The organism is Microbacterium paulum, from assembly GCF_015707995.1.
GTDB classification, from domain to species: Bacteria; Actinomycetota; Actinomycetes; order Actinomycetales; family Microbacteriaceae; genus Microbacterium; species Microbacterium paulum.
In genome coordinates this window covers 1-53,578 of record NZ_JAAGRY010000015.1, presented here as the reverse complement: position 1 = coordinate 53,578, position 53,578 = coordinate 1, and the positions used below count along the sequence as shown (strand labels likewise).

The 53,578-nt window shown below is 72.4% G+C and carries 44 protein-coding genes and 1 pseudogene; 30 read left to right on the top strand and 15 right to left on the bottom strand.

The window, feature by feature from the left end; genetic code table 11:
* The coding region (locus tag G3N18_RS05545; RefSeq protein WP_196383303.1) for a nuclease-related domain-containing protein at positions 1-666 on the top strand (666 nt) is incomplete at its 5' end.
* A gap of 121 nt (positions 667-787) precedes the next feature.
* Here the strand turns inward: G3N18_RS05545 and G3N18_RS05540 are convergent.
* A complete protein-coding gene (locus G3N18_RS05540) occupies positions 788-1,423 on the bottom strand; it encodes a TetR/AcrR family transcriptional regulator (protein WP_196383302.1) in 636 nt (211 codons plus the stop codon).
* The gene (locus G3N18_RS16450) at positions 1,420-2,613 is read right to left on the bottom strand and encodes a sensor histidine kinase (RefSeq protein WP_338038303.1); all 1,194 of its coding nucleotides are present in this window, start codon (positions 2,611-2,613) and stop codon (positions 1,420-1,422) included. Before G3N18_RS16450 ends, G3N18_RS05540 begins: the two co-directional genes overlap by 4 nt.
* A 53-nt stretch (positions 2,614-2,666) precedes the next feature.
* Between G3N18_RS16450 and G3N18_RS05530 the strand changes: the two genes are divergently transcribed.
* The gene (locus G3N18_RS05530; protein ID WP_196383300.1) at positions 2,667-3,206 is read left to right on the top strand and encodes a YaeQ family protein; all 540 of its coding nucleotides are present in this window, start codon (positions 2,667-2,669) and stop codon (positions 3,204-3,206) included.
* A gap of 12 nt (positions 3,207-3,218) precedes the next feature.
* Here G3N18_RS05530 and G3N18_RS05525 read toward each other — a convergent pair whose 3' ends face one another.
* Positions 3,219-3,824, bottom strand: coding sequence for a DUF1269 domain-containing protein (locus G3N18_RS05525; protein WP_196383299.1), 606 nt, complete (start codon positions 3,822-3,824; stop codon positions 3,219-3,221).
* Positions 3,825-4,095: 271 nt separating this feature from the next.
* On the opposite strand from G3N18_RS05525, the gene G3N18_RS05515 reads away from it, so the two are divergent.
* From G3N18_RS05515 to G3N18_RS05440, 16 genes are all read left to right on the top strand, one after another.
* Positions 4,096-5,646: an APC family permease gene (locus G3N18_RS05515; RefSeq protein ID WP_196383297.1), complete on the top strand. Its 1,551-nt coding sequence runs from the start codon at positions 4,096-4,098 to the stop codon at positions 5,644-5,646.
* A gap of 65 nt (positions 5,647-5,711) precedes the next feature.
* Positions 5,712-6,404, top strand: a complete 693-nt coding sequence (locus G3N18_RS05510; protein ID WP_196383296.1) for an SDR family oxidoreductase — start codon at positions 5,712-5,714, stop codon at positions 6,402-6,404.
* Positions 6,401-6,925 (top strand): glutaminase, encoded by a 525-nt coding sequence (locus G3N18_RS05505; protein WP_314855713.1) that lies wholly within the window; start codon positions 6,401-6,403, stop codon positions 6,923-6,925. Before G3N18_RS05510 ends, G3N18_RS05505 begins: the two co-directional genes overlap by 4 nt.
* Positions 6,926-7,053: 128 nt before the next feature.
* Entirely contained in the window at positions 7,054-9,264 is a 2,211-nt protein-coding gene (gene glgX, locus G3N18_RS05500; RefSeq protein WP_196383307.1) for a glycogen debranching protein GlgX, read from the top strand.
* Between the two features lie 5 nt (positions 9,265-9,269).
* Positions 9,270-11,750, top strand: coding sequence for a malto-oligosyltrehalose synthase (gene treY / locus G3N18_RS05495; protein WP_196383295.1), 2,481 nt, complete (start codon positions 9,270-9,272; stop codon positions 11,748-11,750).
* 153 nt (positions 11,751-11,903) lie between these two features.
* Positions 11,904-13,559 (top strand): TIGR04028 family ABC transporter substrate-binding protein, encoded by a 1,656-nt coding sequence (locus G3N18_RS05490; RefSeq protein WP_196383294.1) that lies wholly within the window; start codon positions 11,904-11,906, stop codon positions 13,557-13,559.
* A 6-nt stretch (positions 13,560-13,565) separates the two neighbouring features.
* Complete coding sequence (locus G3N18_RS05485) at positions 13,566-14,630, top strand: ABC transporter permease (protein ID WP_230403913.1); 1,065 nt, start codon at positions 13,566-13,568, stop codon at positions 14,628-14,630.
* Complete coding sequence (locus tag G3N18_RS05480; RefSeq protein ID WP_230403911.1) at positions 14,627-15,565, top strand: ABC transporter permease; 939 nt, start codon at positions 14,627-14,629, stop codon at positions 15,563-15,565. Before G3N18_RS05485 ends, G3N18_RS05480 begins: the two co-directional genes overlap by 4 nt.
* The gene (locus G3N18_RS05475) at positions 15,562-17,271 is read left to right on the top strand and encodes a dipeptide ABC transporter ATP-binding protein (protein ID WP_196383293.1); all 1,710 of its coding nucleotides are present in this window, start codon (positions 15,562-15,564) and stop codon (positions 17,269-17,271) included. Before G3N18_RS05480 ends, G3N18_RS05475 begins: the two co-directional genes overlap by 4 nt.
* Complete coding sequence (locus G3N18_RS05470; protein WP_196383292.1) at positions 17,268-18,356, top strand: putative FMN-dependent luciferase-like monooxygenase; 1,089 nt, start codon at positions 17,268-17,270, stop codon at positions 18,354-18,356. The genes G3N18_RS05475 and G3N18_RS05470 overlap by 4 nt, the downstream gene beginning before the upstream one ends.
* Positions 18,353-19,039, top strand: a complete 687-nt coding sequence (locus tag G3N18_RS05465; protein ID WP_196383291.1) for a CMD domain protein — start codon at positions 18,353-18,355, stop codon at positions 19,037-19,039. Before G3N18_RS05470 ends, G3N18_RS05465 begins: the two co-directional genes overlap by 4 nt.
* A 1-nt stretch (position 19,040) precedes the next feature.
* A complete protein-coding gene (locus G3N18_RS05460; protein ID WP_196383290.1) occupies positions 19,041-19,655 on the top strand; it encodes an alkylhydroperoxidase domain protein in 615 nt (204 codons plus the stop codon).
* Positions 19,656-19,698: 43 nt separating this feature from the next.
* Complete coding sequence (locus tag G3N18_RS05455; RefSeq protein ID WP_196383289.1) at positions 19,699-20,346, top strand: VOC family protein; 648 nt, start codon at positions 19,699-19,701, stop codon at positions 20,344-20,346.
* 17 nt (positions 20,347-20,363) lie between these two features.
* Positions 20,364-21,674, top strand: a complete 1,311-nt coding sequence (locus G3N18_RS05450; protein ID WP_338038300.1) for an amidohydrolase — start codon at positions 20,364-20,366, stop codon at positions 21,672-21,674.
* A gap of 214 nt (positions 21,675-21,888) precedes the next feature.
* On the top strand, positions 21,889-23,676 hold the full coding sequence (treZ, locus tag G3N18_RS05445) for a malto-oligosyltrehalose trehalohydrolase (RefSeq protein WP_196383288.1): 1,788 nt from the start codon (positions 21,889-21,891) through the stop codon (positions 23,674-23,676).
* Positions 23,673-24,494, top strand: a complete 822-nt coding sequence (locus G3N18_RS05440; RefSeq protein ID WP_196383287.1) for a tryptophan-rich sensory protein — start codon at positions 23,673-23,675, stop codon at positions 24,492-24,494. The genes treZ and G3N18_RS05440 overlap by 4 nt, the downstream gene beginning before the upstream one ends.
* A 17-nt stretch (positions 24,495-24,511) precedes the next feature.
* On the opposite strand, the gene G3N18_RS05435 is transcribed toward G3N18_RS05440, so the two are convergent.
* Positions 24,512-25,237, bottom strand: a complete 726-nt coding sequence (locus tag G3N18_RS05435) for a glutamine amidotransferase-related protein (protein WP_196383286.1) — start codon at positions 25,235-25,237, stop codon at positions 24,512-24,514.
* A 95-nt stretch (positions 25,238-25,332) separates the two neighbouring features.
* Here G3N18_RS05435 and G3N18_RS05430 point away from each other — a divergent pair, with 95 nt between their 5' ends.
* The 4 genes from G3N18_RS05430 to G3N18_RS05415 all read left to right on the top strand — a co-directional run bounded on the left by G3N18_RS05430 (position 25,333) and on the right by G3N18_RS05415 (position 30,911).
* Positions 25,333-25,962, top strand: coding sequence for an RNA polymerase sigma factor (locus G3N18_RS05430; RefSeq protein ID WP_196383285.1), 630 nt, complete (start codon positions 25,333-25,335; stop codon positions 25,960-25,962).
* Complete coding sequence (locus tag G3N18_RS05425) at positions 25,952-26,452, top strand: hypothetical protein (protein WP_196383284.1); 501 nt, start codon at positions 25,952-25,954, stop codon at positions 26,450-26,452. The genes G3N18_RS05430 and G3N18_RS05425 overlap by 11 nt, the downstream gene beginning before the upstream one ends.
* A gap of 73 nt (positions 26,453-26,525) precedes the next feature.
* Positions 26,526-28,208, top strand: a complete 1,683-nt coding sequence (locus G3N18_RS05420; RefSeq protein ID WP_196383283.1) for a S8/S53 family peptidase — start codon at positions 26,526-26,528, stop codon at positions 28,206-28,208.
* Positions 28,209-28,250: 42 nt separating this feature from the next.
* Entirely contained in the window at positions 28,251-30,911 is a 2,661-nt protein-coding gene (locus G3N18_RS05415) for a CHAT domain-containing protein (protein WP_196383282.1), read from the top strand.
* 263 nt (positions 30,912-31,174) lie between these two features.
* Here G3N18_RS05415 and G3N18_RS05410 read toward each other — a convergent pair whose 3' ends face one another.
* From G3N18_RS05410 to G3N18_RS05395, 4 genes are all read right to left on the bottom strand, one after another.
* A complete protein-coding gene (locus tag G3N18_RS05410; RefSeq protein ID WP_196383281.1) occupies positions 31,175-31,993 on the bottom strand; it encodes a LysR substrate-binding domain-containing protein in 819 nt (272 codons plus the stop codon).
* Between the two features lie 82 nt (positions 31,994-32,075).
* The gene (locus G3N18_RS05405; protein WP_196383280.1) at positions 32,076-32,483 is read right to left on the bottom strand and encodes a transferase; all 408 of its coding nucleotides are present in this window, start codon (positions 32,481-32,483) and stop codon (positions 32,076-32,078) included.
* A gap of 40 nt (positions 32,484-32,523) precedes the next feature.
* Positions 32,524-33,705, bottom strand: coding sequence for a glycosyltransferase (locus G3N18_RS05400; protein ID WP_196383279.1), 1,182 nt, complete (start codon positions 33,703-33,705; stop codon positions 32,524-32,526).
* Between the two features lie 5 nt (positions 33,706-33,710).
* On the bottom strand, positions 33,711-34,685 hold the full coding sequence (locus G3N18_RS05395) for a phosphodiester glycosidase family protein (protein ID WP_196383278.1): 975 nt from the start codon (positions 34,683-34,685) through the stop codon (positions 33,711-33,713).
* 107 nt (positions 34,686-34,792) lie between these two features.
* On the opposite strand from G3N18_RS05395, the gene G3N18_RS05390 reads away from it, so the two are divergent.
* Positions 34,793-35,455, top strand: a complete 663-nt coding sequence (locus tag G3N18_RS05390) for a YitT family protein (protein WP_196383305.1) — start codon at positions 34,793-34,795, stop codon at positions 35,453-35,455.
* Positions 35,456-35,463: 8 nt separating this feature from the next.
* Here the strand turns inward: G3N18_RS05390 and G3N18_RS05385 are convergent, their stop codons facing one another.
* The 3 genes from G3N18_RS05385 to G3N18_RS05375 all read right to left on the bottom strand — a co-directional run bounded on the left by G3N18_RS05385 (position 35,464) and on the right by G3N18_RS05375 (position 42,092).
* Positions 35,464-36,246, bottom strand: a complete 783-nt coding sequence (locus G3N18_RS05385) for an Fpg/Nei family DNA glycosylase (protein WP_196383277.1) — start codon at positions 36,244-36,246, stop codon at positions 35,464-35,466.
* Between the two features lie 27 nt (positions 36,247-36,273).
* Positions 36,274-41,070, bottom strand: coding sequence for an ATP-dependent helicase (locus tag G3N18_RS05380; RefSeq protein ID WP_196383276.1), 4,797 nt, complete (start codon positions 41,068-41,070; stop codon positions 36,274-36,276).
* A 68-nt stretch (positions 41,071-41,138) separates the two neighbouring features.
* Positions 41,139-42,092, bottom strand: a complete 954-nt coding sequence (locus G3N18_RS05375) for a hypothetical protein (protein WP_196383275.1) — start codon at positions 42,090-42,092, stop codon at positions 41,139-41,141.
* Between the two features lie 78 nt (positions 42,093-42,170).
* On the opposite strand from G3N18_RS05375, the gene G3N18_RS05370 reads away from it, so the two are divergent.
* Together G3N18_RS05370 and G3N18_RS05365 are read left to right on the top strand one after the other, a co-directional pair.
* Complete coding sequence (locus G3N18_RS05370) at positions 42,171-42,338, top strand: hypothetical protein (RefSeq protein ID WP_196383274.1); 168 nt, start codon at positions 42,171-42,173, stop codon at positions 42,336-42,338.
* Between the two features lie 158 nt (positions 42,339-42,496).
* Positions 42,497-42,886 (top strand): annotated as a pseudogene (locus G3N18_RS05365) (hypothetical protein); the annotation flags it as partial.
* A gap of 160 nt (positions 42,887-43,046) precedes the next feature.
* Here G3N18_RS05365 and G3N18_RS05360 read toward each other — a convergent pair.
* Together G3N18_RS05360 and G3N18_RS05355 are read right to left on the bottom strand one after the other, a co-directional pair.
* Entirely contained in the window at positions 43,047-44,738 is a 1,692-nt protein-coding gene (locus G3N18_RS05360) for an ABC-F family ATP-binding cassette domain-containing protein (RefSeq protein WP_196383272.1), read from the bottom strand.
* Positions 44,739-45,080: 342 nt separating this feature from the next.
* Entirely contained in the window at positions 45,081-45,788 is a 708-nt protein-coding gene (locus tag G3N18_RS05355; RefSeq protein ID WP_196383271.1) for an alpha/beta hydrolase, read from the bottom strand.
* Positions 45,789-45,878: 90 nt separating this feature from the next.
* Here G3N18_RS05355 and G3N18_RS05350 point away from each other — a divergent pair, with 90 nt between their 5' ends.
* The 5 genes from G3N18_RS05350 (at position 45,879) to G3N18_RS05330 (ending at position 51,780) form a co-directional block, all read left to right on the top strand.
* Complete coding sequence (locus G3N18_RS05350; RefSeq protein WP_196383270.1) at positions 45,879-46,565, top strand: NUDIX hydrolase family protein; 687 nt, start codon at positions 45,879-45,881, stop codon at positions 46,563-46,565.
* Positions 46,565-47,380 carry an AlbA family DNA-binding domain-containing protein gene (locus G3N18_RS05345; protein WP_196383269.1) on the top strand — a complete coding sequence of 272 codons (816 nt, stop codon included), beginning with the start codon at positions 46,565-46,567 and terminating at the stop codon, positions 47,378-47,380. The genes G3N18_RS05350 and G3N18_RS05345 overlap by 1 nt, the downstream gene beginning before the upstream one ends.
* 75 nt (positions 47,381-47,455) lie before the next feature.
* A complete protein-coding gene (locus G3N18_RS05340; protein ID WP_196383268.1) occupies positions 47,456-49,435 on the top strand; it encodes a M3 family metallopeptidase in 1,980 nt (659 codons plus the stop codon).
* Between the two features lie 143 nt (positions 49,436-49,578).
* Complete coding sequence (locus tag G3N18_RS05335) at positions 49,579-50,928, top strand: DivIVA domain-containing protein (RefSeq protein ID WP_338038294.1); 1,350 nt, start codon at positions 49,579-49,581, stop codon at positions 50,926-50,928.
* A gap of 423 nt (positions 50,929-51,351) precedes the next feature.
* Positions 51,352-51,780 (top strand): GNAT family N-acetyltransferase, encoded by a 429-nt coding sequence (locus G3N18_RS05330; protein ID WP_196383267.1) that lies wholly within the window; start codon positions 51,352-51,354, stop codon positions 51,778-51,780.
* 43 nt (positions 51,781-51,823) lie between these two features.
* On the opposite strand, the gene G3N18_RS05325 is transcribed toward G3N18_RS05330, so the two are convergent.
* Entirely contained in the window at positions 51,824-52,903 is a 1,080-nt protein-coding gene (locus G3N18_RS05325) for a beta-eliminating lyase-related protein (protein WP_196383266.1), read from the bottom strand.
* A gap of 59 nt (positions 52,904-52,962) precedes the next feature.
* Positions 52,963-53,578, bottom strand: a 616-nt coding sequence (locus tag G3N18_RS05320) for an SDR family oxidoreductase (RefSeq protein ID WP_196383265.1), incomplete at its 5' end; no start/stop codon positions are given.

The window sequence follows — 53,578 nt, the reverse complement described above, 5'->3', positions numbered from 1 at the left end:
CCGCACCGCCCCGCCGACACCCGGCCGCGGGCCCGGTCGTTCGGCCAGCCCGGCGGCTGGCGCCGGGAGCGCTACCTGACCCTCATGCGCGAATGGGTGGGGCGCGGCGCGGAGCTCGCCGACCCGTACGATCCGGCGCTCGTGCGCACGGCACCGCGCGAGCTCAAGCGGCTGCTGGCCGACGCGCTCGCCGAAGAGGCGACGGCGCGCATCGTCGCCGACCTCGGCATGGGCTACACGGTGTGGCACGACGTCGCGGCCGACCCGCGGGATCCGGATCTCAAGCTCGATCACATCGTGCTCGGGCCGAGCGGCCTCTACGCGGTGCTCAGCGAAGACTTCGGCGGAGCGGTGCGGGTGCGCCGCGGCGAACTGATCGGCGACGGGGTGCCGGGGTCGCCCGTGGGCGACCTCGTGGCGGCGACTCGCGCCGTCGCGCGCGCCGCGCGGGTGCGCTTCAGCGGGGTGATCGCGGTGCTGCCCGACGACGACGTGGCGACCGCGATCGACGAGATCGGCAAGGTGCGCGGCCTGCCGGTCGCGGTCGTGCGGCGCTCGGCGCTGTCGACCGTGCTGCGGCGCGGGCTCACCGGAGCACGCGACATCGGCGGCAACGAGCTGTTCGACGTGCGCACCCGCCTGCAGTCGGTCGTGCGGTTCGTCTGAGCCGGCCCCCGTGGAGCATGTCCCACTTGTGGTCGTTTTCAGGGGCGTGAAGCAGCCACTTGTGGGACAACCCCCGCCCCGAAGGGGACAACCCCCGCCCCCGGGGGTGGCGACCAGGGGATCAGGGGTGGGGCGGGGCGAGCAGCCGGTCGAGCAGGGCGAGTGCGGCCTCGTGGTCGACGTCGCCGTCGAGCAGCCACTGGGTCTGCAGGCCGTCCGACGCGGCGATCACGAGGGCCGCGACGAGGTCGGGTGGCACGTCGGCGCGCAGAGCACCGGATGCCTGCAGCGCACGCACCCGCTCGCCGAGCTCGCTGCGCAGGCGTGCGAAGCGTTCGGTGACGAAGTCGTGCGCCGCGGGGTGGGTGCCGTCGAGGGCCGACGACACGAGCGTCGAATACAGCTGCACCATGCCCGGGATCTCGCGGTTCGCGGCGGCGGAGCCGCGCATCATCTCGGCGGGGCTGGTGCGATCGGCCTCGGCGGGCGGCGGATCGCCCGGGCGCTCGGGGGCCTCTGCCTCGCGGGGGCGCTCTGATCCGTCGCGGTAGACCGCGACGAGCAGCTCGTCGAGCGAGCCGAAGTAGTGGGTGAGCGCCGCGTGGGTGACCCCGACCTCTTGCGCGATCGCGCGCAGGCTCGTGCGGCTGCCGCCCCGCTGGGCGAACACCTCGATCGCCCGGTCGAGGATCTCCTGCCGCCGCGCCACGCCCTTCGCGTAGGTTCCGCGGTGGCGCGGGGTGTCTGGCGTGCTCACGGCGTGAGTACGGGTGCGCTCGGCAGGGTCACCCGCACCCGTGCCCCGCCGAGGGGTGAGTCGTCGAGCACGATGCGACCGTCGTGGGCGCCGACGATGAGGCGGCTGGTGGCGAGCCCCAGTCCCAGGCCGGGCACGTCGCCCGCATTCCCGCGATCGAGCAGCGAAAACGCCCGCTCACGCAGCTCGGGTGCGACGCCCGGGCCGTTGTCGTCGATCGTGATCGTCCACGCATCGCCGGAAGGGCGTGCGGCGATATCGATGACGGGGGAGACCCCTGCCGCCTGAGTGAACTTGACCGCGTTGGCCACGAGATTCTGCACGAGCACGCGCAGGAGCGCCGGGTCTCCGGAGACGAGCCCGTCGCTCGGCGCATCGACGGTGACGACGGCGTGCGTGCCCTCGATGGCGCTCTCGAGGTCGTCCAGGGCGTCGGCGACGATGTCTGACAGCCGAACCGCCGCTCGCTGCGGGCGCGCGCCGCCCAGTCGCGCGAACGCGAGCAGGCTCGTGATCATGCCGTCCATCCGCCCCGCGGCGGCCTCGGCGTGGCTCAGCGACCGGGTCGCCCCCTCGGTGTCATCGGCGGCGAGGGCGTCGGCGGCCAGTTCGATCTGGCCCGCGATGGCCGTCAGGGGGTTCCGCAGGTCGTGGCTGATGCGCGCCGCGAATTGCGTGAGCTGATCGTTGGAGCGCACGAGTTCGTGGGAGTGGCGACGTAGCTCGAGCACGTCGACCGCCTGGCGGGCGAGAAGCTCGAGTCCCTCGGCTTGGGTCGCGTTGAGCTCGGCGACGTCGTCGTCGAAGACGCAGAGAGTGCCGATCGCGACACCGTCGGGTGTGATCAGCGGGCTCGAGGCGTAAAAGCGGACGTGCCCGAGTGGTCCCGTGACGAACGGGTTGTCGGCGAATCGCGCGTCGGCGCGGGCATCGTCGACGACCACGGTCTGACCGTCCTCGAAGACCACCGCGCACATCGAGTCGTCGCGGCTGCAGACGCCGGGCTGGATGCCGACGACCGCGACCGTGTGCTGAAGGCGGTCGTCGATGAGGTTGACCGCGGCTGCAGACGTCGCGCACACCGTCGCCGCGAGACGGGCGAGGGCTTCGAGACCGGGATCGGTCTCTTCGCCGAGAACGCGATACTGCGCGATCGCATCGGTGCGGAGGGTGTCGGTCGCTGTCGTCACGGGCACTGCCTTCGGAAGGGGGCTGCTCCAGACTATCCGCGTAGGCTCGCAGCATGGCGATCGGCGTAGTGATGCATACCTTCGACGTGCAGCTGGCCGATCTCGACCGCGGCGTATACGAAGATCTCACGCTGCGCCTCGCGCAGCACCCGTCCGAGACGGCGGAGTTCATGGTCACGCGGCTGCTCGCCTACTGCCTCGAATACACCGAGGGCATCGCGTTCAGCGAGGGCGTCGCCGCGACCAACGAGCCGGCCGTGCTCGTGCGCGACGCGACGGGGCGCCAGACCGCGTGGATCGAGGTCGGATCGCCCGATGCCGAGCGGCTGCACTACGGCAGCAAGCTCACCGGGCACGTCGCGATCTACACGCACCGTGATCCGGCGCGGGTCGTGCCGCAGTGGTCGGGCAAGAAGATCCACGACGCCGAGAACATCGTGCTGCACAGCTTCGACCCGGGGTTCGTGCAGAGCGTCGCGGAAGCGGTCGAGCGACGCAACACCGTCACACTGTCGGTGACGGAGGGCCAGCTCTACCTGGATGTCAACGGCGTGAACCTGACCTCAGGTGTGCGCGCCCACCCGGTGGGCTGACCCTCCGACACGTCACGACTTACTTGTCGTGGTGGAACTTCGCCTTGAGCTTCTCGAGGCGCTCCTCACGCGACGCTTGTGCTCTTCGTGGCGCTCCTCGCGCAGGGCATTGTGAGCGGCGTGCGAGGCCTCTTCAGCGGCATCCTGCTGCGCGTCCAGCGCGTCGAGCACCTCGTCGAGCGTCCAGCGCACGACGACACCGCCGCGCTGCGCGACGGCGTTATCGAGGATCGAGGTGTCCTCTTCGACCGTCTCGGCGATGATCGCGTTGGTTCCCGGGGGGACCGTGCCGGCGAACTGCGACAGCACGTCGTCGCCCTTGTCGAGGCGCGAGCCGTCGACCAGGGCGCCGCCGAGCGTGCGGAACGACAGGCCGAGCAGCAGACCGACCGGGCCGCCGAGGGCGCCCACGAGCATGCCGACCAGCGAGCCGCCGATCGTGGCCGTGCCGCCCTTGTCGTCGCCGCCGTCGGTGACGTTCACGGCGCCCGACGCGTCACGCTCGACCAGCGCCGCCGATTGCAGGCCGTAGTCGCCCGACGCGTTGCGGAAGGCGGTCAGCGCCTCGTACGTCGCTTCCCGGGTGGGAAAAGTGAGCACAACGACGTTCTCAGACATGTGGTTCCTCGATTCTGGATCGGACTGCGGTCCGCGCATCGGGACCGCCGCTCTCAGCCGTTCCCGTTCGGGGCGCTGAGCGCAAGGGAGTCATCGTGAACTTTCGGCAGACACTGAAACACGACGACAGATTCGGCTCGATGGACATCGCGGCCAGCGTGCGCCGCACATTCGCCGCCGCGGCCAGAACCGCGACGCGCGCGATGCCGCTACTCTCACGTCAACCCGATCGCCACCCGATCGTCACCGACCGTCGACGCAGGAGGCTCGCATGAGCGATTTCGGCTCCACCACCCCGATCCACCTCGACCGCGGCGAGGGCAAGGGACTCGCCACCGGCACGCTGGGCCTGTGGGGGTCGACCGTCATCGGCCTGGCATCCACCGCTCCGGTGTATTCGCTCGTGGCGACTCTCGGCTTCGTCGTGCTCGCCGTGGGAGCACAGGCGCCGATCGCGTTCATCATCGCGTTCGTGCCGATGCTGTTCATCGCGTTCGCGTACCGCGAGCTGAACAACGAGATGCCCGACTGCGGCACGACCTTCACGTGGGGCACGAAGGCGTTCGGCCCGTGGGTGGGCTGGATGGGCGGCTGGGGCGTCGCCGTAGCGGGGATGGTCGTGCTCGCGAACCTCGCGCAGATCGCGTCGGTGTATTTCTGGGACCTCTTCGGTCTCGAGTTGGAGAACGACGACTGGCGCATCGTGCTGGTCGCCGTCGCCTTCATCGCGGCGATGACGTGGGTGAGCTGGCGGGGCGTCGAGATCGGCGAGCGCATTCAGAACGTGCTGCTCGCGGTGCAGTACCTCGTGCTCGCGATCTTCGTCGTGGTCTCGCTCACCGGCTACTTCACGGGCACGGCGCCCGATCCGACGCCGTTCTCGTGGGAGTGGCTCAACCCGTTCGCCTTCACCGACTTCCACGGGTTCACCGAGGCGGTGCTGCTGGCCCTGTTCATCTACTGGGGGTGGGACACGTGCCTCGCCCTCAACGAAGAGACGAAAGACCCGAAGCGCACACCCGGCCGCGCGGCCCTGCTGACGACCGTGATCCTGCTGTTCACGTACGTCGCGGTGACGATCTCGGCGATGATGTACGCCGGTCTCGGCGACACGGGCACGGGACTGTCGAACGAGGCGAACGCCGATGACTTCTTCCTCGCGATCAAAGACGGACTGCTCGGTCCGTGGGGATGGCTTCTGGTGGTCGCGGTGCTCATCTCGGCGGTCTCGTCGACCCAGACGACCATCCTGCCCACCGCGCGCGGCACGCTCGCGATGGGGGTCTACCGGGCGTTGCCGGCCCGGTTCAAGATCGTCCACCCGGTGTACAAGACGCCGTCGTTCTCGACGATCGTCGGGGGCGTCGTGGCGATCTGCTACTACGTCGGCATGACGCTGATCAGCGACAACATCCTGCAGGACTCGATCCTCTCCCTCGGTCTCGCGATCGCGTTCTACTACGCCATCACCGGGTTCGCGTGCGTCTGGTACTACCGGCGCGATCTCGGCCGGTCGGCCCGGGATCTGTGGTTCAAGGGCATCTTCCCGCTGCTGGGCGCGCTCATGCTGACCTTCGCGTTCGTGCAGTCGGCGATCGACATGTACGACGTCGACTACGGCTACACGACGCTGTTCGGCATCGGCGGCACGTTCGTCGTCGGGATCGGCGCGCTGCTGGTCGGCGTCGTGCTGATGTTCGTCTGGTACCTCTTCCCGCGCTCGAAGCCGTTCTTCTCGGGGCGCTCGCTCAACCGCAGCACCCCCGTGATGGTGCCCGACGAGCCGGGTGATTTCGTGCGCTCGATCGACGGCGGCATCTGACCGGCGGCGTCTGACCAGCGGCGGCGCCGAGGCCTCGGCGGTGCCGCGGTGCGAGGATGGATGCCATGTCCACGTACGTCATCACGGGCGCCGGCTCGGGGATCGGCCGCCTCGTCGCCGAGCGGTTGCACGCGCGCGGCGACGCCCTGATCGTGCTCGCCCGCAGCGCGCGCCGCGCCGCTGAACTCATCGCCGCCTTCCCCGGATCGGCCGCCGTCGTCGCCGACCTCGCCGACCCGTCCGCGCTCGCCGCGGCGATCGATGAGGCCGACCTTCCCGCCGAGATCGACGGCATCGTGCACGGCGCCGGCATCGTCGAGCTCGGCGCGGTCGCCGATCTGCCGCGGGATGCCTGGACGAGCCAGCTCACCGTCAACCTCGTCGCTCCGGCAGAGCTCACCCGTCTGCTGCTGCCGCGCGTCCGCGCGGCGCGCGGACACGTGCTGTTCGTCAACTCGGGTGCGGGACTGAACGCGCATCCGGGCTGGGCGGCATACGCGGCATCCAAACACGGCTTGAAGGCGCTCGCCGATGCGCTCCGCGGCGAAGAGGGGCCGCACGGGGTGCGGGTGACCACGGTGTATCCCGGGCGCACCGCGACGCCCATGCAAGAGAAGGTGCACGAGCAGGAGGGCGCTGCGTACGACGCCGACCGCTGGATCGACCCCGCGTCGGTGGCGACCGCGATCATGACGGCGCTCGACCTGCCGCGCGATGCCGTGATCAGCGACCTGAGCGTGCGGCCCGGCCCGCGGTGACGGCGGGCGACTCCGGGGCGTCGAACCCGTCGAGCGCGCCGAGCCCCGCGCTCGACGCGCTGCTCGACGACGCGCGGCGCCGGCTCGCCGGAGCCCCCCGTGAGCGGCTCGGCGATTGGGCGCAGGCGCGCAAGCTGCTCGGGTTCGGGCGCGCGCCGCGGATCGTGCCGGTGGGCGAGGCGTGGCACGTCGGGGTGCTCCTGATCGCGGATGCCGAGGTCTACGCCACCGGCGAGGTGCTGCGCGCCCGCACCGAAGCACCGCGCGGCTACACCGCGCAGGCGCAGCGTGAAAGGTCGGAGCGCGCCGCGGCCGCCGCGCGCGGTGGCTTCGCCGACGGTGAGGTCGTGCACCTCGGTGCCGTGCGGCTCGACCTCGAGGCGCTCCGCCATGGCGAGGCATCCGGCCCGCTCTCGATCGCCGGGGGAGCGCCAGGCGGCACCGTGCTCGTGCGCTGGAGTGCGACGGGCGCCCCGCGCCCCCTCGCCGACTACCTCGACGAGCAACTCGCGCTGCGCTGACCTGCACCGCCGCGTCGCGTATAGCGCGTCGGAGCGGCGGCGTCCAGCCCGCGGAGGCGATATCTCCCGGACACATCCAGACCCTAGGCTGAGGGCGTCACAACCGACGAAGGCCAGGGGAGATGCACATGCAGGTTTGGCCAGGATCCGCGTACCCCCTCGGGGCGACCTTCGATGGCGGCGGCACGAACTTCGCGCTGTTCAGCGAACGCGCCGAGAAAGTCGAGCTGTGCCTGTTCGGCGACCGCGGGAAGGAGACCCGCGTCGAGCTGCGCGATGTCGACGCGCACGTCTGGCACGCGTACCTGCCGACCGTGCAGCCCGGGCAGCGCTACGGCTACCGCGTGTACGGGCCCAACGATCCCGAGAACGGGCAGCGGTTCAACCCGCACAAGCTGCTGCTCGACCCGTACGCCAAGGCCGTCGATGGCCAGGTCGAGTGGGGCCAGTCGGTGTTCGGCTACGACTTCGGCGATCCCGACTCGCGCAACGACGACGACTCCGCGAAGGCGATGATGAAGGGCGTCGTGATCAACCCGTTCTTCGACTGGGCGGGTGACCGGCAGCCGAAGACGCCCTACGCCGAGAGCGTCATCTACGAGGCGCACGTGAAGGGCCTCACCGAGCGGCATCCGGACATTCCGGAGGAGATCCGCGGGACGTACAGCGCGATCGCGCATCCGGTCATCATCGAGCACCTCAAGCGGATCGGCGTGACGGCGATCGAGCTCATGCCGGTGCACCAGTTCGTCAACGACTCGACGCTGCAGGAGAAAGGGCTGTCGAACTACTGGGGCTACAACACGATCGCCTTCCTCGCACCGCAGAACACCTACTCCTCGGCCGGCCAGCTGGGCCAGCAGGTGCAGGAGTTCAAGGGGATGGTGCGGGCTCTGCACGCGGCAGGCATCGAGGTCATCCTCGACGTCGTGTACAACCACACCGCCGAAGGCAACCACCTGGGCCCGACCCTGTCGATGCGCGGCATCGACAACGAGGCCTACTACCGCCTCGACGAGACCGACAAGCGCTATTACACGGACTACACCGGCACGGGCAACAGCATGAACGTCGGCAACCCGCACACGCTGCAGCTCATCATGGACTCGCTGCGGTACTGGGTGCTCGAGATGCACGTCGACGGCTTCCGGTTCGACCTCGCGGCCACCCTCGCCCGCGAGTTCTACGAGGTCGATCGCCTCGCCGCCTTCTTCGAGATCGTGCAGCAGGACCCGGTGATCAGCCAGGTGAAGCTCATCGCCGAGCCGTGGGACCTCGGCCCCGGCGGCTACCAGGTGGGCAACTTCCCCCCGCAGTGGACGGAGTGGAACGGCAAGTACCGCGACACCGTGCGCGACTTCTGGCGCGGCGAGCCCTCGACCCTCGGTGAGTTCGCGTCGCGGCTGACCGGGTCGGCCGATCTCTACGAGCACGACGGGCGGCGGCCCGTGGCATCCATCAACTTCGTCACCGCCCACGACGGCTTCACGCTGCGCGACCTCGTGTCGTACAACGAGAAGCACAACGAGGCCAACGGCGAAGACAACAACGACGGCGAATCGCACAACCGCTCGTGGAACTGCGGTGTCGAAGGCCCGACCGACGACCAGGGCGTGCTCGCGCTGCGCGCCCGCCAGCAGCGGAACTTCCTCGCGACGCTGCTGCTCAGCCAGGGCGTCCCGATGATCGCGCACGGCGACGAACTCGGCCGCACGCAGGGCGGCAACAACAACGGCTACGCGCAGGACAACGAGATCACGTGGGTCGACTGGGAGCACATCGACCAGCCGCTCATCGAGTTCACCGCCGCCCTGGCCCGCCTGCGCCGCGAGCACCCGACGTTCCGGCGCAGCCGCTTCTTCAACGGGCGGCCGGTGCACCGCGAGGCGGGGGCGCCCGTCCCCGACATCGCGTGGCTGCGGCCCGACGGCACCGAGATGCAGCCGGATGACTGGGAGTCGGGCTTCGGGCGCGCGATCGGGGTGTTCTTGAACGGCGACGGCATCCGCGAGCGGGATCGGCGGGGCCAGGAGATCCACGATCAGCACTTCTTCGTGCTGTTCAACGCCGGCGACGACGACGTGCAGTTCACGATCCCGAAGGCGGAGTTCAGCCCCGAATGGGAAGTGCTCGTCGACACGGCGGGTCAGCGCACGGACAAGGCGCCACTGCGCGGCGGCGACGTGGTTGACGTCGCAGCGCGATCGCTCATGGTGCTGTGTGAGCACGAACCGGACGTGCCTGAGGTCGACCACTCGGTCGCCGCCTCGCTCACGGCGCTGACAACGCCCATCGACATCGTTCCCGCTCCCGCCCCGCAAGCCGAACTGGCCCACTGATCCCCGTGAGCCCTCGACGGAAGAGTGCGCCCGCATCGACCTATCGCCTGCAGGTGCGCGCGGAGTTCGACCTGGATGCCGCGGCGGACGTCGTGCCGTACCTGCGCGACCTCGGCGTCGACTGGGCGTACCTGTCGCCGATCCTGCAGGCGACCGAGGGGTCGGACCACGGCTACGACGTCGTCGATCCCACCCGCGTGGATGCCTCGCGCGGCGGCCCCGAGGGCCTGGCCCGGTTCTCGGCCGCGGCCCGCGCGGCAGGCCTCGGCACGCTGGTCGACATCGTGCCGAACCACCAGGGTGTCGCCGCGCCGATGCAGAACCCGTGGTGGTGGGACGTGCTCACCTTCGGCCGCGCCTCGCGCCATGCCGAGTCATTCGACATCGACTGGGACCACGGCGACGGTCGCGTCGTGCTCCCGGTGCTCGGCGCCGAGCTCGACGAGGTGATCGCCGCGGGCGAAGTGACCGTCGCTCCGGCCGGCGCCCCGTTCGAGGGTGAGACGGATGCCGCGGCCGCGGTCGACCTCGACGCGTTCGGCACGGCCCGGTATTACGACCTGGTGCTGCCGCTCGCGCCGGGCACCGAGCCGCTGCACGTGACGAGCGATGCGGCGGGCGTGCGCGATGTGCTCGCGCGCCAGCATTGGACGCTCGCGTTCTGGCGTCGCGACGCCGAGGTGCTGAACTACCGGCGCTTTTTCACCGTGACCTCGCTCGCCGGGGTGCGGGTGGAGCTGCCCGACGTGTTCGACGCGAGCCACACCGAGGTGCTGCGGTGGGTGCGCGAGGGGCTCGTCGACGGCCTGCGCATCGACCACCCCGACGGCCTCGCCGACCCTGGCGGCTACCTCGACCGCCTCGCCGCCGAGGCGACGCGCGCCGCCGCCGAGGGCGCCGCCGCCGGCGTTGCCCCCGGCGCCGACCTTGCACCGGGCGCCCCGGCGCGCCGCCCCTACCTCGCGATCGAGAAGATCCTCGAGCCGGGCGAGCAGCTGCCGGGCTGGTGGACCACCGACGGCACGACCGGGTACGACGCGCTCGGCGAGATCGACCGCGTGCTCATCGACCCGGCCGGCGAGGCGCCCCTCACCGACCTCGACACGGCGCTGCGTGGGGCGCCGCAGGCCTGGGCCGAGCTCATCGCGACGACCAAGCGCGAGATCGCCGACACCTCGCAGGCCGCCGAAGTGGGCCGGCTGGTGCGCACCCTCCCGGAGTCCGTCCGCGCGCAGCTCGGCGACGCGGTCGCGCGCGACGCGCTCGCCGCATTGCTCGCCGCCTTCCCGGTCTACCGCGCGTATCTGCCCGCAGGGACCGAGCACGTCGCGCACGCCGCGACCGAGGCATCCACCCGTCGCCCCGACCTCTCCGACGCGATCGCCGCGCTCGCACCGCTCGCCGCCGAGGCGGGCACCGAGTTCTCTCGCCGGTTCATGCAGACGACCGGGCCGGTCATGGCCAAGGGCGTCGAAGACCGCGCGTTCTACCGCTACAGCCGTCTCACCTCGCTGACCGAGGTCGGCGGCGATCCCGCGCACTTCGCCGCCACGGTCGCCGATCTGCACGAGGCGTTCGCGCGCCGGCAGGCGGCGTGGCCGCACGCCCTCACCGCCCTGACGACGCACGACACCAAGCGCTCCGAAGACACCCGTGCGCGCCTCGCGGTGCTCGCCGAGCTCCCCGAGCGCTGGGCCGCCGTGCTCGGCGAACTGCGCGCCGCCGCGTCGACCGGTGACGGACCGCTCGACAACCTGCTGTGGCAGGCCGTCGTCGGCGCGTGGGTGCCGGGCGCCGACCTCGGCGACCGCCTGCACGCCTACGCCGAGAAGGCCGCCCGCGAAGGCGGGGTCGGCACGACGTGGGAAGACCCGGATGCCTCGTTCGAGGCCCGCGTGCGCGGCCTCGTCGACGCCGCGGTGGGCCACGCCCGCCCCCTCGTGGAACGCTTCGTCGCCGAGATCGCGGCCCCCGGCCGCTCGAACGGTCTCGCCGCGAAGCTGCTGCAGCTCGCCGGCCCCGGCGTGCCCGACGTGTACCAGGGCACCGAGCTCTGGGACCACTCGCTCGTCGACCCCGACAACCGCCGGCTCGTCGACATCGACGTGCGCCGCGCCCTCCTCGCCCGCATCGACGAAGGGTGGATGCCTGAGGTCGACGACACGGGTGCGGCCAAGCTGCTGCTCGTGACCCGGGCGCTGCGGCTGCGCCGCGACCGGCCCGAGCTGTTCGCGCGCTACGCCCCGCTGCCGGTGGTCGGTGCGGCACGCGAGCACGCGCTCGCGTTCGACCGCGGCGGCGTGATCGCCGTCGCGACGCGCCTGCCCGTGGGTCTTGCCGCGCGCGGCGGCTGGGGCGACACCGCGGTGCTCGTGCCCACCGGCGACTGGCGCGACGAACTGACCGGCGCCGAGGTCAGCGGTGGTCTCGTGCCGCTCGCGACGCTGCTCGACCGCTACCCGGTCGCCCTCCTCGCCCGGGTCTGACGCGCGCCCCGGCGCGGCGGTTTGTGACGTTCCGTGACGCACCGTAACGAACGGTGACCTCCGGCTGGTGCCCGGGTGGAGCGCGTGGTGGGCTGAGGCATCCCGCACACCGCAGCGCGCGCCCGCAAGGGCCGCGCAGTCCAGGAGACACCCATGTCCCGCTTCACCCGCACGGCGCTCGCGGGGGCATTCGCCCTCGCCGCCCTCGCCCTCATCACCGGCTGCGCCTCGGGCGCCGGCACACCCGCCGCCTCTGAGTCCGACGCCGCGCCGCAGCAGGGCGGCACGCTCACCTATCTCGAGCCGCAGACCTGGACGACGCTGTATCCGCCGTCGGCCGGCTTCTACCCGAACGGGGGTCTCGTGAACAACATCACCGACCGCCTGCTCTACCAGAACCCCGAGACGCTCGAACTCGAACCGTGGATCGCGACCGACTACACGGTCAACGACGACGCCACCGAGTACACCTTCGATCTGCGCCAGGGGGTCACCTACTCCGACGGCACCCCGCTCACCGCGGCGAACGTCGTGAAGAACATCGACCTCTACGGCAAGGGCGACAAAGACCGGGCCCTGCCCGTCTCTGAGGCGATCAACAACTACGACCACGGCGAGGTCGTCGACGACGACACGGTGGTCTTCCACTTCACCGCCCCCTCGCCCGGATTCGCCCAGGCGGTCTCGACGATCAACTCGGGCCTGCTGTCGGATGCCACGCTCGACCGCGCGAGCGAAGGCTTCGGCCCCGGCAACGCGACCGACATCATCGGCAGCGGCCCGTTCGTGATCTCGGGCGAAGAGATCGGCACGAAGACCTCGGTCACCGCGCGCAAGGACTACGACTGGGCACCGGCATCGCTCAAGCACCAGGGCGCGGCCTACCTCGACGGCGTCGACTACGTCGTCGCGGCCGAGAACAGCGTGCGCGTGGGCACCGTCGTCGCCGGCCAGGCCGACATCGCCCGGAACATCCCCGCTCCCGACGAGGCGCAGTTCGCGGCATCCGGCCTGTCGCTGCACGCCGCCGCCACGAACGGCGTCAACAACGGGCTGAGTTTCCGCTTCCGCGAACCCCGCCTCGAAGACGTGCGCGTGCGCCAGGCGATCATCGCGGGTATCGACCGGCAGCAGATCGTCGACACGCTCTTCACCGCCAACTACCCGCTCGCGACCGGTGCGCTCGCCAAGACTGCGCTCGGCTACGTCGACACCTCCGAGTACTACACGTACGACCCCGACAAGGCCGCGAAGCTGCTCGACGAGGCCGGTTGGACGCTCGGCAGCGACGGCACGCGCCAGAAAGACGGCGAGAAGCTGTCGCTCACCTTCAACGAGGCACTGCCGCAGCCGCGGTCGAAAGAGGTCGTGACGCTGATCCAGGAGCAGCTGGGCAAGCTCGGCATCGAGGTGTCGCTGTTCGCCGGCGACATGGCCGCACAGACGAAGGCCTCGACCGACCAGTCGACGATCCAGGTGTACCACTCGATGGTCGGCCGCGCTGACTTCGACGTGCTGAAGTCGCAGTACTACTCGAAGAACCGCAATACGCTGCTGAACCTCAACCCGGCCGACCAGACCATCGGCGACCCCGAGCTCGACACGCTGCTGCTCGCGATCGCCTCCGAGCCGACGACCGACGAGCGTCAGGCGGCCTCCGAGGCGTCGCAGAGGTACCTGGCCGAGAACGCCTACATCCTGCCGATCTTCGAAGAGCCGCAGGTGTTCGGCCTCACCTCGAAGGTGCACGGTTTCGAGACCGAGTCGGTCGGACGTCCCTCGTTCTACTCGACCTGGCTGGTGGGCTGACCCTTCATGGCGTACGTCCTCCGTCGTGTGGGCCAGGCGATCCTCGTGCTCGTCCTGGCCTACACGGCGGCCTATCTTCTGCTGGCGGCGCTGCCGGGCGACGCGATCATCGCGCGCTACGCGAGCCCCGAGCTCGGTCTCACCCCTGAGCAGATCCAGGCGATCCGCGAGTCGCTCGGCGCCGACCAGCCCCTGATCGTGCAGTACGCGCGCTCGATCGCCGGGTTCCTCACCGGCGACTTCGGCTACTCGGTCGCGAGCGGTGCGTCGGTGTCGGACCTGATCGCGACGGCGCTGCCGCCGACCCTCACCCTCGCGGTGCTCGGGCTCATGCTCGCGGTGCTCCTCGCCGTGACGATCGCCTTCACCGCCACCTACGGCGCCACACAGCCGCTGCGCCGGGTGTTCCGTGGCATCCCGCCGCTGTTCGTCTCGCTGCCGGTGTTCTGGATCGGCATCATCCTCATCCAGATCTTCTCGTTCCGCCTCGGCTGGGTGCCGGTGATCGGCGCCGATCCGGTGCAGGCGCTGATCCTGCCCGTGATCACCCTCGCGATCCCGATCGCCGCTCCCCTCGCCCAGGTGCTGATGCGCTCGATCGACGAGGTGCGCGAGCAGCCGTTCGTGACCGTCGTGCGCGCCCGTGGCGCCTCGACCTCGTGGTTGCTGTGGAGAAACGTCGCCCGGAACGCGATGCTCCCGACCCTCACGATGGCGGGGCTGCTGTTCGGTGAGCTCGTCGGCGGCGCCGTCGTGACCGAGACGGTGTTCGCGCGCGCCGGCATCGGCCAGCTCACCGCGCAGGCCGTCGCCAACCGCGACACCCCGGTGCTCCTGGCCGTCGTCGTGATCTCGACGGTCGCCTTCGTCGTGATCAATCTGATCGTCGACCTGCTCTACCCCGTGCTCGACGCGCGGCTGCGGGGCCCCGGCCGGGCGCGCGGGAATGCCCCCACGACCGTGGCCAGCGAGCTGACCTCGGCGTCTGAACTCGACGGCGACGTGCCCGCCACCCAGCCCGACCTGGCCGCGGTCGTCACCGCCGGCCTCTCAGACGGAGACCCGCGATGACCCTTGCCGCCCCCGACGCCTCCGCCCGCCTGACGACGCCCGCCCGCGCGTCCGGCGCTCAGCCCGGCGCCGGCGCCCAGACCGGAGCCAGCGACGGTGCGCGCTCGGGTCGACCGGGTCGCGAAGGTCGCGCGGGCCGCGCGCTCGGTCGCCTCGGCTTCATCGTGCCGGTGCTGGTCATCGTGCTCGCCCTCGCGTGGGCGCTCTTTCCAGCGCTGTTCACCGGGCAGAGCCCGACCGAGACGGTCGCGCCGTCGTTGCAGGCGCCGAGCGCCGAGCACTGGTTCGGCACGGATGCCACGGGCCGCGACCTCTACGCCCGCGTCGTCTACGGGGCGTCGCAGTCGATCATCGGGGCCCTCGTCGCGGTACTCGTCGGCCTCATCGTCGGTACCGCGATCGGGCTCGCGGCCGGAGCGCTCGGCGGCGCGGTCGACGAGGTGCTCATGCGCGTCGTCGACGTGCTGCTCGCAATCCCCGCGCTGCTGCTGTCGCTGAGCGTCGTGATCCTCCTCGGCTTCGGCACGACGAGCGCGGCGATCGCCGTCGGTGTCACCTCGATCGCGGTGTTCGCCCGCCTCGCGCGCTCCCGCGTGGTGAGCGTGCGCGTCACCGATTTCGTCGAGGCGGCGTACGGCTCGGGCGGCACGTTCTTCGGCGTGCTGTGGCGGCACATCCTGCCCAATTCGCTCACCCCCGTCATCGCGCTCGCCGCGCTGCAGTTCGGCTCGGCCATTCTGCAGATCTCGACCCTCGGCTTTCTCGGCTACGGCGCCCCGCCGCCGACCCCCGAGTGGGGCCTGCTCATCGCCGAGGGTCGCAACTACGTCGCGACCGCGTGGTGGCTGACGGTGCTCCCGGGTATCGTCGTCGTCCTGGTCGTGCTCGCCACCAACCGCCTCAGCCAGGCGCTGCGGGGAGGGGATGCCTCGTGAGCGACACCACGCGCGCACCACTGCTGTCGATCCGCGACCTCGCGGTGCAGTACCGCACCCGCAGCGGCCCGGTCGACGCCGTCCGCGGCGTCTCGTTCGACGTCGAGGCGGGTGCTGTCACAGCGCTCGTCGGCGAATCGGGGTCGGGCAAGACCACGGTCGCCCAGTCGGTCATCGGCCTGCTCGCCTCGAACGGGCACGTCTCGTCGGGCAGCATCCGCCTGAACGAGCGCACCGACGGCCTCACCGATCTCGTCGGACTGCCGGAGCGGCGCTGGCGGCACCTGCGCGGCCGTTGCATCGCGCTCATCCCGCAAGACCCCGGCAACTCGCTCAACCCCGTCGCCACGATCGGGTGGAGCGTCGGCGAATCGCTGCGCATCCACGGCTGGAAGAGCAGCGCCAAGATCCAGGCGCGGGTCATCGATCTGCTGGAGCGCGTGGGGATCGACGACCCCGAGGCGCGCGCCCGGCAGTATCCGCACGAGCTGTCGGGCGGGATGCGCCAGCGGGTGCTGATCGCCGCCGCGCTCGCGCTCGAACCCGAGCTGATCATCGCCGACGAACCCACGAGCGCCCTCGACGTCACGGTGCAGCGCACCGTGCTCGACCTGCTCGACGACCTGCGGGCCGAGTCGGGCACCGGCATCCTGTTCATCACCCACGATCTCGCCGTCGCGGCCGACCGCTCCGACCAGATCGTCGTCATGCGCGGGGGACTCGTGCAAGAGCAGGGGGCGACGCGCGCCGTGCTCGCCGCCCCCGCCTCCGACTACACCCGCACACTGCTCGCCGACGCGCCCTCGCTCGCCCGGGTCGTCGAGCGCGTGGCGCCGGATGCCTCGGCATCCACAGCCCGCACCGACGCGCTCGTCGAGGTCACGGCACTCACGCAGGAGTTCCGGCGCCCCGGCCGTTCTCCATTGCTCGCCGTCGACGACGTGTCGTTCACGGTCGCGCGCGGCACGACGCACGCCCTCGTCGGCGAGTCGGGGTCGGGAAAGACGACCACGGGGCGCTCGATCGCCGGGTTCAACCGGCCGACGAGCGGCACGATCCGGGTGGGTGAGACCGACGTCACGGCGCTGCGCTCGGCGGCCGAGCGGCGACGGCTGCACCGCCACACGCAGCTCGTGTACCAGAACCCGTACGCCTCGCTCGATCCACGTCAGCGCATCGCCGACATCCTCGCCGAGCCGCTCCGGAACTTCGGGGTCGGCACGCGCGCCGACCGGGCCGACAGGGTCGCGCACCACCTCGAACTGGTCTCGCTCGCGCCCGAGATCGCGTCGAGGCATCCGCGTGAACTCTCCGGCGGGCAGCGCCAGCGGGTCGCGATCGCGCGGGCGCTCATCGTCGAACCCGAACTCGTCGTGCTCGACGAGGCCGTCTCGGCGCTCGACGTGACCGTGCAGGCGCAGATCCTGCGGCTGCTCGCCCGGCTGCAAGAAGAGCTGGGCCTCACGTACGTGTTCATCTCGCACGATCTCGCCGTGGTGCGGCAGATCTCCGACACGGTGTCGGTGCTGCAGCGCGGACGCCAGGTCGAATACGGCACGGCGCAGGCCGTGTTCGAGCGCCCCCAGCACGCCTACACGCGCCAGCTGCTCGCCGCGATCCCGGGGGCGTCGCTGCGCGGCGACGCTGCCGGACGCGGCGGCGCGACCCCCGACCCCGAACGCTCATCAGAAGAGGTGCACGCATGACCGGCCCCCGACTCGGGTTCTTCACCCGCCTGCTCGAAGACGCGCCCGCCGCCGACCGCTACCGCTTCGCGCTCGAGCAGATCGAGCAGGCCGAGCGCAGTGGCTTCGCCTCGGCGTGGGTCGCGCAGCACCACTTCGGCGAGCATGAGGGCGGCCTGCCGTCGCCGTTCGTGCTGCTCGCCGCGGCGGCCGAGCGCACGTCGCGCATCGCGCTGGCCACGGGAGTGGTCACGCTGCCGATCGACGACCCGCTGCGGGTCGCCGAAGACGCCGTCGTGCTCGATCAGCTGAGCGGCGGGCGGGTGCAGCTCGGCCTCGCGACGGGCGGCACGCCGTCGTCGTTCACGGCGTTCGGGCGTGAGTCGGACCGTCGGCGCGAGATCTTCGCCGAGCACTTCGAGGTGCTGCTCGATGCGCTGGGCGGTCGTGGCATCCGCGGCACCGCCTCGCAGATCTACCCGGCCGCGGGCGACCTCGGCGAGCGCATCTGGCAGGCGACGTTCTCGGCCGACGGCGGCCGGCGGGCGGGTGAGCGCGGCGACGGGCTGCTGCTCTCGCGCACGCAGCCGAGGCCGGCGGATGCCCCGGGCGCACCCCTGCACGAGTTGCAGCTGCCGATCATCGACGCCTACCGCGCGGCGCTGCCGGACGGCGCCCCGGTGCGCGTGCTGGCGTCGCGGACCGCCCTCGTCGTCGATCCCGAGAACCGCACGCGCGCGCTCGAACTGGCCGACGCGGGCCTGCGCGACCTCGCCCGCTCGATGTTCGGGCTCGACACCGACGGTCTTTCGATCGACGAGCTCGTGCGCATCACCGACACCCACGTCGGCACGGTCGACGAGGTCGTTGCCTCGCTCGCCGCCGACGAGACGCTGCACGCCGCGACCGACGTGTCGTTCCAGGTGCACTCGATCGCCGCGACCCACGAGCTGACGCTGCGCTCGCTGCAGCTACTCGGCGACGAGGTCGCGCCGCGCCTGGGCTTCGCCACCGGTCCCGACGCGGCCGAAGCGCTGCGCCGTGCTCACCTTCCGCTCGCCGGCGCCCACGCCGGCTCCGCCACCCCCTCGGGAGAGAACGCATGACCACCGCATCCGCCGACATCATCGACCTGCTCGCCGGCCTGACCTCCGGCGGCGAGCGCGGCGTCGCGCTCGCCGCCGTGCGCGACGAGCGCCCGCAGGCGCGCGAGAACGCGCAGCGCAGCTTCGAGGCGCTGCTCGAACCCGCCGCCCCCGGCACCTTCCCGCTCGCCGAGCGCTACGCCGTCGCCGCCTACGTCGCGCAGCTCCACGCCTTCGACACCGCGACCGCCTTCTACGGCGACCTGCTCGGCGACGAAGAGCCCGCGCTCGTCGCTCCGGTCGCCGCGGCTGCCGCGGCGAGTGCCACGTCGGGCCCGTACGGTCTGTATCGCGAGCCGGCCCTCGCCGGCGAGTCGGTCGAGGGGCTGCGCTGGACGCCGGATGCCGAGGCATCCGCCGCTCTCGGCGAACGGCTCGCCACGGCGCTCGCGCACGCGCACCTGCTCGTCTTCCGCCCCCGCGAGGCGCGGGCAGAGGCCCTGCAGGCCCTCGTGGAAGCCGGGTGGTCGGCCGACGACATCGTGTCGCTCTCTCAGCTGGTCGCGTTCCTCACGTTCCAGCTGCGGGTGGCGTGGGGGCTGCGCGTGCTCGCCGCGGCCGGGTCCGCGGCATCCGCTTCTGTCGCGTCTGCCGTTGTTTCTGCCGCCGCTGCGCCGGCATCCGTTGTCGTCGGAGGAGTCTGACATGACCGCGATCGTCACCGAATACGACGAGCTCGCCCGCCCCGAGGCGTTCACGCAGCGCGGGCTCGGCTGGGTGCCGTGGCTCGCGCCCGTCGCCGAAGACGACCTCACCGACCTGCAGCGCGACGCGCTGATCGAGCCCGCGCGCGCGAAGATGCCGTACTTCCGGCTGCTCGCGCGCGACCCCGAGGCTCTGCGCGCCCGCACCCTCACCGACCTCGACATCTTCTTCAACGTCACCGGGGGCATCGGCCGCGCCGAGCGCGAGCTCGCCGCCGCGGCGACCTCGCGGCTCAACGGCTGCGTCTTCTGCGCGTCGGTGCACGCTGCCGCCGCGACCCGGGAATCGGGGCGCGAGGCCGACGTGCAGCGACTGCTCGACGAAGGCGTGGCGGCAGACCTCGGCGACGAGACCTGGAACGCGGTCGTCGCCGCGTCGGTCGCGCTCGCCGAGACCCCGCTCGATTTCGGTGTGGCCGAGATCGAGCGCCTGCGCGCCGCGGGGCTCGGCGACGCCGAGATCGTCGACGTGATCGGCGGCGCCGCATTCTTCAACTGGGCGAACAGGCTGATGCTCTCGCTCGGTGAACCCGAGGTCCCGGCGCGGCAGCGCTGAGCCCGCCCGCACCCTCGAACCCTCCCGACAGACAGGCATCCTCATGAGCATCCCCACCCTTCTCGACCACGTCGTCATCGCCGGGCCCGACCTCGCGGCCCTCGTCGACTGGTTCGCCGAACGCACCGGCGTGATCGCCGCGCCCGGCGGCGCGCACCCGACCGGAACCGCCAATGCACTGGTCGCCCTCACGGTCGACGGGCAGCGCGGCCCGCAGTACATCGAGCTGATCGGTCCGAACCCCGAGCGCCCCGAACCGGAGCTGCCCGCGACCTTCGGCACCTCGACGCTCGAGAGCCCGAGCGTGCAGGCCTATGCCGTGCACCCGGCCGACATCGAGGCGACCGTCGCCGCGGCGCGCGCCGGCGGCTACGACCCGGGCGACGTGAGCGATCTGTCGCGGCGCACGCCCGACGGCACGCTGCTCGAATGGCGCCTCACGCGCGGCGAGTCGCGCCGGCTCGACGTGCCGTTCCTCATCGACTGGGGCACGACCCCGCAGCCGGGGCTCAGCGACATCCCTTCGATCGAACTCGTCTCGCTCTCGCGCACCGAGCCCGACCCCGCGCCGCTTCAGGCCGTGCTCGGGGCATTCGGGCTGGGCGACGGAGTGGCCGAAGTCGTGGCGGGGCCCGAATCGGGCTTCCGCCTCACGCTGCGCCGCGCCGACGGCGAACTCGTCGAGGTGTGAGCGGGGTGGGCGCGGGCGTGGCGGGCACGGGTTTCGGCTCGGCCGCGGGGGTGGATGCCGGGTCTGCGAGTGCCGCCGCGGTGGATGCCGAGGTCGCGGCGACCCTCGAGGCGCTCCGCCCCGAGCTCACGCGACTCGTGCGCGAGTTGTACGACGAGCCCGAGATCGGCTTCGCCGAGCACCGGTCGGTCGCGCGCATCGCAGCGCTCCTCGCCGCGCATGGTGTGGACGTCGAGGTCGGCGCGTTCGGGCTCGAGACCGCGTTCCGGGCATCCGGGCATGAGGCGTCCGGGGCGGAGTCGTCGGCCGACGTATCCGAGTCCGAGGCATCCGGCCCGCATTTCGCGATCATCGCCGAGTACGACGCGCTGCCCGGGATCGGGCACGCGTGCGGGCACAACATCATCGCGGGGGTCGCGGTGGGCGCTTTTCTCGCGGCGGCGCCGATCGTCGCGCGCCTCGGCGGACGGCTGTCGCTCATCGGTACGCCTGCCGAAGAGAACGGCGGCGGCAAAGAGCTGATCATCCGCGCGGGCGGGTTCGACGACGTCGACGCGGCCGGCATGGTGCACCCGGGCGCGGGGTCGGGAACCGGCTCGGTGCTCGGCCAGCGCACGACCGGGGTGCGGCGTGTCGCCGTGACCTATCACGGCCGTGCCGCGTACGCCGCGGGGGCGCCGTGGCTCGGCCGCAACGCCCTCGATGGGGTCGTCACGGCCTATCTGGGGGTCGCGCAGCTGCGGCAGCACATCCTGCCGACCGACCGCATCCACGGCATCATCACCGACGGCGGCGCGGCGCCGAACATCGTGCCCGAGCGGGCCGCGGCGCTGTTCTACGTGCGCTCCGCCGACGTCGACGGGCTCCGCGACCTGACCGAACGGGTCGTCGCCGTGCTCGAGGGGGCGGCGCGCATCACCGGCACGCGCGCCGAGATCGACGTCGACCCGGTGCCGTCTTACCTGCCGCTCGAGACCAACGTCGCCTTCACCACCCGCTGGGCGCGGGCGTTCGCCGCGCGTGGACACGAGATTCCCGCCCCTCCCGCCGCGGTGCCGCAGGGCGGACCCTCGACCGACATGGGCAACGTCAGTCGCATCGTCCTGTCGATCCACCCCTCGCTCGGGCTCGGGGGCCCGGTCGGGGTCTTTCCGCACAACGCGGCCTTCGCCGATCTGACGGTGCTCCCGCCCGCCCTCGACGCCTTGATCGACGCCGCCGCAGCGCTCGCCGCGACCGCCGTCGACTACGTCGCCGATCCCGCCCTGCGCGCCGCCGCGGCGGCCGAGTTCGCCGCCTCCGGAGGCCCCTACCGCTGGGAGGGGTGAGGCGCCTCAGGTCTCTGCTGCCCTGCCCTGCTTCGCCGTTCCCGTTGTCTGACGTGCCGGGTTGTCGGCGCGTCTGGTTGCTACGGCGGCGGGTTGCGACGATAGGCGCCGACATTTTCGGGGCGGTGCTGGTGCGAGCCCGTGAGCACACCCACACAACAGGGCGAGGTCAAGGGGGTGCGCGGGGGCGCGGCGCGGGCGGCAGGATGGACGCATGACGATCGAGGTGTGGGCACCGCGCGCGGCGCGGGTGCGGCTGCGGCGACCGGGGCAGGCAGACGTCGAGCTCGACGCGAAGGATGCCGGGTGGTGGGCCACCTCGGTCGCGCTCGAGAGCGGCGACGAGTACGGGTTCGTGCTGGGCGACGGCGACACGGCGCGGCCCGACCCGCGGTCGCGGCGTCAGCCGCGCGGGGTGCACGAGCTGTCGGCGTGGGACGATCCGACCGACTTCGCGTGGACCGACGGCGAGTGGGCGGGGCGCGCCCTGGCATCCGGTCTCATCTACGAGCTGCACCTCGGCACCTTCACCCCCGAGGGCACGCTCGACGCGGCGATCGGCAAGCTGCCGCACCTCGTCGAACTGGGCGTAACGCATGTCGAGCTGCTGCCGGTCAACGGCTTCAACGGCACCCACAATTGGGGCTACGACGGCGTGCTCTGGTACACCGTGCAAGAGGACTACGGGGGGCCTGCGGCGTATCGGCGCTTCGTGGATGCCGCGCATGCGGCGGGCCTCGCGGTGATCCAAGACGTGGTGTACAACCACCTCGGGCCCTCGGGGAACTACCTGCCCGAGTACGGTCCCTATCTGCGCGACGGCCAGAACACCACGTGGGGCGCGAGCGTCAACCTCGACGAGCGCCCGGTGCGCGATTGCATCGTCGAGAATGCGCTCATGTGGCTGCGCGACCAGCACGTCGACGGGCTGCGGCTCGACGCGGTGCACGCGCTGCACGAGTCGGGGGAGCAGCCTGTGCACATCCTCGCCGAGTTGTCGGCGCGGGTCGACGCCCTCCAGGCCGAGCTCGGCCGCCCGCTGACCCTCATCGCCGAGAGCGACCTGAACGATCCGATCATGATCGCGCCGCGGGGCAGCGGCGGCTACGGCATCGACGCGCAGTGGGTCGATGACTGGCACCACGCCGTGCACGTCGCCCTCACGGGTGAGACGGCCGGCTACTACGCCGACTTCGCCGACCCGCAGGCGCTGCCCAAGACGTGGCACGGCGGCTTCTACCACGACGGCACGTGGTCGTCGTTCCGCGGCAAGAACTGGGGGGCGCCGGTGCCGGCGGGGGTGCCTTCGTGGCGGTTCATTGAGTTCGCGCAGGACCACGACCAGATCGGCAACCGCGCCGCCGGCGACCGGCTCAGCCAGACGCTGTCGATCGCCCGCCTGCAGGTCGCGGCGGTGCTGACGATGACCGCGCCGGGCACCCCCATGCTGTTCATGGGCGAGGAGTGGGGCGCGTCGACGCCGTGGCAGTTCTTCACGTCGCACCCCGAGCCCGAGCTCGCCGCGGCGACCCGTAAGGGGCGCACCGCCGAGTTCGCCGCGATGGGGTGGGACGAGTCGCTCGTGCCCGACCCGAACGACCCGGCGACCTTCGAGCGGTCGAAGCTCCACTGGGCCGAGGCGTCGGAGGGCGACCATCTCCGGCTCCTCGAGTGCTATCGCGCCCTCGCGCGACTGCGCCGCGAGCGCCCCGAACTCACCGACCCCGACCGCGCAGGGCAGACGGGCGAGCACGTCGGGCCGGGCCGCTGGGTGCTGCGGCGGGGCGAGGCATCCGTCTATGTGAACCTCTCTGGTGAAGCGTGGGATGTCGAGATCGGCGACGGGCAGGAGGTCTGGGTCGCGACGACCACGGCGCACGACGGGCCGGCGGAACAGGGGCCGCTGACACTCTCGGCCGACTCGGCCGCGGTGATCGGCCCGCGGCTGGCGCCCCGGCAGGCTGTCTCGCCGCGCGCGCGACACATACCGTTGACGGCATGAACCGCTCGGCGCCCACCGGATCAGACCTCGCCCGCCAGATCGTCGTCATCTCGGCGGTGGTGTTCATGATCATCGCCGCGATGGTCGGGGTGGGCCTGTTCGGCGGCACGAATGTGCGCGACCTGCAGGGCGGGGCGCTCGATGCGGATGCCACGGTGCTCGCGCCGGGCCGGTCGGCGTTCTCGATCTGGTCGGTGATCTACATCCTGATGATCGCCTACGCCGTGTGGCAGGCGCTGCCCGGGCAGCGGGCACGCGATCGCCAACGCCGTGCCGGGTGGTGGATCGCCCTGACCGCGGTGTTGAACGGCGGCTGGCTGCTTGCGGCGCAGTTCCTGACCCTCCCCGCCACGGTCATCGCGATCGTCGTCTTGCTCGCGGCGCTCGCCGCGACGTACCGCCTGCTCGTGATCGTGCCCGCCGCCGGGTGGGGCGATCGACTGCTGATGGATGTCACCGTCGGCATCCATCTCGGCTGGGTGTCGCTCGCGACCGTCGCGAACGTGACCGCGTGGCTCGCCGCCGACGTCGTACCCGCCGTCGACGAGCGCACGCAGGTGCTGTGGGGCGTGATCTTGCTTATCGTCGTGGCGCTGGTCGGTGTCGGCATCGCCGTCGGAACCCGCGGCGCCGGGCTCGTGACGCGGCTCGCGCCGGCCCTCGCGATGGCGTGGGGCCTCTTCTGGATCGGCGTCGCCCGCCTCACCGGCGAGCCGCACACGGTCGGCGTCGCCGTGACCGCGTTCGTGGTCGCCGCGGTGATCGTCGTGGCGCCGTTCGTACGCGTGCCCGCACGCACGCCCGCCGCCCTGCGCTGAGGCGCCGCCCGCCCGCCTCAGAAAGTCTCGGCGAAGGCGCGGAGGATGCGCGGGGGCTCGCTCAGCGAGGCGGCGAGCACGCGCGCGGCGATCGCGTCGTAGTCGCCGCGGTCGAAGTAGCCGTCGTCGCGGTAGACGGCCATGCGCTCGGTGAAGGCGCGCCCCGTCGGCTCGGGGTGGAACTGGGTCGCGTAGAGGGTGTCGCCGACGCGGTACGCCTGCACGGGGCATCCGTCGTTCTCGGCGAGCAGCACCGCTCCGGCGGGGAGAGTTCCGGTGCCCTCTTTGTGCGCCGTCAGGGCGGTGAAGGTGGTCGCGAGCGCGCCGAACAGCCGGTCGCGGCGCCCATCGGCGGTCAGGGTGATCGCGGCCGGACCGGTGTCTTCGGGGTAGGCGCGGGTGACCTCGCCGCCGAGCGCCCGGGTCGCCACGCCGATGCCGTAACACGTGAAAAGCGCGGCCGTCTCGCCGGAAGCCGCGGCCAGCGCGAGCCGGGCGAGGCCCTCTTCGAGCGCGCGCTGCGCATCGGTCTTGCTCGACTCGGGGTCGCTGACGTTGTAGGGACTGCCCCCGACGACCGCGCCGCGCCAGCGCGTCGCGAAGTCGGCCGGCAGAGGGTCTCGCACGAGGTCCCACCGCTCGAGACCGCTCTCGTCGAGGCGCATCGCCGTGCGGAGCGACTCGTACTCGGCGGCGGCCGCGCCCTGCTGCGGGCGGGCGCACAGGTACACGAGCGGGGCCATGCCGACGAGTCTAAAGCGGTCGCGCCCCGGGCACGTCCCGTCATGTATCACCGGGCCTCTCGCCTGCTCCTTCAGGTATGGCCAGAATGGGCGCTATGACCGCCGCCGATCACCGGCCCCCGCACGACGCGGAGGGCTCGGGCGCCGCGCCGACCCTCTGGGACCGCGCCGCAACGAGCTTCGCCCGCTGGCAGCGCGGCGACCGCCGTGCGATGGACGAGCTCGTGCGCCTGATGACGCCGGTGCTGTGGCACGTCGTGCGTGCGTACGGCCTCGAGCGCATGCTGGCCGAAGACGTCGTGCAGGCGACGTGGATGACGTTCGTGCGGCGGCACGAGTCGATCCACGATCCGCACGCGGTCGGCGCGTGGCTCACGATGTGCGCACGCCGCGAAGCGTGGCGCAGCGGCCGTGCGCACCAGCGCGTGCGGGCCACCGACACGGTCGATCTCGAACCGCTGCTCGAGGCCGATGCGTCGGCTGAGGAGCGCGTGCACCAGGCCGAGCGCGACCGGCGGCTGTGGGCGGCGGTCGAGATGTTGGATGCCCGGTGCCGGCGCCTGCTGCGCATCATCGCCTTCGAGGAGCGGCCCGACTACGCGCACATCGCGCGAGACCTGGCCATGCCGATCGGCTCGATCGGCCCCACCCGCGGCCGCTGCCTCGGCAAGCTGCGCACCGCCCTCGCGGCGGACGGATGGAGAGGAGAGGCCCATGACCTCTGACCCCCGCACCCCCGGCGCGGCGCCGCACGATGCGGCCGATGACGCCGCCCTGTTCGCGGCGCTCCGGCGCACGTGGCAGCACGTCGATCCGGTGCCCGCGGGGCTGATCGACGACGTGGTCGCCGCCGTCGCGAGCGCCGACCTCGGTCGCGAATACGCCCTGCTCACCCTCGTCGTCAGCGACGCGACCTCGGCCGTGCGCGGCGACGCCGACATGCTCACGATGCAGTTCAGCGACGGGCAGACGAACGTGCTCGTGCACATCACGCCCGCCGAGCGCGACGCCCGGCGCCTCGACGGCTGGGTCGACGGAGACGTCGCCGACGTGCGTCTCGTGCAGGAGGGCATCGAACGGCACACCGCCTCGGACGGTGGACGGTTCGCGTTCGACGACGTCGCCCCGGGCATCGCGCGCCTGCGTGTGCTGCTCTCGGCGCCGCCCGCGGCCGGCGGCTCGACCGAACTGCTGACCCCGCGCTTCGAAATCTGACGCACCGCCCGGCATCCACGACCCGGCGCCCACGACCCGGCATCCACCGCCCGGCATCCACTGAGGAGCACGCATGGCCACCGACGACGTCGACCTCACCGCCCAGCCGAGGGGCTGGTCGTGGCGCGACCGGGCCCGCGGGTCGGTCGTGCGCGCCACGATCCTCGACCCCGGCACCGAACCGCTCGACGGCGTCGAGGCCTTCGCGACCGCGTACGTGCCCGACCGGCTGCTCATGTCGGACGGCGGCGACGCGTCGCTCGGCGAGCGCAACGTCGACCGCGTGCGGGAGGCCGCGGCGGTCTTCGGGTGGGGCGTCGTGCGCGAACGCCTCGACGGCACGCGCCTCGGCGCCCAAGAGGTGCCCGAGCGGCAGCTGCCGGGCGCACCCGTCATCACCCGCGTGCGTCTGACGACCCCCGAGCGCGCCGACGCCGTGTCGCCCGCCCTGCCCGACGCGTGGCGGGTGCTGCAGCAGGTGCGCCGGGGAGTGCTCGGCGATCCCGAGCGGCCTCGTCGCGACCCCGAGGCGCCGCGGCGCGGTGCGAGGAACGCGGATGCCGGTGCCGCGCTCCGTGCCGCCGGCGTCGACCGCATCGGGCTCGACCACATCCTCACGATCGATCCCATCGGCATCAATCCGTTCACGAAGACCAACCCCTTCACGAAGACGAACCCCTTCACGAAGACCAACCCGTTCACCAAGACGAACCCGTTCACGAAGACCAACCCGGTGGGCGAGTACGGCGACTGCGGGTCGGGCGGTCGGCAGCCCGTGGCGTGGGTGGGGCCCGCGCCGGTGCGCAGCGACCCGGCGAGCGGGTGCCGCCGCCCCGTCGTGGCGGTGCTCGACACGGGCATCGGCGCGCACGCGTGGCTGCCCGACGGGCTCGTCGACCGCGACGTGCGGCTCGACGGCGTGCCGGTGGGGCTCGACGACGACGCGAATCCCGAGGTGTACCCCGACCTGTACGGACCGCTCGACGGCGAACTCGACCCGGTCGCCGGTCACGGCACGTTCATCGCCGGCATCGTGCGCCAGATCGCGCCCGACGCCGACCTGCTCGCCGTGCGCGTCGCCGACGCCCTGGGGGTGGTCGAAGAGTCGATGCTGCTGCGGGTGATCGAAGACCTCGGCGTGCTCGTGCAGCGTCACCGGGAGGGGCGCGACGACGGCCGGCCGATCGACGTCGTGAACCTCTCGCTCGGCTACTACCACGAGACCCCCGAAGACGGCCTCTACACGAAAGACCTCTTCGACCTGCTCGCCGTGCTGCGCCGGCTCGGGACGACGGTCGTCGTGTCGGCGGGCAACGACGCGACCGACCGCCCGACCTTCCCCGCCTCGCTCTGGCCGTGGCCGGGCTCCGACAACGGGCTCGCCCCCGACGGCCTCGCCCCGCACCTCTCGGTCGGCGCATTGAACCCCGACGCGCGCACGACGGCGCTCTTCTCCAACGTCGGACCGTGGGTGCGCACCTACGCCATCGGCGCGGCCGTGCTCAGCACGCTGCCCGCCTTCACGGGTGGGCTTCAAGCCTCGGCGCGCGACGATCGGTACCACCGACGGCGGCTCACGATCGCCCCGGAGGACTATCGCGGCGGGTTTGCGGTGTGGAGCGGCACGTCGTTCTCCGCCCCTCTCGTAGCCGGGCTCGTGGCGGCACGGCTCTCGCCCGCCGAGAAGGAGGCGGTGGCGGATGCCGTGACCGCCGCGCAGGGCGCCGCCGACGCGGTGCTCGCGACACTCGACTGATCCACCTGCCGCCCTACCGCGCCGTCGGGTGCGGAACACGGCATGCTGGGGTTCGTGCCCGTCGACCCCGCCGTCCGCTATGAAGCGGCGCGCGCGCTCGCGAACGATCGCCGCTACCGCGAGGCCGAGGCGGCGCTCGACGAGGCTGCGGCGGCGCTCGACGAGGCCGAGGCCGCGCTCGACGCGGCAGCGGGAGCCCCGGCGCCCGCGCACGAGGGTGGCGCGGATGCCGAGGCATCTCCCGCCCCCGACGACGACCTGCGCGCCCGCATCGCCGGCACCCGTGCGTATGTGCTCGACCAACTCGGCCGCCCCGACGAGGCCGAGGCGCTCTGCCGCGCCACGCTCGCGGGCGAGACGCGGATGAGCGCGCATACCCGCGGGGTCGTGGAGGGGCAGCTGGGCACGATCCTGCTGCACCGCGGCCGGCTCGACGAAGCAGACACGGGGCTCGGCCGGGCGATCGCGACGATCCCGGGCGACCCGCTCGCGGTGGCGAACGTGCGCATGAACCGCAGCCTCGTCGGCATGCAGCGGCGCGACCTCGCGGCCGCCGCGGCCGACCTCGAACTCGCGATCGCGGCGTTCGAGGCGCACGGCAGCGCCGTCGATGTCGCCGAGGCGCGTCACAACCTCGGCTACACGGCGCTTCTCGCGGGCGACCTCGTGCGTGCGCTGCGCGAGATGGGCGCCGCCCGCCCCGTGGTCGCGGCGGCCTCTGAGGCGAACGCTGCGATCTGCGACGCCGACATGGCCGAAGCGCTGCGCGACGCCGGGCTCGTGACCGAGGCCGAGCGGTTGCTGCGGGCCGCGGCCCGCGCGTTCAGCAAGAACGGCATGCCGCAGGCCCGCGCCGAGGCGGAACTGCACCTGGCGTGGTCGCTGCTGCGGCACGACCCGGGTGAGGGGGCGAAGATCGCCGCGCAGGCCGCGCGGCACTTCGACGCGCTCGGCGCGACCGCATGGGGCGACCGGGCCCGCGGCATCCGCGCCCGCTCGCTGCTGTCGGCGGGCGGCATCGATCGCCGCGGGCGCGTGATCGGCGGTTCCCGCATCGACGATGCCGAGGTCACCGCGATCGCGCGTGCGCTGGGCGACGCCGGCTTCACCTCGGATGCCACGGCGCTGCGCCTCACGCGTGAGCTGTGGCGGGCGCGGCACGGGGTGCGCGCGGGTCGCGCTCCGCAGGTCGCCGACACGGCGCCGCTCGAAGTGCGCATGCTCGCGTTCGAGGTGCGCGCCGAGCGCGCGGCGCGAGCGGGCGCCGACGCGCAGTCCCGCCGCATCGCCGCGGCGGGCCTCGACGAGCTCACGGCGTGGCGGTCGTCGTTCGGCAGCCTCGACCTGCAGACCTCGCTCGCGATGCACGGCAACACCCTCATGCTGACCGGGCTCGGCGCCGCCGTGCGATCGGGGCGCCCCGAGGTCGTGTTCGAGTGGTCGGAGCGGGCCCGGCACCTCAGCCTGGCGGTCGTGCCGCTGCGCCCGCCCGCCGATCCCGAGCAGGCCGCCGAGCTCAGCGAGCTGCGCATGCTGCGCGCCGATGCGGGCGGCGGCGAGTGGACCGACGAACCGCGTGCGATCGAGCTCGGCGAACGCCTGCGCCGGCGACAGTGGACGACCACCGGCGCCGAGGGCATCGAGAACCCGGTGGGTCTCGCCGAGGCATCCGCCGCCCTCGACGGCGACACGGCACTGCTGTCGTACGTGTTCAGCCCCGCGGGTCTGTCGTGCGTCGTGGTGACCGCGGCCGGGGCCACCGTGGTGCCGCTGCGCGGCTGGAACGAAGCGCGCACCGACCTGCCCGCACTGAGATCAGACCTCGACATGAGCGCGGCGGTGCGCTCGGGGCCTATGGCCGACGTCGTGCGCCGCTCGCTCGCCGACCGGCTCGACCGGCTGTCGGCGGTCATCGTCGACGGGCCGTTGCGCGGCATCGATGCCGCCCGGCTCGTCATCACCGCACCCGGCGTGCTCGCCGGGCTGCCGTGGACGATGCTGCCCGGTGTGCAGGCGCGCGCGATCACGGTCGCGGCGTCGGCCTCGCGCTGGGTGCACGGGCGCCGGCTAGGGGGGCGTTCGGGGGCCGGGCGCTCGGGTTACGGGCGTTCGGGTGCTGGGAGCGCCGCCGCGGCTGTGGGGTCGGCGGCAGAACCGATCACTCGGGGCGACGGTCCCACGTTCGTCGTGGGGCCCCGCGTCGCGCGCGGTCTCGAAGAGGCCGCCGCGGGGGCCTCCGCGTGGCCGCACGCCACGCTGCTCGCCGGCGCCGACGCGACCGTCGATGCGGTGACGACGGCCGCGGGGGCGGCGCGGGTGCTGCACCTCAGCGCGCATGGCCGGCACGCCCTCGACAACCCGCTCTTCTCGGGTCTGCAGCTGCACGACGGCGCCTTGTTCGGCTACGACATCGACCGCATGGCGACCGTCCCCGAGGTGGTCGTCTTGTCGGCGTGCGAGGCCGGGCGCTCCGCGGTGCGCTGGGGGGAAGAAGCGGTCGGGATGACCCGGGCGTGGCTGCACGCCGGCGTGCGAGCCGTGATCGCGGCGCCCGTCGTGGTCGCCGACGACGACGCGTGCGACCTGCTCGGAGCGCTGCACACGGGGCTCGCGCAGGGTGCGTCGCCGGCGGTGGCCCTCGCGGACGCGGCGGAGCACACCGGCATCCGAGCCCCGTTCCTGTGCCACGGAAACGGATTCTGAAAAGACTCTTATCTGGCGTGTATCAGAGGGCGCCGAGGGCGCTCCTCCTGTGTGGAAGGACCGCTTCAGACGTCGCAGAGATGTCACGAGCCGCCGCTGGGGGACGGCGACCCGGTCGTTTCGCGCGGCGGGTGCGGCCGGGAGGATTTCAGCGCCTGCCGTGGGGCCGGTGGGCTGGGGAGCCGCCGGCCCCTTCTTCGCGCCGGCGGGGCGCCGGCGGGTCAGTGGTGGGTGTCGGCGGGTGTCCGGGGCGTGGTTGCGGATCAGCGCGACGAGTTGGCGGTGCGCCCGCGCACGATGCCGATGAATGCCTCGACGAGCGGCGGCGTCTCGCCCTCGGGCCAGGCGAGGGCGACCGGTGACACGGGTGCATCCACGAGCGGACGCGAGGCGATGTCTTTGCGGTGGTGCAGGCGGGCGAGCGACATCGGCACGATGACGACCCCCACCCCCGCCGCCACGGTCTCGATCGCCTGGCCCACGGTGGCGGGCGGAGCGAAGCGCGGCGGCACGGCGCCGGCGACCACGACGTCGAGTGGCGGGTGCTCCGGGACGATCACGACTTCGCCGGCCAGGTCGGCGAGCGTGAGTTCGTTGGCGGCGGTCAGGTGCGAGTCGGCGGCGCAGACGACCACCGGCACCTCGTCGTAGAGGGCGATCGCCTGCAGTCCGGTGCGGTCGATCGGCAGCCGCACGAGGGCGGCGTCGACAGCGCCGTCGGTCAGGGCTGCGCGCTGGTCGCCGAGGTCGAGGGCGACGAGGTCGAGGGGGATGCCTGGCATCCGTTCTTTCCAGACGTCGATCCACTTGCCGGGCGTCGCGCCCTCGATCGCGCCGAGTCGGAACGGGCCCGCGGGCAGTGCCGTGCGCGGGGCCGCGGGTGCGGCGGGAGCGGTCTTCTTCGCTCCGCCGGTGCGGGCAGCGGCGTGCTTGCCGCTTTTCGTGCCGGGATTCTTGCCGCGCGATGCGCCGGCTTTGGATGCCGCGGCCTTGGATGCCCCGCCGGAGCGGCCTTTCGGTGCGCCGGATCCCCGCTGCGGCTTCTTGCCGCCGCGGCCGTCACGCGCGCCGGATGCTGCCATGGGGCCAGCGTAGCCGCGATGCCGCGGCACAGTGCCCTGAGGCGCCCGGCCCGCGTCCACGCGCGGTGCGTGCGCGAGAGAGTCAGGCCGCGAGGCGCAGGCCGCGCTGGTCGGTCGCGACCTTCTCGCCGTCGGCGATCTGGGTGTCGTCGCCGATCAACGAACCGCCCGCGACGTGCGCGTGCGCCCCGACCACGGCGCGCACGCCGATCTTGGCCGAGGGGCCGATCGCAGCGCCCGATCCGATGTGGGCGTGCGGTGCGATCTCGGCGTTCGGGCCGATGACGGCGTCGGGTTCGACCCACACACCGCGGCCGATGTGCGCGCCCGCGGCGATCTGGGCGCCCGGTTCTATGTACGCACCCGCTTCGACGAGCGCGCTCGCGTGCACCTTGGCGCCGTTGGCGATGAGGCCCCGTCCGTTGACGTGCTTGCGATAGCGCAACGTGCGGCCCTGATCGTCTTCGATGTCGACGTAGTTCTTGCCCACAGAGATCCTCCTGCAGACTGCAACGGCGGTGCGGCCGGGATCATTCCCGCGCATGCGTGCGAGACCGCAGGGTCGTCGGCACCGGGGCGAAGACGACGGCGCGCTGCACCGAGAAGCTCACCGCGAACAGGGTCAGATCGGTCACGATCTTCGCGGGCAGAGTCGCGAAACCCGCGTCGGTCAGGGCCGTCAGCATGCCGAAGCTCGCCGTCAGCAGCAGGGCGGCGAGTGAGAAGTAGCGCGCCGCGGCGGTGCGCAGCGGCACCTCGCGCCCCGCCCCGAAGACGAGGCCGCGGTTGATCGCGAAGTTCATGCCCGAACTCGCCACCCGCGCGAGCACGACCGACAAGAGCAGCCAGCCGGTCGCCGCCTGCAGCACGACCAGCAGCACCGTGTCGACGAGGAAGGCGAGCAGGGCCGACGCCGAGAAGCGCAGCAGCGGCGCGTAGATGCGCGCCGAATCGGCGAGGGGGCGGAAATGACTCGCGGAGTTCTCGTCGAGATAGATGGTCGAGATCGGCACCTCGACGAGGTCGATTCCGGCGCCCGGGGCGGCCAGCAGCATCCGGAACTCGTACTCGAAACGGTCGCCCGGCAGCGAACGCAGCCACGGGAGCACGCGGGCGGGGAACCCGCGCAGCCCGGTCTGGGTGTCGCGCACGTCGCGCCCGGTCGCGAGACGGAACATCCGCCGCGTGAACGCGTTGCCGGCGCGGCTGCGCAGCGGCACCGGCCCCGTGAAGCTGCGCACGCCCAGCACGATCGCCGGCGCGGCCGGCGCGGGCGATGCGAAGGAGACAGGGGATGCCACGGCGGTGCCGCTGCCCGCGCGCGAACCCGATCCCGCGACTGATCCCGATCCCGCACTCGCGGCGCCCGCGGCGACCAGCGCCGGAGCGGGTCGCGCCGCCTCGAGCGCCTCGGCGACGCGGGCGATGTCGGCGGGCGTGTGCTGCCCGTCGGCGTCGGCGGTCACGACGTCTTCGCCCGCCAGATCGCGCTCAGCGATGCTGAAGCCCGTGCGCAGGGCCGCGCCCTTGCCGCGGTTGTGCGTGTGGTGCACGACCCGCGCGCCCGCCCGGGCGCACTCCGAGAAGACGGCGGCGTAGTCAGGGCCCGAGCCGTCGTCGACGACGAGAACCGGGTACTGCGGCAGGAGCGATGTGACCAGGGCGACGAGCCGGTCGTCGGGTTCGTAGGCGGGGATCAGGACGAGAGACATCGGGATCACTCCGCCGCGATGTAGAGGATGTCGCTCGTGGCGCGCTCGCCGCCGTTCGAGGGCTGGTTGACGACGACGCCGTTGAACCACAGCTCGCTCGAGCCGCCGCCGTCGAGGTTGTAGGCCGTCGTCGCGCCGAGCGAGATCATGATGTCGGCGAGTTCCGGCAGCGTCGCTCCGCGACTGTAGCCGGGGTCCCGGCCGTCGACGACGACGAGCAGAATGTGGCCGTCGGCGGCGACGCCGATCGCGGTGCGGGGCTGCTCGCCTTGGATCGAGTGGTTGCCGACGTTCGTGTCGACCTCGACCTGGTCGATGCCCGACACCGCTGCGCCGCTCTCGACGATCGCGGGCCCGAAGCTGAGGGTGTTCCACACCCCGTCGGCGACGAGTTGCGCGGCGGTGGTCTGTGTCTCGTCGTAGACCTTGACTGTGCCGTCGCGGTACATCGCGAGGCCCTCGCGTGCCCCCGAATCGCGGAAGACGACGCCGTTGCGGATCACGATGCCGCTGTCGCGGAACCCGTAGTAGTCGCCGTTCACGGCGAGGATCGCATTGTTCGCCGTCGCCGTCTCGCTGACCAGGGCAGTGATGTTCTCGCCGAACTGGTTGTTCGCGAACGCGCCGCGCAGGCTCGTCGCGTCACTCAGCGTCAGGTCGGCGACGTAGTAGGTGATCGTGTCATCGCCGGTGCCCTGCGTGTAGGTGGTGATCGAGATCGACGTGTCGTCGGAGGTGTAGCTCGTCGCGGTCGTGACAGGTGTGGATGCCGTGGCATCCGTCGCCTCATCGGTCGCCGTGGCGCTCGGGGTCGCGGTCGCCGCCGCGGTGGCGTTCTGCGCGGCCTCGTAGGCCGCGACGTCGGAGACGACGACGTGGGGGACCACGAATCGGTCGAGGGCCCAGGCGGTACCGCCGGTCACGGTGAGAGCCAGCACGACCGACCCGGCGATGATGCTGCGCTTGAGTCGTCTGTTCATGCCCCCCAGTGTTCGCCGTGTTCTCAGGCGGGATCGAAGCACAGGCTATGCGAGGCCTATGCAGTGCGGCGCGGGCGGTGCGCCGCGCGCGGGCGCGGCTTGGGATGATGGATGCCGTGACCGACGCCTCCCCACCCGACCCGACGACCGCGCCGTCGCTGGTCTTCGACGACCGCGCGAACGCGCACTCGGTGGCAGAGGACGTGCTCGGGATTGTGACCGGCACCGTCCTCGCCTCGCTCGGGCTGCACCTGCTGCACGCGGCGCACGCCGTCACCGGCGGCACCGCGGGCCTGTCGCTGCTGCTCGGCTATGCGACCGGTTGGCCATTCTGGGCGCTGTTCACCCTCATCAACGTGCCGTTCGCCCTGCTCGCGGTGTGGCGGCGCGGGTGGAGCTTCACGATCCGCACGGTGATCTCGATCGTGCTCGTCTCGGTGTGGGCGCCCGTGCACGACGCGCTGTTCCCGATCGGGTGGATCGAACCCTGGTACGGCACGCTCGCCGGCAACCTGCTCGCCGGCGTCGGCGTGCTGATCCTGTTCCGCCACCGCTCGAGCATCGGCGGCATCAACATCATCGGCCTCGAAGTGCAGGACCGCACCGGCTTTCGCGCCGGCTGGACGATGATGATCTTCGACCTCGTGATCATCCTGTGCGCGCTGTGGGTCATTCCGTGGCCGAACGTCGTGATGAGCGCGGCCGGCGCGGTGCTGCTGAACCTCGTGCTCGCCCTCAACCACCGGCCGGGGCGGTACCTCGGGCACTGACCGCGCCGTCAAGTCTGGCACACGGGGCACCAGAACACGATGCGCTCGCTCGTTTCGGTCGCACCGAGTTCGGTGCGGCGGATGGGGGTGCCGCAGCGCCGGCACGGGCGGCGCTCGCGGCGGTAGACCCAGTTCTGCTGGCCGGGTCGCGTGTTCCCCGTGAAGGTGCGCCCGTTGCGGTCGCGGTTCGCGCGGATCATGCGGGCGGCCGTGTCGACGAGGCCCGCGACGACCGGGGCATCCAGCTCGCTCGCCGGCCGCATGGGCAGCAGGCCGCGCACGAACAGCAGCTCGTTGGCGTACTCGTTGCCGAGCCCGGCGAGGTTGCGTTGGTCGAGGATCGCCACGTGCACGGGCCTGGGGTCGGATGCCACGCGCCGCGCTGCCTCGGCGGCGTCCCAATCGGGGCCCAGCAGGTCGGGGCCGAGATGGCCGACGAGCGCGTCTTCGTCGGTGGTGCGCACGAGATCGACCATCGCAATCTCGAATCCGACGGCGACCGCGTGCTCGGTGCCGACGATCGCGCGCGCCTGGAAGGCGGGGGATCGCCAGCGCTCGCCCGGCGCGAAGACGAGCCAGCGGCCCTCCATCTTGAGGTGCGAGTGCAGCGTGTAGTCACCGATGCGCATCAGCAGGTGCTTGCCGCGCGGCACCACGGCCTGCACCGTCTCGCCGGTGAGGTCGGCGGTCGCGTGCGCCGGTACGCGGATGTCGAAGCGCGTGACCTCGTGGCCTGCGAGCGCCTCGTCGAGGCGGCGCGCGGCGCGGAAGACGGTGTCACCCTCGGGCACGGGTGCCCCGTTCCCCGGCCCGGGCCGTCATCGCGCGCGCCGCAGCGTCAGCCCGCGGCTCGACTCGACGAAGCCCGCCGCGAGCAGCGCGCGCCCGACCGGGGTGCCGTAGACGAACGCGCCCGACACCTGTTCGACGGTGAGGGTGTCGAGCCGGTGGGCGCGCGACGTCTCGACGAGCGAGCGCGCCGCGGCGGCGAGCACCTCTTCGTTCTCGCTGAACGCGAGCGCCGACCGGCCGCCGCGCTCGAGGTAGAGCACGAGCGCGCCGTCGACGAGCGTCACGAGGCCGCCCGCCTTGCGCCCCGGGCGGTGCCCGACGCCGTCGAGGGCCGGCCAGGCCAGCGCGGCGCCGTAAGGGTTGGCCGGATCGGTCGCGGCGAGGGTCAGAGCGCCGAGCGGCGCAGGGTCGGGTAGCGCGGCGAACTCGCGCAGCCGGTCGACCGTGGCCGAGGCCGCGAACTGCGCCGCGCCGAGCTGCTCGATGAAGTAGCCGCGACGGGTGTGACCCGAGTCTTCGAACCCGGCGAGAATCCGGTACGCCTGCGCGAAACCGCCCGGCATCCCCTCGGCCTGCACGCTGCCGCGGGTGACGACCCCGTAGCGGTCGAGCAGCAGGCCGGCGGCGGCCGTGGCCCGCAGCACGTCGTCGCCGCTCGGTGCGGGCAGGATCGACCACCGGCCGCCGATCAAGGGAGGCCGCTGCGGGGCAGCTGTGGCCCCGGCCGGGCGGGTGGGCAGCGGCATCCCTCGGAACATCCGCGCGCGCGGCGTGCGCCGCACGGTGCGGTGCGCCTGCGATCCGCCGCCGAGCAGGGCGCGCACGGGGGCGAAGGTGTCGTTGGTGACGCGGCCCGTCCAGGTGAGGTTCCAGAGGGCGTCGATGACGGACTGCTCGTTCTCGGCGCCCGCCGCCGCGGCGAGCTGCCCCGCGAAGTACGCGCCGCCGTTCGTGAGCTGGTCGAGCACGCGCTGCTCGAGGTCGGTCGGCGGCTCGGGGTCGTCGGGCGGGGTCAGGGTGAGGGCCACGGTGTCGGCCGGGTGCAGGGCGATCCAGCCGTCGCGGCCGGGCAGCGAGCCGTGACCCGACCAGACCACCTCGCCGGTCGCCGTCAGCTCGTCGAGCATGGTCGAGCGGTAGTCCGACACCCGCGCGGGCAGGATCAGCGACTCCCACGCGCTCGCGGGCAGCGGCACTCCGGCCAGCTGCTCGATCGCGGCGAGCACGCCGTCGATGCCCTCGAGCGGCCGCCCGCCCGCCGACCCCGCAACGTGCTGCCACGAAGGGAGGAAGCGGGCGAACGCCTGCGGCGGCACGGGCTCGACGGTGCCGCGGATGGCCGCGAGCGAGCGCAGCCGCAATCGGCGCAGCACCTCGGCGTCGCACCACTCGAGGTCGTCTCCCGCGCTTGCACCGCCCGTTGCGCCCGCGCCGGGGCTGGGGAGGAAGAATCCGCTCGCAAGACGGCCCTGCGACTCGAGCCGTTGCAGCGTCTGGCGGGCGACGGCCGTGCCGAGGCCGAAGCGCGCGGCGACGTCTGCCGTGCGGAACGGTCCGTGGGTGCGCGCCAAGCGCGCGACGAGGTCGGCGAGCGGATCGACGACCGGCTCGAGGAACGCGTTCGGGATGCCGACGGGCAGCGCCGCCCCGAGGGCGTTACGGAGCCTCCCGGCGTCTTCGATCTGCGCCACCCGCTGCGCCCCCGCGATCGCCACGGGGATCGCGCGGCGCGCGGTCACCAGCTCGTCGAGGTACGCGGCCGCGGTGCGTTCGTCGGCCGGCGGGGGGGCGGCGGCCTCGGCATCCGTCTTCTCGCCCTGCCGTTCGCCCTGCTTGTCGGCTTGCAGACGCAGCGCGACCTCGTCGGCGCTGAGCGGTCCGAGCAGGCGAAGCAGGTCGGCGATGCCTTCCACGCCGCGCACGCGCCGGTCGGGGGCGAGGCGCTGCGCCTCGGCTTCGAACCGCGCGATGACGCCCGGGTCGAGCAGTTCGCGCATCTCGACCTTGCCGAGCAGCTCACTGAGCAGAGCCGGGTCGACCGACAGCGCGGCCGCGCGACGCTCGGCGAGCGGCGAGTCGCCCTCGTACATGAACGCGCCGACATATCCGAACAGCAGGTCGCGTGCGAAGGGCGACGGCTGTGACGTGGTCGTCTCGACGAGACGGATGCGGCGGTCGCCGATCGATCGCGCGATGCGCAGCAGCGACGGCAGGTCGTAGACGTCTTGCAGCACCTCGCGCAGCGTCTCGAGGATGATCGGGAACGTCGGGTGGTTCTTCGCCACCTCGAGCAGTTGCGCCGACTTCTGGCGCTGCTGCCACAGGGGCGAGCGCTTGTTCGGATTCAGCCGCGGCAGCAGCAGGGCGCGCGCCGCGCACTCGCGGAAGCGAGAGGCGAACAGGGCAGAGCCCCCGACCTCGTCGGTCACGATCTGCTCGAGCTCGTCGGGCTCGAACACGAACAGCTCGGCACCCGGTGGCTCGCTTTCGGCGTCGGGCACCCGCACGATGATGCCGTCGTCGCTCGCGACCGCCGATCCATCGACGCCGAGTCGCTCACGGATGCGCGCGTTCACGGCAAGGGCCCACGGCCCGTGCACATGCATGCCGTACGGGGAATGCAAGATGATGCGCCAGTCGCCGACCTCGTCGCGTGAGCGCTCGACGGTCAGCGTGCGGTCGGTCGGCAGCGTGCCCGTCGCCTCTTTCTGCTCGGAGAGGTAGGCGAGCAGATTGCCGATCGCGTTGTCGTCGAGCCCCGATTCGCGCAGCCTCGCGGTGGCCTTCTCGGGGGCCGAGCCCGCGACCTCGCGCGAGAACCGGCCGAGCGCCTCGCCCAGTTCGGCGGGCCGGCCGAGCCCGTCGCCGTGCCAGAACGGCAGCTTTCCGGGCTGGCCGAACGCGGGCAGCACGTTGACGCGGTCGTGGGTGATCTCGACGATCCGCCAACTCGTCGTGCCGAGGGTGAACACATCGTTCACGCGCGACTCGTAGACCATCTCTTCGTCGAGCTCGCCCACGCGGGCGTTCCGGGTCTCACCCGCGACGAAGACGCCGAACAGGCCGCGGTCGGGGATGGTGCCGCCGCTCGTCACCGCGACGCGCTGCGCGCCGGGGCGGCCGGTGAGCGTGCCGTGATCGCGATCCCACACGACGCGCGGCCGCAGCTCGGCGAACTCGTCGGACGGGTACTTGCCGGCGAGCAGGTCGAGCGTCGCCTCGTAGGCCGAGCGCGGCAGCGTGCGGAAGGGCGCCGAGCGGCGGACAGTCTCGAACCATTCCTCGACGTCGATGGCGCCCGTCGCGCACGCCGCGATCGTCTGCTGCGCGAGGATGTCGAGCGGGTTCGCGGGCACCGCGATCGCCTCGATCTGACCGGCGAGCATCCGCTCGGTGACGACGGCGGTGTGCAGCACGTCGCCGCGGTGCTTGGGAAAGAGCGCCGCGCGACTGATCTCGCCGACCTGGTGGCCCGCGCGCCCGACGCGCTGCAGGCCTGATGCCGCGGACGGCGGCGCCTCGACCTGGATGACGAGGTCGACCGCCCCCATGTCTATGCCGAGTTCGAGCGAGCTCGTCGCGACGACGCAGCGCAGCACGCCGCTCTTCAGCTCGTCTTCGACCTGCGCACGCTGCTCTTTCGACACCGACCCGTGGTGCGCCTTCGCGAGCACGGGCTCGGCGCCCGCCGACGCTCCAGCCTGCGCCATCATGGCGGCGGGGACCGCCGGCTCGGGTGTCTCGAGCCCGAGCCGTTCGGCGTAGATCTCGTTGAGGCGCCCGGTGAGGCGCTCGGCGAGGCGTCGCGAGTTGGCGAACACGATCGTGGAGCGGTGCGCGAGCACGCGGTCGACGATCGCCTCTTCGACGTGCGGCCACACCGACCCGGTGACCTCCGACGGCTGCGACGGCGCGGAGAACCAGTCGCCGTCGCCGCTGTCGCCGGCGCCTGCCGTGGCATCCGTCTCGGCCTCATCATCGGCCTCGACGCCGGCACTCGGCGGGGGCGGCGGGTGGAGCATATCGTCGATCGGCACGACGACGGTGAGATCGAAGGCCTTGGTCGCCCGCGGGGCGACGATCTCGACCGGCGCCGATCCGCCGAGAAAGCGCGCGACCTCGTCGATCGGTCGCACGGTCGCCGAGAGCCCGATGCGCTGCGCGGGCTGCTCGAGCAGCGCGTCGAGCCGTTCGAGGCTCACCGCCAGGTGCGCGCCGCGCTTGGTGGCCGCGACCGCGTGCACCTCGTCGACGATGACGGTGTGCACGCCGCGAAGGGTCTCGGATGCCTGGCTCGTGAGCATCAGGTACAGCGATTCGGGCGTCGTGATGAGGATGTCGGGCGGTTCGGCGATGAGCTTGCGGCGATCGGCCGACGGCGTGTCGCCCGAGCGCACCCCGACCGTCACGTCGGGCACCGCGATGCCGAGTCGCCGCGCCGACTGACCGATGCCGACGAGCGGTGAGCGCAGGTTCCGCTCGACGTCGACGCCGAGCGCCTTGAGGGGCGAGACGTAGAGGATGCTCGTGCGCGCGGCATCCGCCTTGGGCTTCTTCGTGCGCTTCGCGCCCGGCTTCGCGGCGGGGTCCGCGGGCGTCGCGTCGTCGACCGGGGGCGCCGGCGGCCGCTCGCGGAACACCCGGTCGATCGCCCACAGGAACGCCGACAGCGTCTTGCCCGACCCCGTCGGCGCGACGACGAGGGCGTGCCGACCGTGCGAGATCGCCTCCCACGCGCCGGCCTGCGCCGCCGTCGGCTGCGCGAAGGCGCCACGGAACCAGTCCTGGGTCGCAGGACCGAATCGCTCGAGCACGTCGCTCATCGATCCATCTTCGCGCGCCCCTCCGACATCGGCGCGGGTGTTCGCCGACAGCGCCCGCGCCCGCCGGCTCAGCGGGCCCGGGTGGTATGCGCGCCGTCGGCCGCCCACGCCGCCCCCAGCGCGAACAGCGTCGACACCCCGTAGTGGCTCATGGCCGCGGCGATCCGCCGCCGCCCCGTGCGCGGATTGACGCCGATCTGGCGCGATGCCGCGTCGAGCGTGAGCCCCCGACGCATGAGGAGGAGCAGCCCCGTCCACGGCTCGGAGGAGGTCGTCGCCGGCGTCGCCGTGCGCCAGAGCGAGCTGAAATAGGCCGAGAGCATTCCCGCCAGGGCGCCGCTGCGCACGCTCACGACGCTCGTCGGCCGATGCTCGCCCCACTCGTAGGGGATCGCGATCTGGTCGCCGTCGATCCAGAACCAGCTCGGCGGGTCGTCGAGAAACCGGTACTCCATGCCGGCGGCCGTGAAGGCGGTGAGCAGGGCGGCCATGCGGGGGTCGTCGGCGACCGCCGTCGGAAGGATGACGCGGACGGCGTCTTTGGCGCGGAACGCCGCCGAGAACCGGGCGACCCGCTCGTCGGGGCTCGTCAGAAAGCGGTCGATGTCGGGCAGCACGGCATCGAGCGTGCCGACGTCGCGGCGCCCGAACTCGAACCAGACGTCTTCTGACGCACGCGGCCCGTGGCGGGTGACGACCGGCATCGGATCGGCCGTCGTCTGGCCGATCGACCAGTGCCCGATCATGCCGGGGAGCTCCGTCACGACCCGCTCGATCTCGCCGAGCAGGTCGCGTGCGGTCTCGCGCAGTTCCGCCGCGCGCGCGGCAACCGACTCCGCCGCCCAGTCGGCCGGATTCGCGTAGACGAGGTCGTCGCCCTGCCCGCCGAGCCGTCCGCGATCGCGCAGCCGCGCCACCGCATCGTGGATGCCTGTGACCGGAAGCTGGGCGAGGGTCGCCAGCTCGGCGACCGTCGCGGGGCGGCCGCGGTAGGCGAGGGCCAGGAGAGAGGCGTCATCCATCGCCCCAGATTGTCCTGTAGCGGACACGTCCGCAAGAGGTTCTTGTCAGCCGTATGGACGGATCAGGACACTGATCTCATGGTGGATTGTCTCCCCGCGACCGGCGGCGGCCTCGCGATCCCCGTCATCGCGCTGGCGCTGGTCCTGAACGCCGGCTACATCATGCTCGGCCGCATCGCGGAGATCGCCGCGGATGCCCTTACGAAGAGCTCGTCCGCACGCGGTTCATCGAACCGCTCGGGCTGACGCACACCTACCTCGACGGTGAGGGGTCGGGCCAGGACGCCGTGAACGGCTTCGTGCTCACGTGCGCCGGGGGTGAGGGCGCCGCGTGCGCCGGCAAGAACGGCACCGTCGAGGCGCAGGAACCCTCGCCGCAGTAGCCGGGGGCGTGGGCGGCGGGCAGCATGGTGAGCTCTGCCGCCGACCAGGCGGTCTGGATCCGCGCGCTCGTCGGCGGCGACGTCGTCGATGCCGCGCACCTCGACGAGATGCTGACGATCACGCCGCTGTCGTCGGAGTTCTACTCCGCGGCCTACGACGCATCAGGTGTGCCGCACGTGCAGCTCGGCGAGGGCGCGGGCCTCGCGACCTGGCAGGTGCCCGGCGTCGGCACCTGTCACGGTCACGCGGGCGCGATCCCCGGCTCGAACGGGACCGCGGCGTACTGCCCCGACAAGAAGCTCGCGATCGTGATCTTGAACGCCACCGAACCGGCGGCCCTCACGCCCGGCTACCCCGGACTCACGCCGCTCACCTCGGGCACGCTGTGGGCCGCGAGCGCCGGCGACTGACCTCTGCGGCAGGGGTCGGGCGGGGGCTGGGCGGAGGTCGGGGCGGGCCCGCGTACGGTATTCAGTCTGCGCGCGGGCGCGGCGGCGATGCGGCCGCGGGATTGTGCGGCCGCGCTCGCCGGGCCCGCGCGCTGAGACTGAATACGGTACGTCGCGCCGCTCAGCCGGCGCGCTCGCCGCCGAGCTGTACCTCGGCCAGGCGGCCCTCGCGCAGCTCGAGCATGAGGCTCGGCTCGAGGCGCGCGAGGAATGCGTCGTCGTGGCTCACCACGAGCACGCCCCCGCGGTAGGCGGCGAGGGCGCCGACGAGCTGGTCGACGGTGTCGAGGTCGAGGTTGTTCGTCGGCTCGTCGAGCACGAGCAGCTGCGGCGGCGGGTCGGCCATGAGCACGCACGCGAGCGCCAGCCGGAACCGCTCGCCGCCCGACAGCGCCGCGACGGGGCGCAGCACCGTGTCGCCGCGCAGCAGGAACCGGGCGAGCCGGTTCCGCAGCTCGACGTCGCCCACACCCGGCGCCGCGCGCCGCAGATTCTCGAGCGGCGACGCCGCGTCGTCGAGCCCGTCCACCCGCTGCGACAAGTAGCCGACGCGGTCGGTGTGGGCCTCGATCCGGGGCGACAGCAGGGCGAACCGGTCACCGGGGGCCTCGGCGGGCCCCGAAGGGTCGATTCGCCCTGCTGATGCCACCCTCGAAGCCCCCGAGCCTGCGGCCACCAGCCGGCGCAGCAGCGTGGTCTTGCCCGCGCCGTTCGGGCCGACGAGTGCGACACGCTCAGGCCCCTGCAGCACCCACGCGCGTTCCTCCGAGGCGAGCGTCGCGAGCCGCCGGCCCGCGCCGACGCCGGGGTCGGGCAGGTCGATGCGCACGGTGTCGTCGTCGCGCACGCGCCGCTCCGCGAGGTCGAGCGCGGCGCGCGCGTCGGCCGCCTTGGCGGCTGCCTCGACGCGCAGCCTCCCGGCCGATTCCTGCGCCGCGCGCTTGCGCGCGTTCGCGACGATGCCCGGCACCCGTTTCTCGACGGCGGCCTTGCGCCCCATCGCCGCGCGCGACGAGATGACCTGCTCCTGGTGGATGCGGTCGCGCTTCTCGCGCCGCACCGCCTGCCGCGCCGCGCTCTCGGCCTGACGGGCCGCCGCCTGCTCGGCATCCATCGCGTCGCGCCACTGCGAGTAGGGGCCTCCGAAGGTCGACAGCGTGCCGCCGTACAGCTCGGCGGTCTCGTCCATCAGCTCGAGCAGCGCGAGGTCGTGGCTGACGACGATGAGGGCGCCGCGCCACTGCCGCACGAGGCCGTAGACGCGCGCCCGCGCGCTTCGGTCGAGGTTGTTCGTGGGCTCGTCGAGCAGGGCGATCGGCCGCCCGCGCAGGCGCACGCCGACGAGCGCGACGAGCACCGCTTCGCCGCCCGACAGCTCGCCGATGCGGCGGTCGAGGGCGCCGGCGGGAAGGCCCGCCTCGTCGAGTGCGGCGGTCGCGCGCGCCTCGACGTCCCAGTCGTCGCCGATCGTGTCGAAGTGCCGGGCGTCGACGTCGCCGTCGGCGATGGCGCGCACGGCGTCGAGGGCGTCGCCAACCCCGAGCACATCGGCGACGCGGCGATCGGTCTGCAGGGTGAGGCGCTGCGGCAGCAGGTCGACGTCTCCCGCGACCGCGAGGGTGCCGGATGCCGGGGCGTGCACCCCGGCGATGAGCGAGAGCAGGGTCGATTTGCCCGAGCCGTTGCGCCCGATGAGACCGGTGCGGCCCGCGCCGAACGCTCCGGAGAGCTGCTGCAGGGCGGGGGTGCCGTCGGGCCAGGTGAAGGTGACGCGGTCGAGGGCGACCGAGGGGGTGGTGGGATGTGCGGGCATGGTGTCCTCCGGAGTGTCGGGGCGCGAGGCGCGGCGACACCGGGCGGCTCCGAGGCGGCGAAGGGCTCGCAGAGCGAGCGCGCGGCGCGGGAGGCGGAGGGTCGACGGCCGGCGCGGGGGTGGGTGCGCAGGCGCGTCGATGACCCGGAAAAACGGGTGCCCGTGGGAGTGAACGGAGGGTCGACGGCTCAGCGCGAGATCACAGCGCGGCGTCGAAACCCTTCAACGGTCTTCCTCACACTCGGGACGGGGAACGCGGAACAGCCTAACGGATGCCTCGCACCCGCGACAGACCGCCGCCTCGCGCCCTCTGCGCGCGAGCCGGTCCCCGACCTCGCGCGCTCAGAGCGCGTCGAGCCGTGTGCCGAGGAATGCGACGACGTCGGCGAGCTCTTCTTCGGACACGCTGTGGGTGAGGCCGGGGTAGACCCGTCCGCTGAGTTCGACGTGGCGGGGCAGCCACTCGATCGTGTGGGCGACCCGGTCGGCCGGGATCACCTCGTCGCGCGCTCCGCGCCCCCAGAACACGGGCGGTCGGCGCTCGGCGAGGGCCGCGTCGGTCGGCAGGTCGCCGTCGGCGACGAAGCCGGCGAGGTTCACGACGAACGAGAAGCGGTCGGGGTGAAGCCGCAGCGCCTGCAGGGCGATGACCGAGCCCTGCGAGAACCCGAGCAGGCCCACGGGCGTCTCGGCATCCGTCGCCCGCGACACCCAGTCGGCGAACGCGACGGCTGCCGCGGTCGCAGCGGCCGGGTCGCTCGCGTGCAGACCCTCGATCGGAAACCACGACCAGCCCGGCGCCGGGAAAGGCGGCGAGAGCGGCGCGCGCACCGCGGCGTAGACGAACTCCTGCGGCAGATGGGGCACGAGCCCGAAGAGGTCCCGCTCGTTCGAGCCGTAACCGTGCAGCAGCACCAGCAGCGGCCTGCCCGCGCGCTCTTCGGGCGGCGCCGACCACAGCACGGCGGCGTCGTCGAGCTGCGGCGCGTCGGCGGCCGAGTCGGCGCCCAGGCCGCCCGCCGCGCCGATGTCGTGGGGTGCATCGCTCATTCCGACATCCTGACAGGAGGGTGCGACCTCGTGCATGGAAGTCCCGCACGGATGTCCCGCACAGGTCGGGCTTCGGGGTATACAGGAGGCATGGCCGTCCGCACCCCCGACCCCGATCCGAACGAGCGCGACGACGACGGGAACCCGCGCGATCCGCTGCGCGGACTCGGCGGCGGAGGCTTCGGCGGCGGGGGCGCGGGCTCTCCGGGGCATCCACTCGGCGACGGCTCGTTCGGCTCGCCCGCTCCCGGCAACGCCGCGAACCCCGGCTGGCTCACCGAGGTCGAACTGGCCGAGGCGCGTCGGCGCCTGCCGATCCTCTACGTCGAGGCGATCCCCGTGCGCACCGACGGCATGGGCCAGGTGACGCAGGTGGGCGTGCTGCTGCGGGCGACCCCGCTCGGCGAGATCACCCGCTCGATCGTGTCGGGCCGGGTGCGCTACGGCGAGACCGTGCGCGACGCGCTGTTCCGCCACCTCGAGAACGACCTGGGCCCGATGGCCTTCCCGCTGCTGCCGCCCCAGCCGGTGCCGTTCACGGTCGCCGAGTACTTTCCGCTGCCGGGCATGACCGCGTTCCACGACGACCGTCAGCACGCCGTGTCGCTCGCGTTCGTGGTGCCCGTCACCGGCACGTGCGAGCCGCGCCAAGACGCGCTCGAAGTGACCTGGATGTCGCCCGAAGAGGCGTCGTCCGAATCCCTCGCCTCTGAGATGGAGGGCGGTCGCTCGATCCTCGTGCGCCAGGCGCTCGCGTCGGTCGGCGCGCTGCGCTGATGGGGCGCAGTGACGCGCTGATCGAGTTCGGCATCGCCCTGCCGATCGCGCTGCTCGTCGCGACGGGCATCGCATGGGTCGTGCAGCGCGTGTTCCGCCGGCGGCTGTCGCTGCCGCTGTCGGTCATGATCCTCGTGTCGATCCTGGGGCTCAGCGCGGGCATGCTGCTGGCGGGCAGCCTGTTTTCGGGTCTGCGGCTGTGGATGCCGACGACGATCGTGCTCGCTTTCGCGTGCAGCGTGGGGCTGTCGTTCCTCGCGGCGGGAATCGCCGCCGTGATCACCGGGGGATCGGGGAACGCCGACGTTCCCGCGATGCTCGCGGCGGGCGAGAGCGACCGGGTCGAGTTCAAAGAGACGGCCCGCTGGAATGTGCGCGAAGAGAAGAAAGACGCGCGCATGGAGCAGGTGGTCGCCAAGACCGTCGCCGCCTTCCTCAACAGTGCGGGCGGCACGCTCGTGGTCGGCGTCGACGACGCGGGCACGCCGATCGGGCTCGACCGTGACTACGCGACGCTGCGGACGCCCGACGCCGACCGGTTCGAGCTGTGGCTGCGCGACATGCTGGCCTCGTCGCTCGGCAAGAACGCCGCCGCGCTGCCGCGTCTGCGCTTCGCGCGGGTCGACGGGGCCGAGATCTGCATCGTGCGGTGCCCGCGTGCGGCCGAACCGGTCTTCGTGAGCGCGGGCGGCAGCACCGAACTGTGGGTGCGCGTGGGGAATTCGACGCGGGCCTTCGGGGTCGACGAGGCGGTCTCGTATGTGGCCCGCCGGTTCACGCCGAGCGTCACCGAGATGATTCTGCGGCGTCGCTGACCTACTCGCCTCGCTGGCGGCCGGCCGGCCGCGCGCGCCGTGGCGGTGTCGGGCCCGGCGCGTAGGCTCGGAACCATGACTTCTCCCGCGCCGATCGCCTATCCGACCGACCTCGACGGGTGGTTCGCGTTCGTCGCCGAACGGCCCGCCGCGGCGGTCGAGCTGGTCGCCGCCGTCGACGAGCGACTGACGCGCGCCGGCGATAACGACGTGGATGCCGCGGCGCGCCTCGACCTCTGGAACGACGCCGATCTGGCCCTCCGCCAGGCGACGAGCGAGGTGCACCTGCTGAGCGAGTCCCACCCGGATGCCGTGGTGCGTGCCGTCGCCGAAGAGCGTGTGCAGCAGCTCGAAACCCTGTCGGCGGGCCGCCTGCTCGAACCCGCCCTGTTCGCGGCGTTCGCCGCCGTCGACACCGACGAGGCGCGCGCGAACCTCGACGCGGAGCAGCGGCGCCTGCTCGACGAGGTGCTGCGCGACTTCCGCCGCGGCGGCGTCGATCTGCCCGAGCCCGAGCGTGCCCGCGTGCGCGCCCTCACCGAGCGCGAGACCGAGTTGAGCCTCGAGTTCTCGCGCAATCTGCGCGAGAGTCGCCGCGAGATCCGCGTCGCACCCGAGGCGCTCGCGGGGCTTCCGCAAGACTTCCTCGACGAGCACCCCGCCGGCGACGACGGGCTCGTCGTGCTCACGACCGACTACCCCGACTTCATGCCGGTGCGCGAGTACGCCGTCGATCGGGCGACCCGCACGGCCATCGTCGCCGCGTACAACGACCTCGCCTGGTCCGAGAACGATGCCGTGCTCGCCGAGCTCCTCGCGGTGCGCGCCGAGCTCGCCGCCCTTCTCGGCTACGGCTCGTGGGCCGACTACGAGACCGAGACGCGCATGATCGGGCGCGGCGCGGGCACCGGCGCCGCGGGCGGGAGTGCGGGCCCCGGCGGCGGAGCGGCGATCGCCGACTTCTTGGCGCGGCTCGACGAGGCATCCGCCGCCGCAGCCGCCGCGGAGTACCCCGTGTTGCTCGCGCGTCTGCGCGAAGACGAGCCCGAGGCATCCGAAGTCACCATCGCCGACTTCTTCTACCTGCTCGGGGCGCTCCGCCGCGAGCGGCACGACGTCGACGCGCAGCTCGTGCGCTCGTACTTCCCCTTCGACCGGGTGCTGCCGGGGGTGCTCGCCATCACGGGGCGGCTGTTCGACATCGAATACGTGCCGGTCGATGTGCCCACGTGGCACGCCGATGTGCACTCGTACGACGTCGTGCGCGACGGCGAGCTTCTCGGCCGCATCCACCTCGACCTGCACCCGCGCGAGGGAAAGTACAACCACGCGGCGTGCTTCGGCATCGCGCCCGGGATCACTGGCCGCGTCGTCCCCGAGGCGGCGCTTCTGTGCAACTTCTCGCGCGGGCTCATGACCCACGACGAGGTCACGACGTTCTTCCACGAGTTCGGGCACCTCGTGCACGACATCCTCGGCGGCGCGCAGCGCTTCGCCCGGTTCTCGGGCGTGGCCACCGAGTGGGACTTCGTCGAGGCGCCCAGCCAGCTGCTCGAGGAGTGGGCGTGGGATGCCGAGGTGCTCGCGACCTTCACCGCGAACGCGGCGGGTGAGCCGATCCCCGCCGAGCTCGTCGAGAAGATGGTCGTCGCCGATCGCTTCGGGCGCGCCCTGGAGGTGCGCCGTCAGCTCGGCCACGCGAACGTGTCATACCACCTGCACGTCGACCGCCCCGCCGACCTGCAGGCCGCGACCGAACACTGGTACCGGGTGACCTCGCCCGTGCAGCCGCTCCCCGGGGTGCACTCCTACGCCGGGTTCGGGCACCTGACCGGTTACGGCGCCTGCTACTACACGTACCAGTGGAGCCTCGTGATCGCCCGCGACCTGCTGTCGGGCTTCGGCGGCGACCTCCTGAACGCCGAGGCCGCGAAGCGCTATCGCCGCGAGATCCTCGAGCCCGGCGGCAGCCGCGACGCCGCCGATCTCGTCGAGCAATTCCTCGGCCGCCCCTTCGCGTTCGACGCATATCGGGAGTGGCTCGCCGGAGCGTGACTTCGTCGTGACCGGCGCCCGCCCATTCACGGCGCGAGGCCGCGGAAAGACGGCGTCGTTCGGGTACGATTCGTGTGTCGGCCTACCCGAGCCGCCATCCCCCACCCCGGCGCCTGCGGCGCCTGCCTCGAAGCGGAGTTCCCGTGTCCGACCTGCCAGAAAACACCGAGAACCCCGCCGCGCGAGCCGCCGGCACGAGCGATTCGTCGGTGTCGCCGTTCGACGAGCTGATGGCCGGCGCAACCGCGGGGTCTGTGGGGCCGGCTCCGGCGCGCGCAGGTCAGAGCGGTCAGGGCGGCCAGGTCGAGTTCACGACGACGTTCCGCGGCTACGACAAGGCCGAGGTCGACGCCGCGATCGCCGAGCTCACCCGCCGGCACAACGGCAGCTCCGAAGAGCTCGCCCAGCTGAAGGACAAGTACCGTCGCGCAGCCCTCACGGTCAAGACCCACCTCTCGACCATCGAAGAGCTCGAGGCGAAGCTGTCGAGCCTCGAGGCCGATCTCGCGGTCGAGCAGGCGCGCGCCACCAACGCCGAAGACAAGGTGCAGACCCTCTCCGACGAGCTCGTCAACGCCGCCGACGAATCGACCAAGGGCCGGGAACGGTTCGAAGAGGTGCTGCGGGTCGCCGAAGACCAGGCATCCGTCATCATCAAGAACGCCAGCGTGCAGGCCGACCGCCTGCTCGAGGCCGCCCGCGACGAGATCGCCGCGCAGCGTGCCGCCGCACAGGCCGACGCCGACACGCTGCGCTCGCAGGCCGAGACCGACGCCGCGCAGGCGCGGCTGCGCATCGAGACCGAGCTGACCGCCCACAGCGCCCAGCTCGAGCGCGAAGCGGCGCACGCCGCCGAGAAGGTGGCGCAGGCCGATCAAGAGGCGGCCGCGATCCGCACCGAAGCCGAGAAGGGTGCCGCGGCCCTGCGGTCGCTCGTCGCCCGCGAGAGCGAGCAGTCGCGCGCCGAGGCCGATGAGGCCGTGCGCGAGCAGCGCATGCGCGCCCTCGAATTCGAAGAGGCGCTGACCCGCCGGCAAGACGACGCGCAGCAGGAGTTCCTCGTGTTGCACAACCAGGCCGTCGCGCACGCCGAGCGCATCACCGCCGACGCGAACGACCAGGTCACGGCGTCGATCGAGCATGCTCAGCGCATCACGGCGAAGGCCGACGACTTCGACAAGCTCATGCGCGCGCAGTCGCAGCAGCTCGAGGCCGACGCCAAGCTGCGCTCGCGCGAGATCCTCGACCGTGCCAGCACCAAGGCGCAGAAGATCATCGACACGGTCACCCAGCACTCGCAGTCGGTGCTGCGCGACGCCGAAGACCGCACCCGCAGCCTGCGCTGGCAGCAGCAGCAGCTGACGAGCTTCATGGCCGAGGTCAAGGAGCTCATGCGCTCCGAGGGCGCCGGCGACGCGGCATCCGCCGTGCTCGAGGCCGCCGCCGAGCCGCCGCTCGCCGACTCGGGCCTCGACGAGACCACCGAGGCCTGACGCCTCCGGGCGATGCCTGGTTCGGGTGGCGCCCACGTCACCATCCGTCGGAGCCGTGGGGCTGGTGTCGTCTGGTGTGCCCCACTCGGTGACATCCGCACCACCGATCCGACGATCCGTGAGGCGGACGGGAGTCGCTCGCGGGGAGCGTGACGGTGAGTCCGCTAGCTGACGGTAGGTCAGCGAAAGGCCGCTGGTCCGCGCCACCTGCCCCTGACGAGACGAAAAGGACGACGATGACGAGCGCATTGGTGGGGCGACGGGTGACGGGGTGGTGTCTTTCCCGGCAGATGTCGTGGAGTCGGGACGGTGAGAGCTGGCTCGTCGAGGTTGCGGCAGAGACTCGTTCTCAGGAGCGCATCGCTGCGAGCCCGTCGCTTGCGGAAGCCCACCGCCTTGTCGAGGCGACGACCGCCTCCCGACGTGTGGCTGACGTTCATCGGCGAGATTCATGCGTCCGTAGGTGCCGCTGTGGGTTCTCTCGACCGCGTGTCCGGGAGTGAATGCATGATGACCGCACGTGTGGAGCCGGGCAGCGTTCCCGCTGGTGTCGTGATCGAGCATGACGGTCCGGTCGCCCATGCGCGAATCGATATCGACGGGGAGCTGGCTGCGCGCGGCCAAGTGGCTGTGCAGGCGGTTCACGCGGTGTTCGATCGCATCGAGACGATGCCCGCGTTCCGCCGCCGTGGCCTCGGACGCCAGGTCATGACAGGCCTCGCCGCCTGGACAGCGGACCATCACGCGACGACGGGCGTCCTCACGGCGAGCGTCAGCGGACGCAAGCTCTACGAGACCCTCGGGTGGTCTACGTTCGGCCCCGTCTCCACGTTCCGAGGCCGTGCCGAGTAACGGTTCGAACGAGGCGGGCGCGGCCGCAGACCCCGCGAAGGCCTCAGGTGAGCCGGGCGAGCTCTGCGACGAACGCGTCGACGTCGTCTTCGGTCGTGTCGAACGAGCACATCCAGCGCACCTCGTTCTTCGACGCGTCCCAGTCGTAGAAGCGGAACGCCTTGCGCAGCTCGTCGGCGACGCCCACCGGCAGGGTCGCGAACACGCCGTTCGACTGTGTGGGCTGGCTGAAGGCGACGCCCGCGATCGAGCCGTCGGCGAGGCCCGCCTCGACGCCGGCGCGCAGCCGCGCCGCCATCGCGTTCGCGTGCCGGGCGTTCCGCAGATACAGCTCGCCGGCGGGATCGGTCGAGGGCTCGAGCAGGGCGATCAGCTGCGCCGAGATGAACCGCATCTTCGAGGCGAGCTGCATGTTGAGCTTGCGCAGGAACAGCAGGCCGTCGGATGCCGCGGGGTCGAGCACCACGACGGCTTCGCCGCCCAGAGCGCCGTTCTTCGTGCCGCCGAAGCTCAGCACGTCGACGCCGACGTCGGTCGTGAACGCGCGCAGCGGCAGGTCGAGGGCGGCCGCCGCGTTCGACAGTCGCGCCCCGTCGAGGTGCAGGCGCATGCCCCGCTCGTGCGCGTGATCGCCGAGCGCGCGGATCTCGTCGGGCGTGTACAGCGTGCCGAGCTCGGTCGACTGCGTGATCGACACGACGAGCGGCTGGGCGCGGTGCTCGTCGCCCCAGCCCCACGCCTCGCGGTCGACGAGTTCGGGCGTCAGCTTTCCGTCATCGGTCGGCACATTCAGGATCTTGATCCCCGCGACCCGCTCGGGCGCCCCGCCCTCGTCGACGTTGATGTGCGCGGTCGACGCGGCGATCACGGCGCCCCACCGCGGCAGCATCGACTGCAGCCCCGTGACGTTCGCGCCCGTGCCGTTGAAGACGGGGAAGGCCTCTACGCCCTCGCCGAAGTGGTGGGCGAACACCTCTTGCAGACGGGCGGTGTAGGCGTCTTCGCCGTAGGCGATCTGGTGCCCGTCGTTGGCGGCGGCGATCGCCGCGAGTACCTCGGGGTGCACGCCGGAGTAGTTGTCACTGGCGAAGCCGCGGACGGCGGTGTCATGCAGGGTGGTCACGGGTATCCAGCCTAGTTCGGGCCCGGAACGGGCGGTGAGCGTGCGGGTGGTGCGGGGCGTCAGGCGCCGGCGAGGTCGATGATGCGGTCGTTGACGTCGGGGGCCGCGGCGCTCCACAGTCCGCAGAACGCGTGGGCCAGTTCGGTCTCGAACCCGTCGAGGGCGCGCACGCGGAACACCGTGGATGCCGCGCGCAGCGCGTGCCCGCCGTCGCGGGCCTCTTTCGCGAACCCCTGCGCGAGGGCGCGAGCCCACGCCTCTTCGGCGGCTTTCACGGCTGCGTAGTTCGCGCCGCCGGCGAGTGGCCGCGCGACCGCGGTCGACGAGACGATCGCCACGCGCGCCGCGGGCGACGCGAGAAGGTCTGCCCAGAACGCCCGCGTCACGTGCCGCAGGGCGGTGAGCCCGCCCTCGAGAAAGCGAAAGTCGGCGTCGGTCTGACCCGGCAGCCCGCCGCCGCCGCGCCACCCGCCGACGAGGTGCAGCACTCCGTCGATCCGCACTCCCTCGGCGTGCAGCCGCGCGGCGAGCGCGGTGACGGGTGCCTCGTCGCCCAGGTCGCACACGGCGGTCTGAGCGCCGAGTGCCCGGAGCGGCGCGAGCCGCGCGTCGTCGCGGCCGACCGCGATCACCCGGGCCCCCTCGGCCGCGAGCACCCGCACGGCAGATCGGAAG

Excerpts from the sequence above, each read along its gene's own strand:
- G3N18_RS05355 (WP_196383271.1), bottom strand. The coding sequence starts at position 45,788 with ATGAGCGATGCACCCCACGACATCGGCGCGGCGGGCGGCCTGGGCGCC.
- G3N18_RS05375 (WP_196383275.1), bottom strand. The coding sequence starts at position 42,092 with ATGGATGACGCCTCTCTCCTGGCCCTCGCCTACCGCGGCCGCCCCGCG.
- G3N18_RS05490 (WP_196383294.1), top strand. The coding sequence starts at position 11,904 with ATGTCCCGCTTCACCCGCACGGCGCTCGCGGGGGCATTCGCCCTCGCC.
- G3N18_RS05510 (WP_196383296.1), top strand. The coding sequence starts at position 5,712 with ATGTCCACGTACGTCATCACGGGCGCCGGCTCGGGGATCGGCCGCCTC.
- G3N18_RS05460 (WP_196383290.1), top strand. The coding sequence starts at position 19,041 with ATGACCGCGATCGTCACCGAATACGACGAGCTCGCCCGCCCCGAGGCG.
- glgX (WP_196383307.1), top strand. The coding sequence starts at position 7,054 with ATGCAGGTTTGGCCAGGATCCGCGTACCCCCTCGGGGCGACCTTCGAT.
- G3N18_RS05380 (WP_196383276.1), bottom strand. The coding sequence starts at position 41,070 with ATGAGCGACGTGCTCGAGCGATTCGGTCCTGCGACCCAGGACTGGTTC.
- G3N18_RS05470 (WP_196383292.1), top strand. The coding sequence starts at position 17,268 with ATGACCGGCCCCCGACTCGGGTTCTTCACCCGCCTGCTCGAAGACGCG.
- G3N18_RS05480 (WP_230403911.1), top strand. The coding sequence starts at position 14,627 with ATGACCCTTGCCGCCCCCGACGCCTCCGCCCGCCTGACGACGCCCGCC.
- G3N18_RS05410 (WP_196383281.1), bottom strand. The coding sequence starts at position 31,993 with ATGGCAGCATCCGGCGCGCGTGACGGCCGCGGCGGCAAGAAGCCGCAG.
- G3N18_RS05390 (WP_196383305.1), top strand. The coding sequence starts at position 34,793 with ATGGATGCCGTGACCGACGCCTCCCCACCCGACCCGACGACCGCGCCG.
- G3N18_RS05395 (WP_196383278.1), bottom strand. The coding sequence starts at position 34,685 with ATGAACAGACGACTCAAGCGCAGCATCATCGCCGGGTCGGTCGTGCTG.
- G3N18_RS05345 (WP_196383269.1), top strand. The coding sequence starts at position 46,565 with ATGGGGCGCAGTGACGCGCTGATCGAGTTCGGCATCGCCCTGCCGATC.
- G3N18_RS05420 (WP_196383283.1), top strand. The coding sequence starts at position 26,526 with ATGGCCACCGACGACGTCGACCTCACCGCCCAGCCGAGGGGCTGGTCG.
- G3N18_RS05525 (WP_196383299.1), bottom strand. The coding sequence starts at position 3,824 with ATGTCTGAGAACGTCGTTGTGCTCACTTTTCCCACCCGGGAAGCGACG.
- G3N18_RS05465 (WP_196383291.1), top strand. The coding sequence starts at position 18,353 with ATGACCACCGCATCCGCCGACATCATCGACCTGCTCGCCGGCCTGACC.
- G3N18_RS05425 (WP_196383284.1), top strand. The coding sequence starts at position 25,952 with ATGACCTCTGACCCCCGCACCCCCGGCGCGGCGCCGCACGATGCGGCC.
- G3N18_RS05360 (WP_196383272.1), bottom strand. The coding sequence starts at position 44,738 with ATGCCCGCACATCCCACCACCCCCTCGGTCGCCCTCGACCGCGTCACC.
- G3N18_RS05515 (WP_196383297.1), top strand. The coding sequence starts at position 4,096 with ATGAGCGATTTCGGCTCCACCACCCCGATCCACCTCGACCGCGGCGAG.
- G3N18_RS05415 (WP_196383282.1), top strand. The coding sequence starts at position 28,251 with ATGCTGGGGTTCGTGCCCGTCGACCCCGCCGTCCGCTATGAAGCGGCG.
- G3N18_RS05455 (WP_196383289.1), top strand. The coding sequence starts at position 19,699 with ATGAGCATCCCCACCCTTCTCGACCACGTCGTCATCGCCGGGCCCGAC.
- G3N18_RS05530 (WP_196383300.1), top strand. The coding sequence starts at position 2,667 with ATGGCGATCGGCGTAGTGATGCATACCTTCGACGTGCAGCTGGCCGAT.
- treZ (WP_196383288.1), top strand. The coding sequence starts at position 21,889 with ATGACGATCGAGGTGTGGGCACCGCGCGCGGCGCGGGTGCGGCTGCGG.
- G3N18_RS05400 (WP_196383279.1), bottom strand. The coding sequence starts at position 33,705 with ATGTCTCTCGTCCTGATCCCCGCCTACGAACCCGACGACCGGCTCGTC.
- G3N18_RS05440 (WP_196383287.1), top strand. The coding sequence starts at position 23,673 with ATGAACCGCTCGGCGCCCACCGGATCAGACCTCGCCCGCCAGATCGTC.
- G3N18_RS05370 (WP_196383274.1), top strand. The coding sequence starts at position 42,171 with ATGGTGGATTGTCTCCCCGCGACCGGCGGCGGCCTCGCGATCCCCGTC.
- G3N18_RS05340 (WP_196383268.1), top strand. The coding sequence starts at position 47,456 with ATGACTTCTCCCGCGCCGATCGCCTATCCGACCGACCTCGACGGGTGG.
- G3N18_RS05435 (WP_196383286.1), bottom strand. The coding sequence starts at position 25,237 with ATGGCCCCGCTCGTGTACCTGTGCGCCCGCCCGCAGCAGGGCGCGGCC.
- G3N18_RS05430 (WP_196383285.1), top strand. The coding sequence starts at position 25,333 with ATGACCGCCGCCGATCACCGGCCCCCGCACGACGCGGAGGGCTCGGGC.
- G3N18_RS05485 (WP_230403913.1), top strand. The coding sequence starts at position 13,566 with ATGGCGTACGTCCTCCGTCGTGTGGGCCAGGCGATCCTCGTGCTCGTC.
- G3N18_RS05350 (WP_196383270.1), top strand. The coding sequence starts at position 45,879 with ATGGCCGTCCGCACCCCCGACCCCGATCCGAACGAGCGCGACGACGAC.